The organism is Pedobacter petrophilus, assembly GCF_009674725.1.
In the GTDB taxonomy this organism is placed as follows: Bacteria; Bacteroidota; Bacteroidia; order Sphingobacteriales; family Sphingobacteriaceae; genus Pedobacter; species Pedobacter petrophilus.
This window is the reverse complement of the sequence record NZ_WKKH01000001.1, coordinates 1-57,671: the sequence shown is the minus strand read 5'-3', so window position 1 is coordinate 57,671 and position 57,671 is coordinate 1. Positions and strand designations below refer to the sequence as shown.

Below are 57,671 nucleotides of genomic sequence, written 5' to 3'. Positions count from 1 at the left end.
AAATTCTATAGCGGCATAGTTTACCGATATAACTGCCGACTGATAGGGAATCGAAATCTGTTCGAGGTTAACCACGGAAATATCCTGATAACTGGAATCCTGATCGAGCGAAATGTTATTGATCTTAAAATCAGTCAGCATGATTTTAGGAACCCGCTTATTTTTCCTGATGCTATCCGGCGAAAAGAGGTTGAAGCCGCCAATCCCACCAAATAAAAAATCACCGTTTGATAATTTTAATGCTGCATTATAATTGAATTGATTGCTCTGTAAACCATCATTGGCAAAGTAGTTTTTGAAAGTCTGGTTTTTTACATCAAACCTGGACAGGCCGTTATAAGTACTCGACCATAAATTTCCGTCTTTATCTTTTAAGATGTTTAGAATAGAGTTACTTGGTAAACCATTGCTTTCCAGATAGCGCCTGATTTTTTCAGTTTGCGGATCGAAAAGCAATAGCCCGCCACCCTCGGTCCCAATCCATATTTTACCTCCCGCAGCCTCCTGAATGGCACGAATAGCCGCATTTATTTTCACATACCTGTGCTTTTCCCCTACCGGATCAATCTGAATGAGCTGGCTATAATTGCCCGCCCATAACCTGCCCTTACTATCCTGAAAAAGGGTATGAATATCTTTCAGCTGATGATCAAAAAGTTCAAATTTATCAAGCGTTTTGTTGTATCGGTAAAGTGAGCCTCCCTTTGTGGAACCGGCCCAGATATTTTTCTGCCGGTCTTGATAAAGCTTCCAAAGGTTTTCTTCATCAAGCCCTTTTACCACATCGTAGCAGCGATAGTGGATAAAACTTTTAGTTGCCGGATCAAACCGATCGATACCGCCGCTAAAAGATGCTACCCAAATGTTGTTATCGGCATCATTTAAAATGCTGGTAACAAAGTTGCTGGTTAAAGCGCCCGGCTTACTGCTTTTAGCATAATTGGTAAAGGTATCTTGTTGCCGGTTCCAAACACTTAACCCACCCCCATCTGTTCCAATCCAGATATTGTGGTATTGATCTTCGCTAAAAGAAAGTACAAAGTTATTGATGAGCGAATTTGATTTTAACGGATTGCGTTTGATGGTCTTAAACTGACCCTGTTCCGGATCGATGATATTTACTCCGCCACGTAGGGTTGCAATCCATTTTCTGGATTCGCGGTCTTCATAAATCTGCGCCACGGAGTTGCTGCTTAACAAACCTTTTTCACGTCCGGCAGGGAGATGATTTACTGCATCATTTACTGTATCATACACCATCACTCCTCCTCCGTCTGTGGCCAGCCAAAGTTTCTGCTGACGATCGAAAGTGAGGCTCATGATATTTTCGTTGCCAGATAATTGACTGCATTTTTCCAGTAGCTTCTGGCTGGTATGGTAAATGTAAAGTCCGCGTTCGGTTCCAATCCAAAGATCTTCTCCTTTGCCTTTAACAATACTCGTAATTGCCCTGATTTCTGGTTTGATCAGGCGGATGGCATTGGTTTCTGTATGAAGCTGACAAAGCCCTACATCTTTAATAAAAAGCCATACCAGCTTTTCACCATCTGCACAAATGGCCTTAACACTAAAATCTTTGGTGCCTTTAAAGGCAATACGTTCTGCCAGTTTTTGTTTATTGCGGAGCAGGAACAAGCCCTTTTCATCCGTTGCCACATACACTGCCTTTGGTGCAACCGCTATGGCATTAATGGCAAAGCTTACGGCTGTCTGTTTCTTATTTTCTGAATATTGTAGCTGATGAAATTTAGAATCGGCATAATCATAATAAGAAATGCCTTTTTGGGTACCCACCCAAACACGGTTCTGCTTATCGCCGTTTAATACGGTAATGTGGTTATTCATTACACTGCTTTTATCACCCCAACCACTCCTGAAAATTTTGAAATTGTAGCCATCATAACGATTTAAACCATCATAAGTCCCCATCCACATGAAACCAAAATGATCCAGATACAGGGAATTAACTACGTTATTGGATAAGCCGTTTTCAACTCCCAGATATTTGATGGAACCAAATGTAGTTTGGGCTTTTAAAACACTAAGATTACTGACCTGTAAAAAAATGGAAAGGAAAAAAATCTTAACGGTTGACAACATTCTAAAATACGGTGATATTTGGCCAAAACGAATATACATGTTTTTTCTATGGCTAGGCAGTTTTTGTTAATTTAAGCGATTCAATTATGGCATCAAAACTGGCTTATTAAGATTATAAAGCAGATTTAGCACCCTTAGAAATATTGATGAACGAACTGTAATTCAGAAACGCAACAGAATTTTATTCCGTCCTCTCAGATCGCTTACCAATACATTAAAAACAAAAGTAACCCTCTCCAGTCGAAATGCCACTAAACAGGCGGCAATAAAATACCCGTTTATAGTCAGATTTTGACCTAATTCATTATACAGGAAGTTTTTGATGGAAATTCTAGCCGGATGGCCCGAAATTTAAAGTGGAGATTATACAAGATCGCCGTATACCGGAAAAAGAATCGGCTAAAATAGTTGTAAAAAGAAGGCCACCCTCTGTTGAGAATGGCCTTGAATATGATAAGAAATTCAGCCTATAACTGGATACTATCAATTGCTTTATCTAAAGCTGTTTCTTGTATACCCGGAATAGCAAGACCTTCTGCTCTGATTACGGTAACATCTGTAATGCCGATGAAACCTAAAAATGCTTTAATGTAAGGCACCACGAAATCGTAACCTGCAGAATCGCCGGAGCTATAAATGCCACCTGTAGCAACCGCAATATAAGCTTTCTTGCCAGTTACTAATCCTTCTGGTCCGTTAGCACCATATTTGAAAGTAATCCCTGCGCGTGCAATATGGTCAAACCATGATTTTAATACCGAAGGAATACCAAAATTGTACATTGGTGCACCAATTACGATTACATTAGCATCCATAATTTCTCTAATCGCCTGGTTAGAGTGACTGATTGCTGCTTTATTTTCTTCTGTATGGTGTTCAATCGGCGTAAAAAATGCGTTTAAATGCACTTCTTCCAAATGTGGAAAAGGTGATTTAGTTAAATCTTTTACCTCTACAACTGCTGCCGGATCTTGCGCTCTTAACTGATCAATAATCGCATTAGCTAATTTGATACTATTTGATGCTTCACCCCTTGGGCTTGAAATAACATTGAGAATTTTTGACATTTTATTTTAAGTTTTATGATTCTTTTGAGATTATAAAAGTGCCAAATTTCTTTGGGGGTTATCTTGATGTGTGATAAGAAATTAAAATTAGTAAAAAAATAGCAGGAATTTGGGGATCGTTTTTCGTTGGTGGTCCGTCGTTTATCGTTGGTCCTTTAACAGACACCCCCACCCGAAAATAGTCTTTGCGAGATGGCTTTTTTGTTCCGTCCTTATTACGCTTTAAGCTTTTGATGTGATATAAGCCTTTTCGCAATTTTCATTTTTTGGAAAAGCTGGAACACTATTAATTAATCACATTTTTGTTTCAGGAAAGGCGGTTACTACGATGGTGCACTTTATTTGTTCCTGAAATCGAACATCAGGTCAGGTTATCTACAATATTAACCCATCAAAACGTTGTTCAATACAATTTACAAAGCGTTCAAAAACGCCATATATAACGGAACACTTTTTTCAATCCGTTCTGCTGTTGAATTGTACTCAATTCCGTAATATGCAAATGGTGGCCGGTAGTCTGCTTTTACAAAATTAAAGGAAAGCTCAAAAGGCCGCAACAATTCAGCCAGCGGATAACGGTAAACACCAGATGGTTCATAGTCGGCCTCATCTGCACCCAAAGAAATGGCCATAGCAATTTTTTTCCCTGCAAGTTTATATCCACTTTCGCTTCCATAAGCCCATCCGTGAAGCAAAACTTCATCCAGCCATTTTTTAAATAACCATGGGCTGTTAAACCAGTAGTATGGAAACTGAAAAACGATTTTATCGTATTGCTCCATCAACTGCTGTTCTTTTTGTACGTCAATAATTCCATCAGGATAAAGCTGATGCAGGTAATGAATATGATATCGATCTGGAAATTTCTTCAACTCCGCTATCCATCTTTTATTAATAACAGCACTTTCCAGATCCGGGTGAATAACCACAATTAGTATTTTCATTTTATTTATTTTAAATTAATCTATTGCAAAAATAAGCCAGGTACGCTAAATTAGCCGCAATCGCGACCCATTGTTATCTACTATAAAAAATGTAAGTATGTTTAACATTAAAGAAACATCATGAAATTAATAAGAAGTCCTTTAGGTTCTCTTTTCTCTAAATACTCAATCACCCTGTTATCCTTATGGAAAATATCGATCAGTTCTATCCTCAGCTTTCAGGCATTACCCCAGAAGCCAAAGCAGATTTAGGAAAGGCCATTAAAACATTTACCGCTAAAAAAGGACAATTTCTGTTGAAGAAAGGTACGGTATGTCAACATCTATATTTTATTAATCAGGGACTTTGCAAAACCTTTTTCTTAAAGGGCGACAAACCATTTATCATGCGCTTTTTTACGGAGGATGCGATATTTACGGTACTGGATAGCTTTGTTAACCAATTGCCTTCAACCTATTCCATTTATGCGCTGGAGCCAACCACTTATACTTGTTTAAGCTCAGCTGCATTGTTAAGCCTCTGCCAGAAACACCATTGCATAGAAACCTTTTACAGAAAGCTGGTTTCAAATGCATCCATTAATATGATGAAACGAATCAGCGAGCTACTGGAAGATAATGCATCTGAGCGGTATGCAGATTTTGTTAAAGAACATCGTGAGTTATTACAGCGGATTAGTCTGGGCGATTTGGCCAGTTACCTGGGCATTACACAAGTTTCTTTAAGCAGGTTAAGAGCCGCCAGGTGATTTTTTATCATTTGAAAAAAAACACGATGCCTATTGCCAATATATTTGCCTAAACAAATCAGCACAATATGGCAACACTTCGTTTCGATCAAAAAATAAGCCTGGTAGCAGCACTTTTATTTTGCATTATTGCCCCGGTAATGGGTTATATCAAAATCGGTTTACCGCCGGTAATTATTGTAGGCGGCTCTGCCATCATTGCTTTTTTCTGCTGGTACTTTACCTACCTTAAAAAGCCTGTAGACCCGGCAATCATGCTTCCGCTGTTTATATTAACGGTGGCCGCACTTCAAATCCATATTTTGGAAGAATATTTAACCGGATTTGGGCCGGCCATGAGCCGTTTGTTTAACATTCCATGGAGCGAGAAGAGTTTTCTGATGATCTTTGCTCTTATTGGCCCCACCTTATATACACTCACTACGTTAGGGCTCTATTATAAAATACCTTTCGCCGGGTTTATTGCCTGGTTTATATTTATTGGCCCGGGTGTGGCAGAATTTACCCACTTTATTTTCCCGGTTTTAAGTCCCGATATTCAGCCTTCCAACTTGCATTCCGTTACTCAGGTAATAAATGGGGTAGCCATTAAAGATATGCCCAATTATTATTACAAAACAACGGGCACTTATTATTTCGCAGGCATGTGGACCGCAGCATTGCCCATGATACCGGGCATTTATTCAATTTACCGATTGATTAGCCTAAAGTTACGTGAGCATTAACATGATGCTTCGCCCTGCTGAATTTAGTGGTACTCTGAATTCATTTCAGAACAGCATCTTTCTGTTTTTAGATCCTGAAACAAGTTCAGGAGGACGATCTCCGAGCTAAATCGTTTTGAAAGTTGAAACACTATTAATGAATCATATTTTTGTTTCAGGAAAAGCGGTTACTAAGATGGTGCACTATTGTTCCGGAAGTCGAACATCAGGTTCAGACTGGATAATATTAACCCATCAAAACGTTGTTCAATACAATTACAAAGCGTTTCAAAAACGCCATATATAACGGAGCACTTTTTTCAATCCGTTCTGCAGATGAATTATACTCAATTCCTTAATACGCAAGTGGCGGCCGGTAATCTGCTTTTACAAACCCGAACGAAAGCTCAAATTAAGAACAGAACTTTCCAGATCCGGGTGAATAACCACAATTAGTATTTTCATTTTATTTATTTTAAATTAATTCTATTGTAAAAATAGGCCAGGTAGACTAAATTAGCCGCAATCGCGACCCATTGTGATCTACTATAAAGAATGTAAGTATGTCTAACATCAAAGAAACATCAACCAACTTTGCCAATAAACAAGCCCTGGCAGCAGAATGTGGTGAAGCCTATGCCACAAATATTATTGGCGGGCAGTGGGCGCTGGTCATTTGCTCCTGGTTAATGGAGGGAAAGCTGCGATTCGGCGAACTGAAAAAACGTTTACCAAATATTACAGAGCGGATGCTTACCCTACAACTCCGGAAACTGGAAGAAAATAAATTGTTAACCCGAACCGTTTATCCGGAAGTGCCACTGAAAGTAGAATATGAGCTTACACCGATTGGATACGAACTAAACCCCATTATCCAGCAATTGGAGAAATGGGCACAAAAGCATAAACAACTTTAATAAAGTGTGGAAATGGATGATTAGCGGGAACACTGGCATGCCAACTAATTATCTATTCACCAATTGATAAATTGGTAGAAGTATTTGAAGAAAACAAGAAACTTTACGAACGTTTGTTACAGGCTGAAAAACAGACAAATGAACTTTTGAAGGGGAAATAATTCTGTTTTAATGATTTGATCCGCTGGCAAACTAAAAGCTAATCTATACACTATGGGTTAAAATCCCCCAGTTATTAAGCAGTATAAACCATCTGCACATTCATAAGTTCATCTACATAAAAAACAGCAATAAAGCCAATTGGCCTTTTATCAGTAACCAATTCCAAAAAATTTGGAATTAGTTTACCTTATGCTAAACTTCATTTCCAATGCCCTTGTTCTTTAGGCATGGAAACAAAAAAACTATCCTACAATCAGCATGGAATAAGTGACTACTTATTTACGGTTTCTGCATTGGCGCTACCTAAAGTAATTGGGCTGGATCGGTCTTCTGTAATTCGTTATGGCATAATGGGCATCAATCTTTTGACCTATAATTTACTGAGCAACCACCGCTATGGTGCAGTAAAAACCATTAAAAGAAAAACACACCTGCATATAGACCTTTTCAATATTGCCCTGCTGTCTTCATTGGCTGTTTTTCCATTTGTGCACCGAAATAAAAAAGTGCTTACCTATCATTTAGCTTACACCGCACTTGCCGCCGTAAACGTATTGGCTAGCGACTGGAAAGAAAAGGAAGACGAAAATAAATATCTGTTCATATAAATAAAAAGAAGAAATTATGTTAGCAATGAATTATCGAGGTCCCTACCGGGTTAGGGCAGAACAGCGTCCAATGCCAGAAATCCTTCACCCGGAGGATGCCATTGTTCGCGTGACCAGAACCTGTATTTGCGGATCAGATTTGCATTTATATCATGGTATGGTTCCCGATACCCGTGTGGGCTCTACCTTTGGGCACGAGTTTACCGGCATTATTGAAGAAGTTGGTCCGTTGGTAACCAATGTAAAAATCGGCGACCAGGTTTTGGTACCTTTTAATATTGCATGTGGAAAATGTAACTTCTGTAAGCAAGGCCTTTATGGAAACTGCCATGAATCTAACTCCATGGCTACGGCCGTAGGCGGAATTTTTGGCTACTCACATACTGCCGGTGGTTACGACGGCGGCCAGGCCGAATATGTACGTGTACCTTATGCCAATACCGGGCCTACTGTTATCCCGGCAGATATGGACCCTGATGATGCGGTATTGCTTACCGATGTGGTACCAACTGGTTATCAGGCAGCAGAAATGGGTGGAATAAAAGAGGGCGATACCGTAGTGGTATTTGGTGCAGGCCCGATCGGCATTATGGCCGCCAGATGTGCCTGGTTTTTTGGCGCGGCAAGGGTAATCATCATTGATCATATTGATTACCGATTGGAATTTGCTAAAAATTACGCCAAATGTGAGGCTTATAATTTCAAATCAATGGAAGATCCGGTGCTGTTTATCAAGAAGATTACCGATTGGTACGGGGCAGATGTATGTATTGATTGTGTAGGCTGCGAAGCGGAAGGCAATACGCTGCAGACCTTTACAGGCAAAGTAACTTTAATGCAGGCTGGTGCGGCAACTGCTTTACAATGGGCAATTAATAGCGTTAAAAAAGGAGGCATTGTTTCTATTGTCGGCGTTTACGGGCCACCGTTTAACTATGTTCCAATTGGTAACGTAGTAAATAAAGGCATCACCATCAGGGCAAACCAGGCTTCAGTTAAGCGACTTCTGCCAAAATTAATTGATCATGTACAATCGGGAAGACTAAATCCTAAAGGATTAATTACGCATAGAATCCCATTGGAAGAAGTATCGGATGCCTACCATATCTTCTCTTCTAAACTGGATGAATGCATTAAAACGGTCCTCATTCCTTCAACTAAAGCATAAAAAGATGAACACAGAAAATTTCGATTATAAAAGCATCCCGGGATGGGGAATAGATATTGACCCTGAAAACGAGCCAACTTACCCGATGAAAAATTATACCGGAGATGACCATAAACGCAGTAATTATGAGAAATCACCTCAACAGCCGATAGATGTTGAGGTGCTTAAATCAAACGAACGGCCGCAATATTCAGCGGTAGTGGGTACTACTGTGCCACCTGCAGGTTTGAGCGGGGCCATCAGGAGATATGCCTTTAAACATAGTGAAGACAGGTACCGCCACTGGATTCCCTTAATTCTGGCAGATAGAGTGAACAGTTGGGAAGGCATTTTCGAAGATTTAAGAAAAGGTTATATCCCGAATGTTCTCGCAGAACGCGGGTGGAAAGCAGAGCTGAAATACAACCCTCAGGGATTGGTTAAAAAGGTGTTTGTTACTGCTTTAGTAGCTTCACTGGCCATTACCTATTTCTCGAGAAAGAAGTAGAATAAAGTATAATCATCTGGAAAAATTAATCATTTTTCCAGATGATCTTTTATCAGTCTAATGCAAAAAGCGGAAACTCCTTCTTTGACCTCACGCCCAAACTGACAACGTCTTAAAGCGCATTATACCATTACTTTTTCGGTTGATATTTGAGCCCGTAACCTACTTAGTGTTTCCATCCGCATGCCAAGATAGGAGGCTAAATATTTAATGGGAGTTCTATAATAAAATTGAGGATGGGTATGAATCATTCTCCTTAATCTTTTCTCTGCGCTACTTAAACGAGTGAGGTAATTACGTTCTTCAGCATCGTAATAGTGAAGCCACAACAGCTTTCGCCCAATGGTACCCATTTCCGGAAATAAAGTAAATAAAGTATTAACGAGTGCATTTGGGATCATTATAGCCCTGCTATCTTCCAGCGTTTCTATATACTGCCGCCGCCCATGTGCAGTGGGTGAAGAGTAAAGTGTAAGGCCAACAATCTGCCCTTCTATGGCAATCCATGAGGTGATATCTGTATGATCATCACGATCAAAGCCTCGTACCGAACCTGTTAATATAAAGTATAAATTCGGCTTCAAATCCAACGGACTTACCAAATGTTTCCTCTTTTTAAGTTCAATTACAGTAGTTTCCCGGATAATAAGCTTTGCCATTACTTCCGGCACTTTTACAAATTGTTCAAGATAATTAATTAATACTTTAACGTGTTCTTGTGGTTTTACATTCATACTTTGAGATCGAAAAAGCCATCATCTTACATGAACTGTGCCTGCATAAGGCTGTTTAATGGAATGAACGAAAGATATTTTAAGCACTTAAACCAATGCATATAAACAGATTTGATAATTATTACCATTCTAAAACGTTCGTAATTAATCAAATGACTGGTTATATGCATTGTATCATACAAATAAATACTATTTACGTCACAACATCCGTCTGGGTTATACTATTTATAAAAAGGACATTAACCACTTTAAGGTGTTGAAAATGGGATAACATTATCTGGCGAATAAACTTTATTCACTCATGCTCCTGTTCAGGATTGGGGAAAGTTGCAACAGATTGGGGCAAAAAACCACACTTTAACAACACGCTGAACCTGATCAAAGCTATATCTCAATTTTGATTTCCAATTCGCATACAAAATAAATACCAAAATAGTGATGCTATAATTTGTTAAAAGGGCGGTGTTTAGAAACTTCGCAGTTGCATACCAAGATACGGAAACCAGCTGTTGGGTCGGTTTCAAAAATTAGGTCGTCAAAGTTATTGTACTCAACACTGGCCAGAATTTTCGATTCTAATTTGCGTGTTAATCTTTTGATGAAGCTAGAACTAAGGCCATTTATTGATAGTAAAACACAAACTATGACCAGGAATAATAATAATAATAATAACAACACTAATACTTTCTTCATAATTTTATAAGCATAACTTCTACAATTTAATACTGCCACCTAGATAATGCCACTATGTTGCGTTATTAGAACGAGATTAAAACAGGAAAAGTGTAGGCGATGAATAAATTTGCTATTCACCGCGCAAACATATAACTGATAGGCTGTTATCGTTCACGCTCACTTAATCCAGGAAAGCCAAAAAATTGCTTATAATTTCATAAATGTACTAATCATAGAAATCCACTGGATTTCTAAAAGCTTGAGAAATAAGCGATACTTAAACGATTAGTTATTGTTCTACGAATGTGATTGTTGTTTGTAAGAAGATTGTATTTAAAATTGATTTGAATATAAACACCTCATGTATATCAGATAATCGGGCACCTGCGGATCATTGAAACCCGAGCTATAGGAAATGAAATCAACCTTGCATTTCTGAACGCCGTTTGAACACTTTGGTTACTTCATAAAGTAAATACCAGTATTTATTTCATTCCATCAATAGTCGCATTGTTATGTTATTTACACACATAGATAATACTAATATCCCATTTCTACTTTATCAATTATAACAGGAATATAACGATCCCTGTTCCTCACGGTAATCCCGGTAGTTTTTCTCGATGACAGATTAAGTATTTCGAATTTGGGAGATTCCAGCCATTTCTTTAGGGTAACCGATGTAATGCCCATCACCTTGAGATCAGATGCATTTGAAGGGATAAAGAAGGTTACGGTATAGAATTTGCCTGCTTCTTTTATTGGAGGGGTAAAGGTAGCAAGCCTGTAATAATCGTCAAATCCCTTTGGCGTAACCAGTTTTCCCGGAATTAATTCACCTGTCGATTCTATTGGTATGGCAACCCCTATATTGGCAACATCAGTACCGGTATTAAAGGGTAAAACATTGATATTAATTTCCTGATCACCTACACTTTGTTCCAAAAAACCGAGATCTCCTGTTCCCTTGCTTGCAGCAAAGGTAATCTTCAACACTTTCAAATCTTTAAGATTCGCGTTTTCCTTAGGGTAAAGCTTTAAAGAAGAAGCTATTGAATCCTTTGGTAAATATGGATACATCTTTCCTGGTTTGGTAAAAACTACATCTGCTGCAATCGCTTTTTGTTTAATTGCCCCGTCTGTAATGTCTCCATGCCAGTTTGCAAATTCGGTGTAAAGGGCAACTCCCTCTCCTGCCAGATTAAAAGACCACGTAGTATTTTTCCATGTTGTAAATTCATCTGTAGTATATTTTAAAGACAGAATTTCAGCTGTGTTACGGGGGCTAACTTTACCTGATCACCCTCAACATACACAATACCCACAACACTTTTCACCTCTTTAGGCAACTCCTGTCCATTAAAAGTTGCTTTCTCAGCCATCAGGCCAGCCATCGTGCCTTGTCCATCCCTAAATATCAAATTGTTATCATAATTTCCAGTGGTTGAAAGGAGCTCACAAGCTTTGATAGAGATCAGGCTGCCTTCCCAGGCCAGCATATTGGCTTTAAGTTCGCTAATGCTGGTTTCCCGGGGAATAATTTTTCCAACACCTAATTTCTTCACTAAATTATTGGGTAAGTCTTGTAAAATAACTGAACCATTAATCGAATTTAAGGTTTGATCTAACACCTCAATTTCCAGACTATCATTTACGGCATAACTATGATTAGCCATCAGGCTTACCTTAATGGCACTTTGCCCGGTACCTTCCTGAATGAAAAAAGTTTTTTCGTTATCTATATTTTTAGAACGGGCATCAGAAATTACAACGCCTCTAATTACACCTTTCTCTTTAATTTTTACAGGCTGGCCGGTTATTAAGGATTTTAGATGGGCAACCGTAATCTGGTTTGCGATAGGATTCGGTATAGGTTCCGGTGATTTTTCTTCATCTTTTTTACAAGAAACTATACTGAACATGAAGATTAACAGGGAGAAGATGCCAACACGATGCAGCGCCAATAAATTGTTTTTCATAAGAATCTGGTTAGAAAAAAGCTAATGGTGTAAGATAAAGTAAATCAAATTGTTTTAATATATTATTCCCGAAATTATTACAAGTATATCAAATTTGATACTTTGGAATACTGATATCAGGTATAAAATAAATCGGATAGATCGATTATATGATAGTTTTGGTTGCGATTATTATGTTTCAAAAACTGAGAAGAACATGATTTAGGGTATTAAAATCGTCAGTTCATTTTGTAGAATTGTCTGTATCCGATATCCGTAGATGAGGCTGTTAAACAAGGAAGAAAAGCAATAATTTTCCCCTGCTTAGGTTATTCTTTTCTTTCAAAATGACATACAAATAGTGGCGCCTGTGCTCATTTCGATAAATTCTTTCTTCAGCTTTGTAATTTTAAAAAGCAAAGTTGAGCTATCGAAACATTTGGCGGCAAATTCAGACAAAGCAGATGGAAAAGGTTGCTTTAAATTGTAATGATTTTCACACTAATATTCACATTCTTAATACTCCATTTCTATAGTTATGCCTTTATAACGTTTTTCTGGCTATGGTTATAGCAAGAAAGTCCGGTTTTTCAGAAGTCTGGCGACAATATTTTTAACTGCATTTTCCGGGATATACTGAAGTAATTTGGCATTTTAATTCTGTTAAGATTTACGCTAACTACGCATTTTGAACATTATTACAGCTACTTTAATATGATTCAATTGTAATCAAAAAGGAAAATAAGATCGAAGAATTGGTGATGAATTCACAGTATCTTCGATATATACCAAACACATTATACTATGGTATCTAGAGTTAATACAGAAGATTAGAATCCGTTTAAATGCATAATGTTAAATTGCGGAAAGAATCGATTTATTTATTAATGGTGCATTTAAGTAAGCAAACTGTTAATGTGAATCGACTTTCCTATTATAACTATAAATGTGAATATGTTTGTTAAACCAAAATAGGGTCGAAATAGGCTTACTGCCTATTGAACGCTTTTATTTATACATGCGGTGTGTTTATCGAAAGTTAAAATATCTTTGTCTGTCCAATCGAATTTCTGAAACCAGTCAATATACATGTCTGCCTCGCTTTTCTTTAACAGGCTATAACTGAAACTTGGTAATTGAACAGATCGTAGTAGCCTCCTTTTTTTTGCATAAGCACTTCATGGGTACCTATTTCAGCTACCTGCCCTTCTCGCATAAAGATGATAGTATCTGCATTCATAATTGTACTCAGACGATGAGCTATAATGACTACAGTTTTATTTTCAAAATGGCTCCATAGGTTCTCCATTACCCTAAATTCAGTTTTAGCATCCAAGGCACTTGTTGCCTCGTCAAATATCAGGATTTCAGGTGAGCGATAAACGGCTCTAGCAATAAGTAGCCTTTGATATTGTCCTTTACTCAGGTTTATTCCTGATTGGGAAAGGTTAGTGTGATAGCCATTGGGAAGTCCATTGATGAAAGTGTGAATTTCGGCTATTTCACATGCCCAATTTATTCTTTCAAAGTTCATATTGCCCTTGTCAAGACAAATATTATTGGCGATGCTATCTGAGAAAATCATGCCATCCTGAAATACTGCTCCACAGATTTTTCGCCAATGATCAGGTGCGACTTTACTAAGTTCCTGCCCGCCATAAAACATCTCTCCATGGTCTGTTTCCAAAAGTCTCAGCAGTATCTTAGCAATAGTGCTTTTTCCGCTTCCGCTTTCTCCGACAATTGCGGTTACTTCCCCAATCTTAATGTCTAAATCAAAATTTTTTAGCACAGGTGGCATAGTCAGCGTATCGTAGGAGAAACTGATATTTCGAAGGGAGATGTAGTGATCTGCTGTGCTAGCTCGCAGACTTGGGGTAATCTTTTGAAGTTGGTTGCTTTCGCTGGCTGTGGTTTCTGTTTCTTTTGCAAAAATGGAATTGATACGCTTGCCGCTGATTTGTGCATTGATATAGGCATTAAAGAATGTTGATAGGAATTCTATAGGTACGCTGAGTTGACCAACGATAAATGCGATACTAAAAAATTGGCCCATGCTAAGTTCTTCGTGGGTTACCATGATGGCACCTATCCCTGTGAAGCAGCAAAGGTTAAGGATGCTAAGGGCTTTAAAGCCCATGCTTTCGATGCTATTAAGACGAAATGAACGAAGGTTGATAGCATATTCTTTCTGCTGTTTCGATTCCCAGATTCCTAGGCGGTTTTCCACACCCTGATAGAGTTTGACTTCTTGCATACCGATTATGAATTCATAAAGAAAGCTGGTCTGATCAACATCAACATCGTAACGTTGGTAATTAATGAGTCTCTTTTTATCGTTAAATACTGACATCCATGCTGCGCTTAGAATGCTGTAGAGCAGCATCCAGAAAAACAGGTATTTATTAATGGGATAGAGGATGATGGAATAGAAGATATACATGCTGAGGTTGAATATCAGCTGAGGAAAAGTCTGTGTATTAAATTCTTCTATTTTATTATGATCATCCATTTTCTGTACCAGTTCGGATATTTTATGTTGTTCAAAAAACCTAGGGGTAATAATAGTCAGTCTTTTGAGGAATTTTCTTAAGTTATGGATGAAAAGTTTATTGGCTGATTTTTGTATAATATATTGGTGAAGTACTTCAGAGAGTACTTTTGAGATGGATGCAACAAATAGAAAAGCTACGATTCCGATGATAAGTGCCTGATCTTTTTTAACGATTCCAAGGTCGATGAGCCACTGATTGGTCCGCACAGTCCCGTAGCTTAGCAGTCCGGTGATGAACAAGATAAATGTGGTGGCAATTATGGTCGTTTTAAACTGTAGAACCTGCTGCCAGAGGTAATTTTGGTTGTGATCTTCCTTTTGATGTTTCTGTTGCAGCTTTTGTTCATCAGCGATATCAAATGCCATGGCATATCCGTACTCCTGCCCGGCCGGATACCATTTTTCCAAAAAATCTTTTTCGTCAAGCTTAATCTTACCATAAGCTGGATCAGCTATATGGTAGTAATCCTTATGATTGCGATTTGATATGTGGTAAAGCACAACATAATGTCTTTCCGACCAGTGTAGAATACAAGGCAGATCAACCATTTCTCGAAGGTTTTTTGAGTCGATCTGTATTTCAGCAGTATCCAGTCCTATTAGATTTGCGGCTTTCCTGATATGTAAAAAAGTGACGCCCCCACGCTGTTCGCCGCAGCTTTTACGGATGAATTCAAGTGGAACGTTCGCTCCATAATGAGATGCTATCATCTGGATGCAGGTATGCCCACAGTCAGATGATTCTTCTTGTATATGTGACTTAAAACGCTTCAAGCTGGTATGTTCCTTTATGTGATAGTATTAATGGATTTTGGGGGAATAAGGCATAGCGCAGTTCATTGTCTTTAAAGTCTTCAATATTGTCATTGGATATATCCCACCATTTTCTGAATTCTTTCTTCTCTATTATCTCCCCTAGCGGCTGTTCAAAGATATTCCCAAAGCTCTCCTGATGCAGCAGGCAGTTTTTTACATTACCAATGTGATCAATTTCGATCCGCTTGAAAAAATAGGGATGGTGGTTGGAAGACAGCAGGAAAAACTTTCTGTTTACCAGGTATTTATCGAGTGGGAATGGTCGAGAATAGACAGATGATGGCTCTTCGGCAAAAAAAGAGATGTCTTCACTTTCTATGTTCGGCACTTTACCTTGATATCCTAATATAATGATTTTGTCAATTTTCGGATAATTTTGGTAAAGCTGTTTCAGAGCCGAGATTTCTAGCCCTTTATAGTCCTCCAGATAAATTGCAATTGACCTCAGGGTAGAGGTCGATAATCCCGTCAGGAATACATCCAATTTTATGAGGATGTTGTGATCTCCTGGCACTCTGATCTCAAGATTTTTGCAAAGGGTTTCATCCAGCTGCCAGCTAAAGTTTGTGTAATCTGCTTCCAGGTTGAATTCCAATACGCAGTTGCTGATGTGTTCGGGAACGAAATATGCTTTGTCCATCCGAGGAAATGCGTGCGGCTCATCAGTATAGAAGGCTAACTGGTTTTCCCTTAAATAGCTGACATATTCATCAAATGTTTCACAGTCTTCTCCTTCAAGTTCTGCCCGCACTGCAGCTACTGGCCTGGATGAGAATTCTTCCAAAAGGTCATTAAGGCTATTAGGGATGAAGCATAAGGTTCCTTTTTTAAAATTATAGATAACGCTGCGCTCGTCTCCCCTCACATTCTGGTTATGTGAATAGAGTATAAGGTGACTTCCTTTATTGATCATCTGTTTTTTCTTCTATTAAGATATTTGAATATGGGTTTACCGGAGTATATTGAATATACTCCCTTGAAAAATGTTTGGCGGACTGGCTAAACCTGGTATCGGCATACATCTCCCCTATTGAAGCGGTATCTGTAAGGATCATGTAGCGATAAAAAACGGGGATTTTTTTCAGGAATTCCTCTTCAAATATTGATACGTGCTGATCTGGTTTAATTTGCTGTTTTTCAATCATCTGTCATTATTGATAAGCCATTCGGCGATGTGTTTTTCTACGTTTAAATTATTGCGCTCCGATGGGGCAGAATACTGGCCTCCGGGATTAACTTCCAAAAAGTAATATTCGCCATCGTGGGAACGAAGTAGGTCGATGCTACCTGTATTCAGACCTACACTATCCATCAATGTTCTGAGTTTGTTTTCTACGGTCTCTGGCAGTTGGTAGTTAACCCAGTGAAGAAAGTCTTCTGAGTAATTCATTTTAATATCCGCTGGCCGATCTGTGCTATCAAAGACAGCTGCAGAGGAGTAGAATTGACCATCGAGATAAAAAGTCCTAACCTCATAATGGGCAGCTACTTTTTGCTGGAAGAAAGAATAGTTGAAATTCAATGGGAGTTTGTCAATCATGTCCAGATCCATAGTGGTGGTATAGGTAGCGAAGGTTTGGGAACCCGCCCTAAAAAAGCCACTGAACTCAATGGGTTTGGTGATTACAGCGCCATTACGGTGGTGAAACTTGCGAAGTTCTTCGCGACTATTAGTAACGATGGTCTGTGGAGTTTTTAGCCCTATAGCATGTGCCCTCGCCTGTACGTTTATTTTATTAATACTGCCTAATCTCGGGTTCATGAGCCATTTTTTTTCACTGAGCAGATCATACATGGCGTCTTGAAAAGAATCCTGTTCACGGTTGAGTTCATAAATTGATTGGGTGTAAGGCCATTGGTTATACTTAACAAAATCTACTTTTTCCGAAAAACGTCTGCACCAAACACTTTTAATCTTTGGAAAATAATCATTGCCTTTGATTATCATCTTTTTATCAAGGAAGTCTATGGAAAAATCTGTATCCTGAGTGTACAGGTCCTTGGTGGTGAGTTTTAAGAAATCGGCTTTATAATGCAGGAGCCAGTCGATTACCGGATCTGTCCCCTGCTCAAAGCTTCCATATGAAAGTACTAGAATCATTGATGATGTTTTTTAACTTTTCTTTTTAAAATGGTCGTCTTTTGCTGTGTCAGTTTTGTCTGATGCTACTGCTCCTTTCTTTTTTTTCTTTTTTTTGTCGTTCTGACCACCGTAGATACTTTTGCAAGCTTCAGTATCGATGATGAAGGCTGCTAGTTTTTGTAGTTTTTCCATATTTCTTTCTTTATTCGTAATCTCTCCAATAGGTATCCTGAGATACGGTATCCACATCTTTCTTTTCCGACGAGATGGTATCGCCGTCCCCATGGTCTTTCTTTTCAGAGTCTACCAATAGGCTATCCAGGCCACCTTTGATTTTTCCGCAGTTTTGAAGTGACAGGCGGAAGTCTTCAAGTTTTTCGAGTTTTTTCATGTTTAAATTTTCGCCTCTGCGGGCTTTAAGTGTTTTAGATATAGTGTTAAAGCGGCCGGCTGAAACCGGCCGCTGGTCAGATTATTTGAGGGCATCCCTCAACTCATAATGGATAGGTCAAGACACCTTCATAGGCATGTCCATAGTATCATGCGTAACAGTTTCCTGAGCGTCTTTATCCATTTTCGAGCTCTCTACTGGAAAACATCATTTCCTCCGGAAATTCTAGCAATCAAACCTTGGTTGTCAAGTTTGAATCGGTACAATTTCTGCAGTTTTGTTTTTTATTAATCATAGTGGTCATTTGATGCTGAATCTTGACTAGTCGAATCCACATCTTTTTTTGTGGAGTCTGTAGTTGGCTCCGTTGGAACTGCAATTCCACCTACTATTGAACGCATTACCGCTTTGTTTTTGATTGAGAAAGCTGCTAGCTTTTCTAGGTTTTTTGTTTTCATTTTTTTGAAATTTTTAGGTGATTAATCATTTTTTTGGGAGTCCTGGCTAGTAGAATCAATATCCTTTTTACTGGTGTCAGTTGTTGCGACTACAGGTGCTTCAATTATGCCTCCCTGTATCCTGGCAATGATTCCCTGATTGAGAATTCTGAAACTTTTCAGTTTCTCTAGTTTTCCTGATACCTTAATCGTAGTGGTCATTAGAGGCTGAATCCTGCTTTTCTGAATCCACATCTTTTTTCTTAGTATCTACACTTGATTCTGCGATGGCTTGAATACCTCCAGTAAGTGAGGCAAGGATGGCATTGCTCCTCATAACAAACGGAGCAAGTTTTTCGAATTTTGATTTTTTCATTTCGATGTAGGTTTTAATGAATGAGAATGATTAATTCTTACGATCCTATGTCTATGAGTCGTAATGGTCGTTTGATGCTGAATCCTGTTTCTCTGAATCCACATCTTTTTTTGTTGAATCTGTAGTTGGTTCTGCTGGCACTTCAATACCCCCTACGATTGAACGCATTACCGCGTCGTTTTTAATTGAAAAAGCTACTAGCTTCTCTAAGTTTTTTGTTTTCATGTTTTTTGAAAATTTTAAGTGAATAAATGATTTAATTAGAGCTCCGTTGATTTTGTGCTAGTTTCTCAACCGCGATTCATCGTCGTCGAAGTTTTTCTTTATTTTATTTTTCTTATTGGATATCCACTTTTTATTGTTATCAAAGCTCCAGACGACCCTTAGCCATCCTCGCCGATAATCGTGACGTTGATCGAGATAGATGTATTGGTCGCTAAGCGTTGTGGATACCCGCTCTCTTTGAGTATTAAAAATATCGTTGATTCCAAACTGAAAAGCAAATGCCTTGTATTTTTTCTGGAAGGATGCATTTAGTCTTCCAATGGTGCGGTATCGGTCAATCCCTGTTGAGGTCGGTCCGTTTAGCCAGCCACCAAAGCTAAAAGAGAAACTTTTACTCAAGCTGAAGTTATTGTACAGGTTAAGGCTCCAGGAAGAGATTTTATTATCGATCTGGTATTCAGCATATCCGCCTTGAAATACATTTCTGCTAAAATTTACAGACCAACTCATGTTCCACCATTTGTAGAAGTCGCTCTGTCCACTTAAGTTTGCATATAGGTTGCGTTCTCTTGTAAGGTTTCCTTTAAATACGATTACTGATAGATCAGAACCGTTCCTCCTAGTAAGATCTGCAATTACGTTGCGTCCAAAACCATATCCCATGGTGAGGTAGAGGGAATCCCAGAAACTAAATTCTGTTTCAATGTTATCAATAAAGTATGGACGAAGAAAGGGATTACCTTCAGTGTAACTATATGGATCAAAGTAATATCGAAAAGGGTTCAAATCCCTGAAGTCAGGTCTGAGTATTCTTTTACTATAATTGGCAGAAAAGCCAATATTTTCACTAAACTGAAATCCGACATATGCGGTTGGAAATAATTTAAAATAGGTGGAGTCTAGTGAAACTCCGGCGACTGGATCTGTTCCCTTGTAGTTAGTATATTCTCCCCGAAGCCCCAGTTTAAAGTCAATTTTTTTGATCTTAAAAGCATAACTTAAATAAGCAGCCAAGTTACCCTCGTCGTATTTAAAATTATTTGCCTGATCCTGTATAGTATTGGAAATGAATCTAAAGTTGGAGCGGTTCTCTAACCTTGAGTATTTTAGCCCGGCTTCAAGCATTTGCCCCACCCTTGGTTTTAACGAATAATCTGCAGACAGTCCGTAGAGGTTCCCTTTAAAGTCATTTTTAATATCATTCAATTCGGCATTTTGAGAAGGACTTCCGTTGGGCTGAAAAAACTGGTTGTTGACTAAAGAAGTTCTTGGATTATCGTTGGAAAACAGGGAAGCGCTGAACTCGATCTTATTTTTCTTCAAAGAATCCAGATCAGCACTATAGGTACCTGTCAATCCATAGGTAAAGGATTTAGTTCCAGTATCGTTATTTGTTAAGGTATAGGCGGTAGTTCCGGAACTAATGTCTGCCCTGGAGATTACCGATTCAATGTCGCGGTCGTAACTTAATAAATAATCAATGTTTAAATTACTGGATTTGCTGAGGTTGAAAGCTAAGGATTGAAAATAGGATAAAGTTCTGCCTTTGTGCCTTTCAAAGTAATCGGCGTTTAAGTTAGTTGTCCCTCCTCCATTATTTGTATAAACACGATTTTCCCTTCCATCTGATAGGGTATTAGTAAAATTCCCATTCAGGTATGAGGTAGACTCAAAGCCAAGTGTTTTATAACCCAAGGTTGCAGAATTACGGCTGGCGTTATATTTACCTTGTTCATATTGAGAAGAAAGCTTACCAGAAAAACCGTTGAGAACATTTTTTTTCAGTTCAATATTGATAATAGCAGCTGTTCCTTCAGCTGAGTATTTTGCAGGTGGAGTGGTCAAAAGCTCAATCTTTTCGATCTGATCCGGTTTGAGGCCTTTCAAAAAGTCGATAATATTACTTGCTGACATGATGGTTGGTCTGCCATTGAGTAAATATTTCACGCCGGATTTTCCGTTTACAGAGATTTTTTCATCAAGGGCATTTACCCCTGGAAGTAGCCTGAAACTCTCAAAGGCATTCATACCTGCCGCATTGGGATTTTTATAGGGTTCCAGTACCCATCTGTCTATTTGCCTACTAAGCATTTTTTTTCTAGCAACAATAGAAACTTCGTCCAGTTTCAATTCGCTAGTAAACATTTCTATATTATTGAGCGCTATACCATTTTTTAATTTCCAGGCAGGTAAGGAAATGTCTATGTCGCCAAATCCTATAGCATGTATGGCTATTTGATAAATAGCGCTATCTTGAAGTATAATTCCTTTCAAAGATATTTCGAAATTCCCCTGATTGTCACTTTGAACAGTTTTAAGTACACTATTAGGCCTGATTTCTACCAAGTCGATCTTGGCTCCAGCAATGGAGGTTTGATTGACACTGGCAACCAGATGGCCTTTTATGCTTTGAGCGAAAATGCGATCGCAGTTGACGATTAGCACTATAAAGAGCAATATAGCAAGTGTTTTGGAGCTTCCTCTTAAATGTTTTCTTGTTTTTATTGAACCTGATACCTTCACCTGATCTTGCTATTATTGACGTTAATCTATGTTCGGTTTTAAGACCTTTGACTTGTTAAAACTAATTTATCTGATCTTGCTTTGGACTGGACTTTTATTATATTAACCACAGAAAATATTATATGAAATTCGTAATCTTCGATATGAAAGTTAGATTTGCCTGTGTTTTTCAGTAAAAAAAACATAATATTGAACAACACTAAATTGAGAGATATGAAATTGACGAGTGTTGTTATTGACGATGAACCGCATGCAGCTGAAGAATTGGAATTGTTGATTGGTCGCACGCCAGGGATTGAAAATAAAAGGACTTTCAATGATGTTGCTTCTGCAATTGAATACTTAGATGATTTTGGAAAGGTCGATATTATCTTTTGTGATATCAGCATGCCTGAAATAAATGGGCTTGATGCCGGAGAGATTCTAAACCGCCAGTGTAAATTTTTAATTTATGTAACAGCTTATAGGGAATATGCGCTTGAGGCTTTTGGTGTGAACGCAGCTGGCTATCTTCTTAAACCCTTAAGCCAATCTACCTTTATTAAAAAAATTGAAGGTATCAGAGAAAGGGTGACTTTAAAAGACCGAGCAGAAATTCAGGATGGATATATTTTAGCTAAGGGTTCCAATAAGAATAGTTTTACCAAAATTCAGACTATTGAAATTGTCTACATTGAGGCATTGTTAAACTATGTTAAGATCCATACCACTAAGGATTTTTTTATTACCTATGTGAGCCTTAAAGATGTTGAAGAAATGCTAGGAACTAAGAAGGGCTTTGTGCGGATATCAAGGTCAGTTATCATATCCATGCGCTACTTGGAGAAAGTAGAGGGTAATGTTTTAAAGCTTCATAGTGCTCCTGATTTTACTGTCGGAGAAACGTTCAGGAGTGATTTTTATGCACTCCTAAAACGCCACTCCATAAATCGGGATTAAATCCAGATATCGGTAACTGTTACACTTGTTAATGTATTTGTTGTCGGATCTGTTTCTTTAGATTTAACTTTGCTGTTGGAGCGAAAAAAGAATAATGTTCTTTTTTTTAATTTGATAATTTTCTGTGTATTCATAATTCTTTAAGATGAATACCAATGATATTTTTGATCGACGTTCGATGCAGATTTATTATATCAACAGACCTATTTATTATATGAAAATAAGCCCGGAAGACAAAAAGATTATAAATACGCATCTCATCTGTTGGGGAATATATATTTCTTATGAGGTGATACTAGCAGCTTTAATGAAAGGTCAGTTCAGTAGCATTTATTATTATATTTTATTTTATGCATTGAACATCTCATTGTTTTATACACATGCAATCTTCGTAATGCCTAACTTCCTTCCAAATGTAATGCGGGTATGGTATTTCGTTTTTTTGTTGTTACTGGAGATTGTTATTTATTTCTTGCTGACGATTCTTTTAAGTCATATCTTGGATCTCATTCGGGGGAAACAAAGTCCGGTTCAGCTGAGTTGGGTGTATTATGTAGGTTCTTTTTATAGGGCAACGTTATTTATTATTTTTGGCAGTGGATATTACTTTCTCTCTACATTTCTTAGGCGAAACAACAATGAAATGAGGAAGGCTGTAGAAATTGAACGTTTGCAGTTGAGGCTGGTTACCCTGGAACGAGATTTTCTGCGTTCACAGATTAATCCTCATCTGTTTTTTAACACACTAAACTTTGTTAAATATGCTGCTAAAAAGGATTCAGCACTTGCCGAAGAAGCAATTCTTCGTTTATCTGAAATCATGAGTTTTGCGCTGGATAAAAACATGGATGCACATGGTTCTTTGACAGCTGAGGTGAAGCAGGCAGAGAATATAATCCGTTTGAATCAGATGCGATTTGCAGATAAACTAAAAATCAGGCTCGAAGTGAGTATAGATGATGGCCAGAGCAGAACACTCCCACTGATTCTGTTGACAATGGTAGAAAACATGTTTAAACATGGGGATTTAAATTCTGAAGATAATGAGGCACTTATTGAGGTTAGAAATGAGGGAAAGATGATATCTTATCGTACTAAAAATCTTCGGGGGAAATTGTCTTCTCCGATGCCTAGTACAAAAAAAGGATTGGAAAATATTTCTTCAAGACTGAACAGTATATATCCAGTGGAGCACACTTTTAGAGCTGAAATTACCGACAATAAGTTTTTTGAAGTATATGTTGAATTCCCTAAAGCCTGATAGAGACAATATCACTACATATCTAGGATTTATCTTAAAAGTGCCTGCTTTTTTTGAGCGAATTGATCACTTACTTTACTTAAAATCTGTCGTTTTAGAAAAAAACTGATCCAAACAGTTGAAAGCAAGTTTTTTTGAAAATATTTTTTATAATATTTTGACTGATCGTTTTCGAATTACCCTTTGAGCCGTGTTATTCAGCTTATTAAGGGCTTCAAACAAGTTAATATCTAAAATCTCTTTTTTAGACTTTACTTGACATTCTAATCAATTACGCTTCATCCCCCTCACCAAAGCTATTTTAAAAGCCAAAAATGATTGTAAAACCGTTTTTACTTTTCCTTCTGATATCTAAGCAGTCGATATTTTGTACCCAAAACCATTCTATTGGTTAACCCTTGGGATCAAAAAAGGCTCGACCACTATTGGCGAATCGACTGAGGAAGGTAAAAATTATTCGAATCAACAAGCGCCAGAAATATAGCGAGGCCGCCCCAATAATAATAAATGCTTTGAAATAATATCCTCATGTTATATCCTCAAATCCTGTAATTTTAAATGTGTTTTTAAAAAAAACATCGTTAATACACAAAAAAGTACTGCTATCTTTTATAAAGAGTTTTCGGATAAGCCATTTATCTGTACAACAAATGATAAGCATACCTGAAGTAATCCGGGCAAACTTATCTGCAACGATAATACTACCTTTCATAACACCAAAATATCGGGTCTTATCGTTATGGGCCTTAAAAGGAAATTTATTGGTGTGCCCTTTATAATTCTACCTTTTATATTAAAGTGAGTATCAGTTTTACGCCCTTTTTTTGAACGAACATTAGTTCGCTCTCCATTGAGGGGCTATTGGAGTCCCAGTGTATGATGGTTACATTTTATTACTTATCTCAAGGCAAACCAACAAGCTCCGGAGTATCACCAGATCAGAACTCCTGACGGAGCAAAATATCTCTCTTCTTTCAACCGACAAAAAAGAATCGATACCAAAAATGAAAAACCTGCTGAATAATTAAGTCATGAAGAGAAAAACAATTATCCTTCTTCACTGTCAAGCTGCCCTTAAAAAAGGGAAAATAACTATCAGTAGAAATACAATTATGTCATTCATTTCATTCATTATCAACACTTATTCTTTGAAGAAATAGTATTTGCATTACTTTGTATTATCAAACCGAATATCTCTCAGATCCTGAAGCAAATTAACAACAATACATATTCACTATTAAACATTTAACTTATGAAAAAACTATTTACTTGCCTTTGTGCGATGATCGCATTAATGTATTTTAACGCTGGTAAAGCATCTGCTCAGGCTACCGCAAGTGCAAATGCATCAGCAACTATTGTTACACCTATTAGTATTACTAAGGTGACAGACATGAATTTTGGGAATGTAGCTGTCTCTGCAACTGCAGGATCGGTAATACTAGCGCCGGCAGGAACCAGAACAACGTCTGGTGGTGTTACATTGCCAGCAGTGAATGGTACAGTTACCGCAGCTGTATTTACCGTTAACGGTGAAGGTGCATACACTTATGCGATTACCTTACCTTCAACAGCTCTAACCATCACAAATGGCGCTGTAAGCATGACCGTGACTGCATTCACCAGTACTCCTTCTGCTACAGGCACACTTGCAGCAGGTACGCAAACGCTAAGTGTTGGCGCTACTTTGAATGTGGCAGCAAGTCAGGCCGCAGGATTGTACACTTCTGCTACACCCTTTAATGTAACGGTGAATTATAACTAGTCGGCCTTTAAAGCTATGAGCACCTCATTGATAAACACCTGCTTTTTGAACTAAAAGCAGGTGTTTGTTTAAAACCGAAATCATGAAGAAGCCCTCTACCATCAATACTTACTCGTTCCTGTTCTCTTTCCTACTGGTTTGCCTGATCCTTTCCTCTACAAGTATTGCCGCCCAGGGTAATCTGCTGGTGATGCCACGCCGGGTAGTATTGGATAATGCAAAACGTACCCAGGAACTGAATCTGGCCAATACAGGAAGGGATACTGCCCGTTATGAAATTTCTGTGATTCAGTACCGAATGAACCGGGACGGCAATTTTGAGCAGATCACAGAACCAGATACCGGACAGCACTTTGCAACTAAGTTCTTTCGCTTTTATCCAAGATCAGTGGTATTGGCACCTAATGAGGCTCAGGTTGTTAAAATACAGCTCACAAATTCTGGTCAGCTTAGTCCCGGAGAATACCGCTCCCATCTATACTTCAGGTCGGTACCCAAACAAAATCCGCTGGGTCAAACTGAAAAGCCCCAGGGTTCAAGTGATATCTCCGTAAAACTGGTCGCTGTTTTTGGCCTTGCCATACCAGTGATCATCAGAAATGGCGAGATATCAATGAAAGCAGCCTTGTCAAATCTTGAGATTGTTAACAAACAGGAAGCAAACAGCATGCTGAAGATAGACATAAACCGAAGCGGTAATGTATCCGTTTATGGTGATATAAAAGTGAATTATGTTTCGCCAAATGGCACCATAACGCAAGTTGGGCTTGTAAACGGACTATCTGTATATACCCCTAATACAGTGAGAAATTTTCAGCTCCAGCTTGATAGCAAGCCTGGTGTAGATTACCATAAAGGTAAACTTGCTGTGGTTTACACAGCTGAATCTGAAGGTAAACAAACCCTGTTTGCCAGCGCCGAACTCCTGTTAAAGTAATCATCATTAATTCTGCCAAAGAAGGAAGGAAATAGCCTAATGAACGACTGTACAAGGCCTGTTTATTTCTTGAAAAGTGCCATTGTACTGCTCTTCTTTCTGATGGGCGGGTTAAAGGTGAATGCACAAAATATCACCAAATATATTTTCACTGGTACCACTGGCACTTTCACACCCATCAGCGGAGCTACAACACCTGTCCTTTCGGATAATATAGATGATGGTAAATTTCAAAACCTGCCCATAGGGTTCGATTTCTTTTACATGGGTTCCCGTTATACAGCGATATCTGCATCAACCAATGGCTGGCTGGCAATGGGAGCAACACTCACCGATGATTATGTAAACAGCTTAACCAACAGCGGAGTCCGTCCCGTTCTTGCACCGTTGTGGGATGACCTGAGTATTGTGGCTGCATCTAATGTAACCTACAGAACTACCGGCACTGCCGGCTCGAGGGTATTCACCATACAGTATCTCAATCTAAAATGGAACTACCAGGCTACGAATAGTTCGGTCTCCTTTCAGGTTAACCTTTATGAAAGCACAGGTGTAATCCAATATATTTACCGCTCGGAAACTGGGGCCACCAACTCGGCGACGGCTTCTATTGGAATTACTGCCACAGCAAAAGGCAGTGGAAACTTCTTATCGGTTAACAGCAATGGTTCACTGGTTAGTTCCACCACTGAAACTGCGATTACCACCAAGCGCGCTACCGGTACAACCTACCGGTTTACCCCTCCTGTTCCCACAGCACCTACTAACCTCACCTTTACTTCTACCAGCGGCACGGCCATGACTTTAAACTGGACCGACAACTCGGCAAACGAAACCGGTTTTGTAATCTATCGCTCTACAGACAATATCAACTTCACTTTTGTAAACCAGACTTCCGCAAATGCGGTTACTTCAGTTCAAACAGGCTTGAGCGCTGGCACGGTTTATTACTGGAAAGTTTATGCAGTTACTGAAGGTGGTTTAAGTACTGAGCTGACCGGCAACCAACTAGCTACCTGCTCCGGACCGGTTATTGCCCAGTTGCCCCTTACCAACCTGATGGGCTATTACAAGTTTGAGGGAAACGCGAGTGACAACAGGGGAATTAATAATGGTATATTGCAGGGTGCACCAGCACTGGCAACTGATCGCTTCAATATCGCCGCTAAGGCCTATACTTTTAATGGATCCAGCCAATATATTTCCACTGTTGAATCGTATGCAAACCCAGCATCATACAGCACGTCCATCTGGTTTAAAACGACTACTACGGTAGGTGGTGCCCTGATTGGATTTTCAAGTCTCCAAACTGGCGCTGGTGGATCACGCGACCGAATGATGTATATGACAGCAACCGGAAATATTTATGCTGCTGTGGCGCCGGGCGCGGTTAAAAAAACAGTGAATTCAGCAACCGCCTATAACGATGGAAACTGGCACATGGCCACAAACACGGTTGGTGCCGGTGGTTTAAAGCTATATATTGATGGTGCACTTGTGGTGAGTGATGCAACGGTTACAACAAGTGAAGTAAACACAGGTTACTGGCGTATTGGCTATTCTGATGTTTCCACCTGGCCTAATGAGCCAGCAAGCGGTTATTTTCAGGGTACGCTGGATGATGCCATTATTTATCACAGGGAGCTGACTGCCGCGGAAGTGATGGTTCTTTATAATTCTCCTGATGGTGCAGGCAGCAATATGCCCGTTTGTGCGGGCAGTACGCTAAACCTTAGCGCCACAACGGTAGCAGGTGCGACTTACCAATGGACGGGCCCCAACGGTTTCACTTCAGCCCTTCAAAACCCAAGTCTGACTTACGCAGCAGTAAATGAAGGAATCTATACACTACAGGTTACGGTCGCCGGCTGCAGCACGCCAACTGTGGCATATGCAAAGGTAACCTCAACAGGTACTGCCGGGCAGTGGACCGGAAATGTAAGCTCCGACTGGGCAACAGCCAGTAACTGGTGTTCGGGTTTAGTACCTACATCGACAACAAATGTGACTATCACTGCCGGTGCAACAAGAATGCCGCTGATTACTACTTCAGTGAGCTGTAACAACCTGGTGATCAGCAGTGGGGCAACTGTCACCACCTCGGGTACGGGTATACTGAATATTGCAGGCTTGCTAACCAATAGCGGGACATTCACGAGTACCGGTACCACTAATTTTAATGGAACTACTGAGCAGACCTATAGTGGAATATCTGCATTTTATAATTTAACAGTAAGCAATACCGCAGGTTTGGTACTGCCGGCAATAGTTACAGTCAACAATAACCTTACCCTGGCCGCGGGTACGTTGACCACTAATAATTTTAATTTAACCGTAAATGGGAACTGGATAAATAATTCTGCTGCTACAGCGTTTGTTTCTGGCACTTCACAAGTTGCTTTTACCGGTACCGTCGCCCAAACAATTGGTGGTACTTATGCTACCGCTTTTAATGTCTTAAGGATTACAAATACCGGCCCCTCAGTCACCTTACTGAATAATATTAACATTGCCGCTGATTTAGCAGTAACTGCCGGAATTTTTGATCTTGGTGCTTTTACAGCGAATCGTGTAACTTCAGGAGGAACAATATTGCTAAGCGCAGCCAGTACATTAAAAGTTGGCGGAACGAATACCTTCCCTACAAATTATACCACTAATAATCTGATCGTATCCAGCACCGTAGAATACAATGGTACCAATCAGACTGTAGCCAGCCAGCCTTATGGCAACCTTACTTTAAGTAGCGGAACAGGATCTAGTGTAAAAATAATGCCGGCTACTGCTTTGACTATCCTGGGTAACTTTACCACAAATCTGGGTACAGGAACCGCACTGACGGTTACGGAAGCGGCAGCATTACGGGTGAATGGCAATGTAAACATAGGCGCAGCAACTACCATTAACGGGGCGAGTTATGGACTCAGTGTTGGCGGCAGCTGGAACAATGTGGGGGTATTTAACGGAAATACAGGTACTGTGACATTCTTTGGACCTGGAACAAGTATTTCGGGTGCAGGCACACAAAATTTTAATAACCTGACTTTTATTGCCTCAGGCATTACCCTTGCAAATAACGCACTGACATTGACAGGGAATCTGGCCACCACGGGCTCAGGTGCATTCATTCAGGCATCTGGGGGAACCTTAACGATGACAGGAAGCGGAACGACCATCAGCGGTAACAGTATAGTTATAGATAACCTGATGATTTCATCTACAGGATCAGTAAGCTCATCCGCCTCGCTTACGGTAAAAGGTAACCTGGGCGTTAGCAACAGCGGCTCATTTACATCCAGCACCAATGTATTCATGACCGGTACGGATAAAACAATTCTTGGGCCGGGAGCCATCACTTTTAATACTTTGCAGGTTGCTGGTGCCCTGACTACCACAGCTAATTTTTCCATTACCATGGCTTTAAACGTGAGTGGGAGTTTTGCCGCCTCGGCAGGTACTGCAACTTTTACAGGCACCTCTACCTTAAGTGGAACAGCAAATTTATACAATACCACCATAAATGGTACTTCCTTACAGCTGACTTCCAATTCTGTGCTTGGCGTTGCTAATGTACTGACACTGTTATCTGGCACATTGAATGTGACCGCATTTACGCCAAATACAGTAGATTTTAACGGTGCAGGGGCGCAAACCATTAACGGCATTACGTATAATAACCTTAGTCTTTCTACCGCAGCGACGAAAACTGCTGCTGCAGCTATCACCGTAAATAACGACATCACCATCGGCACAGGCGTTACATTTGCCGCCAGTTCGTTTACCCATACCCTCGAAGGTAACTGGACCAATAACGGAACCTTTAATGCAAGTACAGGCACCATAATCTTTAGTGGAGCTAAAACCGTAAATATTAAAGGTGCAACAACCTTTAATACGCTTACCATAAACAAAACTGCCAATACTATCCCGGTTACTTTACTCAGTAATGTGAGCGCAACCCTCGTGAATATAACTTCCGGACTGATCCAGACAGGGAATAATGCATTAACGGTTACGAGTGACAGAACTGGAAATGGAATCATATTGGGGACGATCATCAGAACACATGCTTTCAGTGCAGGAATAAACTATTCTTTTGAATCTCCGGCAAACACTTTATCTTTTGTACAACCAGCGGGCATAAATAGTGTAACTGTAAAAGTTGCAATAGGCTCAATAGCTGACTTTCCTTTTGGTGGCTCTGTTAGCCGTGAATACAATGTAACCATACCGAACGGTACTTATAGTGAGGCCGTTCTGAGGCTGCATTATGAAGATGATGAACTTAATGGGAGCAATGAGAGCACCATGAATCTATGGAAAAATACCGGTTCCGGATGGGCAGCGTCAGGCAAAACCACAGCAAACGGAACAGCAAACTATGTGGAACAATCGGGCCTAACCAACGTATCAGGACGGTGGACGCTATCTGATAATTCCAATGTAGTGAACTGGAACGGCAGTGTGAGCAGCGATTGGAACAATGCCAGCAACTGGACTGTGCAACAGGGTTCGGCCTCAAGACCTCCTGTGGCGACAGACATTGTGAACCTTGGAAATATTTCATTTACCAATCAGCCAACAATCAATACGAATGTGAGCGTTAAAAATATCAATTTTGGCAGTGTACAACCTGTTACCCTCACCATGGCTACCGGAGGTTCACTCACTTCCGGAGATATTCATGGCACATGGTCAGCAAATGCTACCCATAACGTTAATGTCAATAACCAAAACGTGACCATTAACGGCGACCTTGTTCTGAGCGATGGTACCACAGGACATGTCATCAATCTCAACGTTGGAACCGGCACTGTTGCGATAAAAGGATCCCTGACTCAATCCGGTAATGCCAACATTGTCTTTAGCGGTGCGGGTACCCTGAGCATTAATGATCAATTCAATTATACTAACGGTACATTTACACCTGGGACAGGTACAGTGATTTACAGCGGAACGATAAGCCAGACTGTTGGAGCTGTAACTTATAATAACCTGATCATCAATAAAACAAGCAGTGCCGTCATCAACAGTGCGCTTGCTATTGCCGGTGACCTGACCATTACAAGCGGAGAACTTGACAATCTTGCTGCAATCAGTATCATTGGGAATGTAAGTATTGGCACAAGTACAATTTTCAGAAATAACGGCAGTATTAAAATAAATGGTAACTGGATCAATAACGGCACCTATTCTGCCGTAGGAGCCGGCATATCCTTTGAGGGGGGAAATGCACAAAGCATCTCAGCCACCACATTCAACAATCTGACCATCAATAAAGTTCCCGGGACAACAGCAACGCTAACAGGCAATATAGGTATCGGCGGCGACCTTGTATTAACATCAGGAACCCTGGATATTCAGACCTTTACTGCAGACAGAACTGCCAGCGGAGGTAGCACTACTGTTGCAGCTGCAGCAACATTGGTTTTAGCGGCGAATAACTTGCCGGCAAATTTCACGTCCTACAACATCGCTCCAACAAGTACAACCATTCTTAATGGTACAGCCGCACAAGCCATCGCACAGCCAGGTATTGTATTTGGAAATCTGATGATCAGGAACACGGGAATAAAAACACTGGGTAGTGGTGTAGTTATATTGAGCAATCTGACTATTGAAAATGCGGCAACGCTTGAAGGAACCGCTCAAATTATTAATCTGGGAGGTAGCTGGATAAACAATGGAACTTTTACACCAGGCACCAGCACGGTTTTGTTGACCGGCACAGGAAATATTGCCGGAAACACTACTTTCAACAGGGTTACCATTTCCGGAACCTATGCCCAGACCGGAAGTCTGGTTACTTATAACGATCTGCTAACCATTACCAGCACGGGCACAATTACAGGCGCTGCGGGGATTACTACGGTACTCATCAGTGACCTGATAAACAGGGGTACGCTGATCACCAATGGAACAACAACATTTACAGGCACAAAGCTACAGACACTCAGTTTGATCAATGCCACTACAGTAGCCTTAACAGTAAACTTTAATGGTACCGTTTCCCCTGCACTTAATTCCACCTCTGCACCGCAGTTCAGCACATTGAATATCAACAATACCGGCGGTGTTGCACCGAGTGTGGGCTGGACAATCTTTTCCGCATTGAATACCGGACCCGGGGCAACATTTGCAGCGGGGGGTTACACGCATAATATCCTGGGAAGTTTAACCAACAACGGTACAATTACAAGTAGTGGCACCATCAATTTTACCCCTACTACCGCGGTAGCCTTAAATATGGGCACAACTTTTACCAGTACAGGAACCGTTGCTTTTGGTGGTTCCGGAGCCATTACCCTGTTGGGCACACCTGTTTCCCTTGCAAATGTGGTCATATCCAACACCAATTCTTCCGGTCTCACCCCCTCATCCAACTGGCAGATGTCTAACAATTTCACCATCGCCGGCGGCGCCACTTTTAAAGGGAGCACCTTTACCAATACAGTGGGCGGAAATATTTTAAACAGCGGCACGATGGATCCTGCTTCATCCACATTTATTCTAAACCTGACCAACAATCAGACAATTAGTAATGGTGTTTTCAATAACCTTACCCTAAACAAAGCCAGCGGAAGCGTTACCCTGCTTAGCAATGCAACGGCTACCGGGGTACTGACTTTTACAGCAGGTAAAATCACCACAGGAAGTTATAATTTTGGTATTACCGCAACAGGAACGGTAAGCGGTGCTGCACAACAAACAGGATGGATTAACGGTAACCTAAAGAAAAACATAGGAACAGGCGCTACTACCAAATCTTTTGAGGTAGGCGACGTCAACAATTATACCCCGGTGAACCTGGTTTTTAATAGTGTTAGCACTGCCGGGGATTTACAAATCACAACCATAGCGGCTGATCATCCTAATATTAGTAGTTCTACCATTAACCAGGCGAGTAGCGTAAACCGCTACTGGCCGGTGATCAACAGCGGTGTGGTCTTTGATAAATATAACGCTACCCTAAATTTTATAGCCGCCGATGTGGATGGCGGGGCATCAACAGCAGCTTTTGGGGTGGGTGTGTTTGATGGCTCATCCTGGTCTACGCCGGTAACCACCATCAAGAATCCAACCAGTACTACCGCAACCAACATCAATGTACTTGGCGATTTTGCTGTGGGTGAGGTATGCAATGCAGGGACAACAATCCTGTATACCGCCTCGCCGTATTGTACCAACCTGGGCACTGCAGCAGTAACCCTAACTGGTACTACCGGAGGGGTTTTTAGTTCTACACCGGGTTTATCCATAGATCCATCTACAGGTACAATTAGCCTTGCGAGCAGCGCCGCCGGCACCTATACCGTAAACTATACCGTTGCAGCAACAAGTACCTGTAAAGTTTATAGTACCAGCACCACGGTTGTAATCACAAAGGCGGCCAGTGCCACGATCAGTTATCCCGGTTCTCCGTATTATAGCAATGGCGGTATTGCCAGCGTTAATCTATCAGGAAGTCCTGGTGGCATCTTTTCTGCTCCTGCCGGACTTACCCTGGATGCCAATACGGGGGATGTTACCTTATTATCCAGCAGCCCCGGCACCTACACTGTAACTTACACCATTGAAGCAGCAGGAGGATGTTCTGCCTTCACCATCACCAGCAGCATCACAGTCATCAGTTTTAAAACCTGGGATGGTGGCGCTGGCACACCCAACTGGAGCGATCCTGTGAACTGGCTGCCAGATGGTGTACCGGTAATTACCGATCACATTACCCTGTCTGGTGCTTTCACCATCAATGCGGATATAGCTGCCGTGTCAGCTGATCTTACGATGAATAATAGTGGATTATTACTTACCATTAATGCCGGGAAATCTTTATCTGTAGCAGGTAACCTTACAGTAACAGCGGGTACACTGGATGTAAATACCGGCACCTTGAAACTCGCCGCTGGCCTTAGCAGTACTGGTACTATCAGCGCAGCAAATGGTTCGGTAGAGTTAAATGGTAGTGCCGTTCAGACTATACCGGAGGCCTTTTTTACCGGGAATACGGTAAACAACCTGAAGATTGATAATAGTGCCGGTGCGGTGCTTGGCGGTGTCCTGAATGTGAGGAGTATACTGATGGCCGCCAGTGGAAACCTCAATTCGTCGGGTTTTCTGACGCTGGTTTCTACGGCGGCACAAACCGCACTGATAGATGGTAGTGGTATGGGCAATATAACAGGAAATGTAACGATGGAGCGTTACCTCTCTGCAGGTTTTGGGTATAAATATTTCAGTTCGCCGGTTGCCTCTGCTACAGTGAACTCCTTTTCCAATGTGGTGAACCTGGGTGCCAGCTTTCCGAATTTTTACACCTATATTGAAAATGTAGCTATTTCGGGCTGGACAAGTTATACAGGGGCAGCAAATGCACTTGTTCCACTACAGGGTTATGCTGCAGATTTTGGCTCAGATACACAGCCTAAAAAAGTAAGCATTACCGGAGTGGTGAACAATGGATTGGTATCTGCCACTTTGCTAAATCACAATCAGCCTTATACAAAAGGCTTTAATCTGGTGGGTAATCCTTATCCTTCACCAGTCAACTGGAACATAGGCGAAGGCTGGACAAAAAATAACATCGACAACGCCATTTACTTTTTTGATTCCAGTAATACAAGCCAGTATACCGGCACCTATTGCAGCTACATCAATGGTATATCCAGCGATGGCCTTGCCAGTAATATCATTGCATCAATGCAAGGTTTCTTCGTGCATGTGAGCAACGGTACTTTTCCTGTTACCGGTACCCTGGCAGTTAATAATACAGCGAGAGTGAACGACTTATCACCTGTTTTCCATAAGGCGATTATGAGCATCAAAGAACCCAAAAAGCCAAGAACTTTGATCCGTTTGAGTGCAGGTTTTGCAGATGAGCCACACGCTGCGGATCCGATTGTAATTTATGTAGCTGATGGGGCCGGCAGAACTTTTAATCCGCTGCTCGATGCAATTAAGCTTTTGAATACAAATGAACGTGTACCCAACTTCTATGGCTCTAATAAAGGCACTGAGAAACTAGCCATTAGCGCAATAGAAGAAATTGATACCACTACCGTTGTTCCACTTTCTCTTCAGGCAGACAGAAATGGTACGGTCGACTTTGTACTGCGTGACCTGGAAAACCTGCCTGCACCGCTTTACCTCTATTTTTATGATGCAAAAACAAAAAGAAGTACGCTGCTGGAAGAAGATACCAAAGTAAGCATGCAACTTAATACGGGGGTTTACGATAACCGCTTCAGTCTGCGCTTCAGCAATACCAGAACGGAGACTGCTCCGGGCGCAGCCAATGATATTTTCAGGGTGTACAGTAAAGGCGGCAGCTTCCACGTAAACCTGAAACTGGAAAACGAACAGCGGGGAGAACTGATCCTGACCAATATGGCAGGCCAGGAATTGGCCCGAAAAACGATCAGCGGCAACGGTGTTTATGAAATTAATTCGGCACCTGCCACCGGCATATATATAGTCAGTTTCGTAGCCCCGGATAGTGTCCGGTCTAAAAAAGTAATCCATCACAATGAATAGAAAAAAAGAGCGGGCAGACAAAATTATGCTGTATGTGAGGATATTCATGATGAGCCATCTGTTGTACGGCAGCACAGTACTGTATGCGCAGGAAAAACCGCCAAGACCTATTGGCATTTATGTGAATCCGGCGCAGGGACTCATTTTCGGGGCTTTTGTACATACCAATTCCGGTGGGTCGATCATTATCTACCCCAATGGATCAAGACAGGTAACAGGCAGTGTTGTACCTGCTAACCTGGGCTTCTCCTTCTCACCTGCTATTTTTGAGGTAGATGCTGAACCAGGAACACTTATTACGATTATTAATGGCCCGGATGTGACTCTGAACGGAAGTAACGGTGGTTCTATGAATTTGCACATCGGAACTTCCAGTCTCGCTTCTCCATTTGTCACTACTGCTGTGCCCCCATCACGTACACAGCTGTGGATTGGTGGCACGTTAACCGTAGGAAATTCACTTGCCAATCCTCCTGGTAATTACAGTGGCACATTTTCAGTCACTTTTATTCAGCAATAAATCTATATGCCAGAAAACAAAGGCACATTTTATAAACTGCTTGCAATTTCAATAAAGTTGTCGGTTCTGCTGCTTTTTCTATTTTGGCACCTGCCTTTACATGCACAGGAAAAAACAGAGGCAGAAGAAGTTTCTGTTTATTTGAATGTGCAACGGGTGGGCAATACTGAAATATCCTCACTGATCCGTAACGATACGGCTTATTTACCAATAAGTGAAATTTTCGATTTTCTAAAAATTACAAACCGCGCTTCCGCCGATAGGGATTCCCTAAAGGGTTACTTTATCAATAGTAGTGCTCCCTTTCTAATCAACCGGAAAGGCAACCAGATCATTTATAAAGAAAAGACATATCTGCTCCGACCGGGAGATCTGATCAAGACACCTGCTACTCTCTATTTGCGCTCGCAATACTTCGGCAGTATCTTTGGACTGGAGGCTACTTTCAGCTTCCGCAATTTGTCGGTAACAATCAGTACCGATATTGAATTGCCAGCTTTGCGGGAAATGCGGTTGTCGGAGATGCGTAACAATATCAACCAGCTAAAAGGGGAAGCTAAAGCCGATACAACAATCAGCAGAACCTATCCGGCTTTCCATTTCGGGACAGCTGACTGGTCGGTCATCAGCGCACAGGACAGCAGGCTTGGGTCAGATACCCGGGCCAGTCTTCGTTTAGGTGGTCTGATTGCAGGTGGGGAAACTGATGTGGCGATCAATTACCACTCTACAGAGCCACTAATAGAAAGGAACCAGTATTACCAGTGGCGGCTTGCCAATAATGACAATACAATTGTACGGCAGATCACCGCAGGAAAAATTGCAAAACAGTCCATCTCTTCCATTTTCGCGCCGGTTGTAGGTGTACAGGTAACAAATGCACCTACTACACTAAGGCGTTCATTCGGCACTTATACAATCAGCAATACTACCCAGCCTAACTGGGTAGTAGAGTTGTACATCAACAATGTACTTGTCAACTATGTGCGTGCAGATGCCTCAGGCTTTTACAGTTTTGAGGTTCCCCTTATTTATGGCAGCTCGCTCGTTAAGCTGCGTTTCTATGGCCCGGCGGGAGAGGAACGTACCGTAGAGCAAAGCATGAACGTACCTTTTAACTTTCTTCCTAAAAATGAGTTTGAATATACCGCCACTGCCGGCTTTGTGGAAGATGGTGCAGGCAGTAGATTTTCCAGGCTAAGTGCCAATTATGGCGTAACCAGCTTTCTCACTGCTGGTGCAGGAACAGAATATTTATCATCCGTTAGCTCAGGTAGTGTAATTCCGTTTATTAACACTTCGGCCAGGTTGCTGCCCAACCTATTGATCTCTGCAGAATATGCTTATGATGTAAGAACCAGGGCTTTACTTACCTACAGACTTGCATCCGGACTGCAGATTGAGCTGTATGACACCTGGTACAAGCGCGGACAAACTGCCGTTAATAATACTTTTACTGAAGAAAGGAAAGCCATTGTATCTATCCCTTTCAGGGGCAAAAGTTTTTCAGCCTTTAGCAGATTAACTGTAAGTCAGATGATGCTGCCTGGGTTAAAGTATGCTACGGCAGAGTGGCTCGTATCCGGCAATGTCTGGAACCTCAATGGAAATGTAAATACCTTTGGATTGTTCAGTGAAGGTAACGCTCCCTATATTTATAGTAATGGATCCCTTTCCGCCCGCCTTTTCAAAAGCTACCTGTTTACCCAACATGTGTTGTACGAATACAGGGCACGTAAAATTATTGGTTTTAAAGAGGAACTTGAACGCAGGGTATTTAACAATGGTTACCTCAAACTTTCTTATGAGAGCAATCTACAGAGCAACATCAGAAACTTTGAGATAGGCCTGCGTTATGATTTCCAAATTGCCCAAACGGGGGCTTCCATACGAACGGGCAATACGGGCAGTAATTTTCTGCAATTTGCCAGCGGCAGTTTATTTACAGATGCTGCTGCAAACTATAGGAAGTTTGATAACCGTACCAATGTAGGGAAAGGCGGGATCAGCGTAGTTCCATTTCTTGATCTGAATTTCAACGGGCGGAAAGATAACAATGAGCCCCGGGCGATTGGCTTAAAAGTACTGAACAACCGCGGAGGGAATATCGTACAAAGTGTGAAAGATACTGCCATGCAGATCACACAACTGGAACCTTACGTAAATTACCTGTTAGAACTAGACCCTTCCGGATTTGAAAATGTTGCCTGGCAGCTGAAGAAGAAAGTTTATAGCATCGCCGTTGATCCAAACATCATGAAGATTGTGGAAGTACCAGTAAGCGTGATGGGTGAGGCCGGAGGAAATGTGAATATAAAAGATGGTACTGGTGAAAAAGGTATCGGACGTATTATTCTGCAAATATACCAAAAGGGCAAAAAGATGGCCAGTACCATTACGGAATCTGACGGCTATTTCAGTTACCTCGGTCTTCCGCCAGGCGATTATAGGGCGGTAATTGACAGTGCACAACTGGAGAAATTAAACCTTAAGGCAGAACCGGGTTATGTAGATTTTAAAATCAAAATGAGTTTAGACGGTAGCGTAACCGACGGTCTGGCATTTACATTAATTAACAGGCAACCTAAAAAAGCAGATACAAGTGCTGCTGAAAGCCCGGCTCATCAAAGATATCTTCATGAAAATGCGGGAGCGAAAAATCTTGAATCTCGTGAAATAGTTGTAAAGAATAAGTCGGACATCCAGCATAGCGCAGAAAAGAACAGTAAGAAATATGCAAAGGTCCCTGATATATTTGTACCCCAAAATGAAAGCACGAGAAATAGTGATGCCGTAACCGGTGTTCCACTCCATCTCAGATATGGTTTCACTGTACAGATTGCACATTTCAAGATTGTAAATGCATCTGCCTCCCGGGACTTCCTTCTATCAAGATTTGGTTATGATGCTTTTATCGAAAAAACGGGTAAACGGTATTATTACAATGTCTATGTAACTGGCCTAAATGATGCTGCAGCGGCCAGAAGAGTAATCAAAAGTGTGAAATACCGTGGATTCCCTGATGCTTTTCTGCTACCAGGCAGAACTCCGAATAAACCTTAGCCGCCTTTGTGACCATTCTACCTGCATGCTCTTAGTTTAGGCATGCCCAGGATTTATTGTCCAAAGTTATAATGCAGCGAGAAGCGCAGTGTATTGGCAAGTGGGTTTTTCTGTACCGCAGCAATCACATAGGCGAAGTTTAGCTGAAAAGATTCATAAGTTAAACCCACTCCTGCGGTAGCGTAACGGCGGTTGCCTTTCTCAGGATTTTCGTAGAAATAACCTGCCCTCAGGGCAAACTTACGGCGGTATGCATATTCTATACCTGTAGCATAACTTAGTTCTTTGAGTTCTTCGCTAGCGCCCCCCGGTGCATCATTGAAAGAGCTGAAAATACTTGCAGGTACGGATCGGTTTGGATCTTTGCCTGCAATGATTACGTTATTACGATCATAGACAGGTTGTGTAGGAACCAGCAGTTTATTGATGTCCAGCGCGAAGGTCAGTTGGTTATCATCATCCATTAGGAATGTGGCGGCAGCGCCGATTTTAAGATTTGCAGGCAGAAAATAACTTGCACTTTCTGCTGCGTAGCTCATTTTGGTTCCTATGTTAGAAATATCTATTCCGCCTGAAACAATTGCGTCTCTTCCGAATAGTACAGTAGGCGTTTTGTAATAGGCGGAAACATCTGCAGCCAAAGCCTGCCCTGGTTTTGTTTGCTGGCCAGCAACAAACTGGCCTGAGAGCAGGTTGGAGTAAATATACCGCACTGCAGTGCCTAGCGAAAAATGATCACCATATCTCTTCGCGTAAGTGAAATCTACTGCCATTTCATTTGGATTAGAAGTACCCAGTTGCTGGAAATTCACATCGTTAATTTCAATGGCTCCGTAACTCAGGTATCTTAAAGACATTCCAACGGCACTGTTACGATTTGGCTTATAATAACCGCTGATGTAACCCAGATGCACATTAGGTACCAGACTCCTTAACCAGGGACTGTAAGACACAGCTACACCTAAATCGGGTTCCAGAAAAGCAAGCTTGGAAGGATTGATACTCATGGCATTTGCATCAGGCTGGACGGCCACTCCTGCATCGCCCATGGCCCCCGCCCTTGCATCGGGCGTAATCAGCAGAAAAGGCACAGCGGTAATGATGTTACTATTTCCGCTTCCGTTGGCCTTCACTCCGGGCTGTACGTTCTGGGCGTCAGCAGTTGCGGAGAATAGTGTACAGGCGATAATTATACAAACTATTCTGCTGTAAAAATATGCGTAGATAATCTTCATGCATGTTATGATATAATTTAGACTAATTTCTGCATAAAGATGCTGTTATGGCTTATAAACCGTTTGTTCAATTTGTTCATTCACGCAAGAAGATATGGTCCCACAAAATATGGATAGCTCCCGCAGGAACCTGGTTATGGTATATAGGAATTTCCATGAAGACAAAACAAGCTTAGAAGGGATTTTTTTCTTGTGACTGATGATCGGAATACCTAAAGTTTTCTGGGTTTTCTTTAGAAGATTTTGATTTTTTCGCCTTGCCGGACGGGTAAATCTGAGTTCCCGGGGCATTTAGTGGCAGAATTTGTCAGAGTCATCAAACCAAAAAGCAGCCAAATGACTGCTTTTCAGTAAGTTAATTTTAATGTGGAGAATATCGGATTGAAAAATTCGCCTAATATTTCTCCGTAGATGCCTTTTTGATACTCTGAGAGGGGTTTTACTTTTCTCATTTCGCTATTTTTAGGGGGTAATTGGCAGACTTTTGTCAGACTTTTCACCCTTAATTTCTATTTTAAAATTAAGAAAAAACATCCTCTTTTGCAAACGGAAAGCAGTTTATTAACCATTACTTTTTATCTTCTAGAAAATTAAACTGTCAGACTTTTCGTTAAAAGCTTAAAAAGTCCATTGTTAAAGATTGTTAAACTCTTGTTAATAAGTGAATTAAGTAATAGTATAATATTGTCATTCGAAGTCATTAACCAAACTTTTCCAAAAAGAACCTTATTTTAATACTGTTTAACTGGAATATTTAACTTTCATCTCCAGATTTTTGCTATAAAGATTTGATTAACTTAGTCTTGTCAACTCCCTACAAGATTAAATAGTTTGAATGAATATTTGTAAAATATCGATGTTTTCCTCAACAAGCAGACGGCATATCATTGGAATTTGATCAACATCTTCATACTTAATCTTGATATTATCTTCCAAATTGTCTTGTAACTCAAAGAAAGATTGCAATAACTTAATATAATACGAACGTAGGCCCAATCAGCACTTAAAGCCAGGCGATAATTTAGCACTACGTGGCCAATCCGGGACTTTCTATGTTGTACCAGAACCTGCAGCAAGCAAAGTGTTTATATTAATAGCAAGCGGAAGAGGCGTCACTCCTATGATGAGAATTGCTCAAATAGTGTTAGCAACTGAGCAGACACTACAATAACCGTACTATATGGTAACAGGAGGTGGGAAGACGTAATCTTTACCCAAGGTTGGGTGGATCTTTGCGACACCTTTCCTGACCACCTTGTGGTCAAACATATGCTATCGGCACCTCATACTGGTTGGACAGGAGGTATCGGCATGCTGGACGAGTCATCTACCCGGCGTGAGCTTGAGACTCTGGCCCCTTCCTAAAACGCACATTTCTACGTATGCGGCTCTGAGCATATGATGGATGGTGTGACAGCTGCCTTATCGAGTTTGGAGATTAGCATTGACAGGATCAATACCGAAACGATTTGGGCAGGTTAGCCCACCGGCGATAAGCGGGGAAATACAACCACAGATTTCTCAGGTATTGACTATTATTAAAAAAGGTGAATCTTCAAAGAAACCACAGTAGCGGTACGTCAAATGTTGCTCCTAGCCAGCCTAAATTCAAAGTTATCCGTACCATTTTCTTGTGGTATGAGCAATTGTGGTAAATGCCGGGTTAAAGTAGTTGCTGGCCAGATAAACATGAGCGAACCTAATGCCTTACTGATAGCGACCGTAATCTGGGCTACATTCTTACCTGTGATGCCCGGCCTGTTACGCCTATCAAAATTGAATTCGAGGAATAACTGAATTTATGGTCAAATCAAACTTTAGACAGAGTTCATTAGCAGTTCTTAACATAAAATTTTGATTTAACCATAAACTGAACAGGCAAGTATTTAATCTTTATTTTGTTTCTATGATAAAGGCTTTTAATTCGGCCATCTTACCTTCACTAAATCTCCAAACATCACAATATAAATAATTGGTTATTTTTCCATCACTATCCTTCAAGCTGATTTTTCCGACTGCGGTAACAAAATCACCTTCACCAATTAGGTTGTCGACTTTGAACTTTGGTGGCTCCACGTAGGTTTTCGCCATATATTGGCGAACAGCTTCTTTCCCTTGCAAAGTTTGGTCCCCGATAAATGTCCATATCGTATTCTCCGAACAAAAAGAAAGAAACACTTCGTAATCTCCACCTGTGATAGCCGCGTTTGCTTTTTTTAAAATTTCTTTGTTGTTTTCAATCATAATATTATTAATTTTTTTTTATCTACTTGTTTTTTTTTTACAAAAAAGTCCACTGCTCTTTTTCAAACACTGAATCGGCTATTTTAGGTTTAATAAATTTACCGCTAACCATCGTGTTCACTGTATTCCCGACACTTGTCAAGGCAGAACTTATTTTGGTTCTTGTTACTATAACTTGCCATAAATAGTGCTATAAAACCGAACGATGTCTCAATATTCATAATGTTGTTTTTAATAGGTACGGGTAACATTTATAATAATTGTAATGGAAAGCTTATGATCTATGCTCCATCACCATATAAGGGCCTCACTATGCACATAGCCTTTGTTTTTTATTCTTAAAAGATACATTTTTTGAAATTATGCCAAAGTTTTGCTGTTGAGGTGGCTTAAAAATCGCTTCACTTAATTTTAAATTATTAAGATAACTCACTAAAATTTATGTGATTACGGTCATCAATAGCGTTTGATCTTAGCCAGCATCTTCAATAATAGTAATTCCAAACGCCCTCAAACGGCTTATAATATTGTCTGTAGATACAATTGTTTCTGGAAGGTATAAACCTCCTTGTTGTGGATCAGGTTGACCGTTAAGGCCGAATATGGCTTCAGTTATTAAAAATACACCAACAGCAGTTAGATGAGAATTTCCTTTTGGTCCAGACACTATCGAGCGTAATTTTTTTGGCTGACCAGATAACAAAACACCTTCGATATCAATGTACAAATCATGGGAGGCTTCTAAACCTTGACTGCTTCCGATAGATTTTCCTTTGACAAAATCAAACCGAACATTTGCAGCACTGGTGAAAGCAGCAATGCTGGGAACATCAAGAGTACCCATAGGATAACCCGTTGCTGGTGTCTGATCGTATAAATAGATTTCCCTTGCATTTTCTTTTGAGTCAACAAGCTGCCATTTACCTGCCTCACGAAGTAATGCCTGTCCAATAAATGCATTTACCTCATTTGCTACCAGTGGTCCTATAGGGTCTCGCTCGTCGTACAATCCAGCTGTTTCTATCCGTGTAATGTGACTGAATTTATTTGCAAGTTGTTTTGTAATCAGGGTCAATATTCCTCCCTGCCAATGACCTGCAAATACAATTGGGGCTGAAATTGACTTATGCAGGCCAAGAAATGCTGTTGGGGAAATTTCATCAGCAACTTCAGAAACCGTAATATTCGCAATCCCGTTTAAAATGGCGGTTTCTCTTAAAATATTTCTGTGATCCTCCATTGCAGTTATGATAAGATCAATTTTTCCATAATCACTTAAATTGAAACCTTCATTCAAATCAAGGTGGGCGGTTTCTGCATGATTTAATTCTTTTGCTAATCCTTCGCCATTTTTAGGATTTCTGCCAGCTAGAATAAGTTCAATTGCATTGTACTTTTCCCTGATCAGGCGTGCAATGTGACTTCCCACCAGGCCATATCCGCCAACAATTAAAATACGCTTTTCCTGTAATTCCATAATAATATGTCTAAATTTAATTAGGTCAAATGACCTATACAAATATAGGTCATTTGACCTAGGTTAAGTCATTTAATTGTTTTAATTTTACTTTTATTAAGATGGACAAGAAAGAGGAGCGACTAAATCATATTTTAAAGGCAACCATTACGATACTTAGTGAAGAAGGAGCTGAAAAACTTTCTATGCGGAAGGTAGCCAAGAATGCAAATTTGTCTTTAAGTAATCTCCAGTATTATTATAAAGATAAAGACCTGTTATTGATCGCCACGGTAAAGTATTATTTCGAAAGCTGTCAGGAGGAAGTCACACAGGCTATAGCCCTTTTAACAGCCGAGCGCATGCCGTCAACAGAAGTTTTTTTACGGAAATTGTTGAACATGCTATTGTTAGAAGGTAAATCCAATGACCAGGTATTAATGTTTCAAGAAATATGGACCTTATCTGCAAGGAATGAAGAGCTTGAACGGGCAGTAGAAACGTATTATAAAAACTACTGTACTTGGTTAATAGATCTGATTTCTAAGTTTTCTAAGGAGCCTGAGGTTATTGTAAGTTTGCTTATTCCATTTATAGAAGGTTATACAATTGTTAATAATGTTATCCCCCTGGATAAAGAAAGAATAATTCAGATGATGGTAAAACTAATTTCAAGCATGGATAAATAAATTTTCCATAGATGGATTTGTAGAGTCATATGATTTTTTAAAGAGAAAATTTGTGGCTGAGCATCGGAAATTACTATTCTTTTCCAAGAATATACTAATCAACTATTTAGTTAGTCTAATTAGATTAAAGGATTTATTTTAATACATGTTAATTTAAGATTGAAGGCTAGATCAGATCAAATATCACACAAAAGGGTTATAAGCAACTTTGGTATTTATGCAGGTATAACAATGCTCCGAAACGAAACAACATACATTTTCAATCCTAACATTCAGCTAAGGTTTACTTCTTTGTTAATTTTTTTCAATCATGTAGTTTTATCAGGCATATTCTTCTATTTAAACGACGTCATTTTTAACATTCCACTATTTTTTTTTCTAGTAATATCTATTTCAACATCTGTTATGATATTCCTGAAAGTCTTCACAAGATTATCATAAGCAAGAGCGAAAGAACTATCAGTATGATTAGTATTTTATTGCAAGTCAAAATTTCGACTTATACTTTGATGGGAACTTGTAGTCACGTGAAATCTGACTTCATATTTGCACGTAACTGGCCTAAAAAAACATTCTATTTGAACCAGAACGATTGATAGCCTTTATTTTTACCGCAAGCATTTTAGGAGTTTACAGAATATATAGATAATGTAGAATTCCAATCTAATAAAAATATATAGCTAAGTGTACATTGAGTTTGTCTCACAAAACGAAGGTATGATGCGCAACTATGTTTCTTTGGGTTTGAATTTTAATGAAATGCTCATTACGAAAAAGAGAAAAAAGATCTAGAAAAACCAGAGAATAATTATAATCCAATACAACAGGAAATATTTCGAGCGTTGCCAAATTAGAATTATTATTCAATCGGATGATGGAATGTAGGCTTTTTTCAACAAATTGCAATTTTTATAGCCGTACATGAAATCTCAATTAACTAATGAGTTGTCCTCAAAGCCACACTACCCAATACTGGATGGCCTTCGCGGTATTGCCGCCATCATTGTTGTAACATTTCATATTGCAGAGCCATTTTCAACAGGTAATTTGGATAAATTAGTCAATCACGGTTATTTGGCTGTTGATTTTTTCTTCCTGTTATCAGGCTTTGTGATTGGTTATGCATATGATGATCGCTGGCAAAAAACAACGGTAGGAACTTTTTTCAAACGCCGTATTGAACGTCTTCAACCAATGGTAGTGCTGGGTATGACCCTTGGAGCTATTGGATTCTATTTTACAGATTCTAACTTATGGCCACTGATTCATACCGTTCCCGTGTGGAAGGTGCTGCTGGTCACGTTGATAGGTTATACAATTCTGCCAGTACCGTTATCCCTTGATATCCGTGGCTGGCAAGAGATGCACCCGCTTAATAGCGTGGGCTGGTCGTTATTCTTCGAATACATTGCGAACATTTTATATGCAGTCTGGATTAGGAAATTTTCTACTTTGGCCTTGAGTATATTGGTAGGTATAGCTTCTATTGCACTTGTACATCTGGCAGTCACCAACGGCGACGTTAGTGGTGGGTGGACGCTAAATGTAGAGCAGGTACGGATTGGATTTACCCGTACCATGTACCCGTTCTTTGCTGGCCTGTTATTGTCACGCATTGCAAAGCCGACTCAAATTAAGAATGCCTTCACATGGTGCAGCCTTTTAGTAGCTATTATACTTTACATGCCGCGAATCGGCGGTGCTGAATATTTATGGCTGAACGGCATATACGACGCTGTTTGCATTATCATCGTATTTCCACTTATCGTTTATCTTGGCGCCAGTGGCGTGATGCAATCTCAAAAAGAAAATAGGATATGCAAATTTTTAGGTAAAATATCCTATCCGCTCTACATGGTACATTATCCGTTGGTATACTTTTACGTTGCCTGGATCAGCAATAATAAAGGAATAACCATGGGACAAGCCTGGCCTTATGCATTACTTATTTTAATAGGCGGTATTATTTTGGCTTATATATCATTGAAATGGTATGACGAGCCCGTTCGTAAATGGTTGAGGAAAAAGCTAGCTTAATTTGAAAAGCCATCTCCCTATATCAAAGCATATCAATAGACAGTCGAACTTGATAGGCCAATAGATTTTCATTATGAATACTTTGTCTCAAAAAACGAACGTTCTAGTAATTCAATTTCAACTTAGCTACGAAAGACCGGATTACATTCTATTCCTCTCCCGATTTAAAAAAATGGATCAAGAAGAGTGAGTTTGGTAAAAAGCTGGGTGCCCATGGTGGCATTTGTGAATGTCCTGACTTATTTCTGCATCAACATAATGGTGAAAATCACTGGGTTCTTTTAGTGAACATTAACCCGGGTGAGCCAAGGCGGTTCAGCCACACGATATTTTACAGGCGATTTTAATGGAGATACATTTAAGCCAGATTGCGCAAAGTAAAAATGGATAATATTTACATTAATGTGCTAGAAAACATCTCTCATCTTATTTGCAGTAGTAAGCTTCGAAGTGCCCTTTAAAATCAATATTCTGTTCCGGCCATTTCACATTAACTTGGCCGATCACCTTATCCCCTGTGATAGAACTGATGATGATAATGGTTTGTTCTGAAGAGAATAATGAACCATTCTGTCCGCTTGGATCGCCCGGGTCATTAACTAGGATATAGGTATCATTGCCCGAAAAAGTACCTATCTTTTTAGGCACCGTCAGGCGTATCGAAAAATCACTCAATGGTGAACTACATGCTTTGGATCCATCTCCTGCTATGTATATACTGAACAAGTCTTCGGGGCGGTAGTTGTTCATACCAAATTTTGTATAGCGCTCCAGTATAACTTTTGCCGTAAAAGACGATCCGTATAACTTACCTGTAACTACCGGCGGCACATCTGTTTCAGGTCGGGGTTGATCTTCCTTTTTCTTACAGCAAATGAATATACTTATCAGTAAGATTAGACTAAAGAATCGTTTTAGGAGCTGATAAAAAGTCATTGTTATTGGGTAAAAGTATAGGGAATTTATATGATTAATTAATGCATCATTGAAAGATCAGAATGTGCTATGATTTCATCCTAACCGAGCCCAAGCAAACTTCACCTTCTTCGATTCCGGTAACCCATATATTTAAAAATTTTATCCGGTCTTTAGTCAGCGTTTCTAGGTATATCGATTCGCACATGGGAGCTACCGAACCATAGGTTCCGCTGTCAGGGTATTTTGCGGCCAGTTCTGCATCACGAAGTTGGATCCAGAGCCGCTGTGCATTCCTGAATTTTTTAATGAAAGTTGTTTCCCTGGAATAGCTTTTCAGGATCTTTTGGTATACGACATTTAGTTCCGCATCTGCCTTTTTAAAGTCCGAATAGGCCTTGATATTCATGGCGGTTTGCGACTGTGCAAAACTCGGAGCGATAAAGAGCATAGTCATGACGACAAAAGCGAATAGGAAAATCTGGGATTGGTACAGCTTTTTCATGGGTTTGATTATGGTATTTGCAATCTAAACCATTGAAAGATTCTTTTGTTTGAGCAACTTGTTCACCGTGCTTGGACACATCAGTACATTTGACCCGTGCTCGCCAATTTTACAATATAAAGCCAATCAAAAACTTACAACAAAGCTATTGCGGGTGAGGCGGGGGTCAATTTATCCAGGTTTATCCATCACCTCCGATATTTTGAATTCAGGAAGTCATCCATCCCCTAATGTATATTTTTCTTTAGCTGTAAGTTTGTAGGCGCTAGTTAAGACAGATAGACAAATGTCTTAGAAAACGAAGAAATTTAAAAAATAAATGAAATGAAGATCTTAATGTTTATTTTAAGAATGGTATTAGGGGTGAAAATGCTGACCTTTATATTTTACCTACCTTTAAACTTAAATCCCTAATGCTAAACAAGTTGTTAAAAGGTCCTTGAATTACCTGAAAACGTAGTAGACGTGTTGATAGGTAAAAAATTCGTGTAATTGTAACAATACAATTTTAGAAGTTTCCAGCAAAAATGCTTCTAATACATAAATTAAATAGAAATATGCAATACAAACATTTACTTCGTTATTTTCTGTTACTACCCTTTCTCATAATCGTTAATGGTTGCACATCACTAAATGCAGGGCTTAAAAAATATCCTCAAAAGAAATTTGTTATAAAAAATGTGAATGTCATACCCATGGTTAACAGAGGTGAGGTGTTGCTAAATGCTACAGTAATAATTGAAAATAGAATAATTGTTTCAATCAATGGGCATATTCCAAATGATGCCCATGTAATCAATGGTAAAGGGAAATGGCTAATTCCAGGGCTTGTAGACATGCATGTTCATGTACCAACTGATGGCACCTTTAATAACACGTATCCGACACGAGCTGCTGCAATTTTCACTAGCACACAAGATGTCATGACGCCCTTTATTGCTAACGGTGTAACGACAATCTTTTCGCTAAATAGTGTTGTTGGAAATTTCGGGCAACGAAATGAAATCATAAGAGGAGACGTGATAGGCCCACGTATGGCGCTGGCCGCGATGATAAATGGAGGAAATGAGGTTGGTACAGCAAATACGCCTTCAGATGGACGTCAATCTGTTCGATTTGCAAAAGCAGAAGGATATGAGTTCATCAAGGTTTATTCAAGCCTTAATACAAAAACTTACAAAGCAATAGTTGATGAAGCTCATATGCAAGGAATGAAAGTCATCGGTCATATTCCTAACGAATTTAAAAATAAAATAGAAGAAGCTTTTGTACCCTATTTTGGCATGGTTGCACATGCTGAAGAATATGCTAAGCAAAGTGAAGATTTCAGCTACCATGATGCCCAGCGTTTTGCGAAGCTTGCCAAACAAAATGGGACTTGGCTTTCACCAACTTTAATAGTGATATCAAAGATTGCCGAACAAACCCGAACCCTCGATAGTATTCGTAATCTGGTGAGTTTGCAATACGTACACCCACTTCTCCAAAATAAGTGGTTAACTGCGAACAAGTATAATATTGGGACAAGTTCAGAGCGTGTAATTCGTCTCGAAAAAATTGTAGAATTTAACAATCAATTGGTGAAAGCTTTCAAGGAAACAGGCGTTCCTATAGTAGCCGGTACAGACGCAGGAAGCTCTGGTGTGATTGCGGGATTTTCGCTTCATGACGAATTGGAACTTTTGGTCAAAGCAGGACTAACTACGGAAGAAGCATTAGTTTCAGCAACGAGGCAACCAGCGACCTGGCTTGGTATAGAGAGCAAAATTGGAACTGTTGAATCGGGGAAGTTCGCAGACCTGGTTTTGCTTGATGGGAATCCGCTCGAAAGCATAAAAAATACACGAAGTATCTTTGGTGTCTTTGTAGACGGTCGATGGCTTGACAAATCCCATATAAAAGGAATGCTATCCGATCTTTCAAAGCGCAATCTTGCCTCTAAGGATAAATATGAATGGAGTAAACGAGGAGAATATTAGCCAAACTAAAAATCACAAACTGCAATTTTAATAGACTTGAGATTTTTCCTAATAGGATAATGTCTCAACAAACGAACTGTATGTTCTTTATAATTAACTCTATCATAATTATGAAAAAGCTTCACAAGAAGGTTGTCTATCTATTCGCATTTTTTTTACAATTGAATTTAGCAGTTTTTGGCCAAAATCCTAATGGTGCTACATCACAGTTACAAATTCAAAGAGTTGATTTAAAAGACTCTATCTTAATTCAGGAAATTAAAAAGTTTATCCAATCAGAAATTGTAAAAGAAAAAGGGTTTAAAGTTGTTGGATACATAACGATATCGAAGATAAGAAATTCTGCAAACGATATTATCAAGAGATATCACATCAATAAAAATTATGTTAATTTCGACGAGCTTAAAAACGACTCCCAATTTCCACTTTTTTATAGTTACGTGGATAGCAAAATCATTTTGCTTAAAGGAGAAATCGAAAGCTTTGTAGATAAAAAATTTTCAAACAGGAGTAAAAAACATTTCCAACGGATTATTGAGCCGTTCTTATATAAAGTCAAGTTGATGCAAGCTCCAAGCATAGATGGAAAATCAAAAAAGAAAACGCCACATCGAGAAGGCGAACGTATTCAATTACATGGGGGCATTGATGTTTCAATTTTTATAAATGGAAGAGTAGAGGTTATGCCATCCAAATTTTATTGACCCTTGAAAACAGCAATTTATTACCAGTTCCATGTCTCAAAAAACGAAGGTATTATCCCATAATGAATATCTTTATTTAACCTATAATTGCCCAAGCACCAAATCAACAAAGAAAAAACTATCTATAAAAATCAGAGAGATTTGATACTACATCTGTTAAATGATGACTTTTTACTCATTGAGGCATTATAGTGTTAGTACCTCAATATTCGGTATTGTTTGGAATATTTCTTGCATAAACTTTCTATGGTTGGCTCCCACCATGACAACTACACGTTTAGCATGAATTTCATTAGCTCTACTCACAATATTCATACACATTCCTTCATTCCGCTTTTTTCACCAATGAATTTGAGATAATATCTCTTCTTTTGGAAAGTTTTTAAAATTATAAAGTTCATTAAAATAAAAATCCCCAGATGCTAATATATCTGCGGCCTCATCAGTGTTTAACCATTCTGTAAATACATCCGAAGACCTTTCGATCTCCTGGTATTTCTTAAAACCTTTATCTCTTCTATCTAATAGATTAGCTATAGCGTTATAACCGATTGTCAGCGTATCTTTTCGAAATGCTTCAAATTTATCATGGAAAGCTATTGCAGAGGCCATCCAATTCAAATCATAATCCTGGCAATCCATCGACAACAGTCTCGTTATCCCAAACTCTTTCATCATAGGAAATGCTATAAAAGCATACTCTGAACTAGCAAGTCTTTTCATACTCCTTCCGGAAACATCTTGCTTTGGACAAAGTAAACTGTCAACGTATTTCTCCAGCTTACTATCTGCTGACTTATTTAAATGGTCATATACCTGCCAATATAAATAATGGCCATTGGCGGCATCCTGAGCCAGGTAATAGGCATGAGCAAGATCTGATTTAAGATAGAAATTATCATTGTTTCGTTCTGAAATTACCTTTAGACTATCGATAACCCTATTAATCTTGTCTAATGGAATATGCCTGGTAGAACGTAATTTTTTCAATCTTTTGAGATTATCAGCTTTACACCAATAATCCATCAGGGTTGCTTCATCTTGTGGACTAACAAACTCTCCGAAAAAAGCGCTTGGCTTAAATGCCCGTATTCTTTGATGAATATTTGAAAAATTTTGGTCCTGAGATTTGCTGTAATCATGAGAAGCTCCAATAAGAAGAATCTCCACCTTCTGCCCAAATCCTTCAGCAAAAATGCCCAATACCAAAAATATAGTGATATAACATCTCATATGTCGTCATTAATTATTACAACTCATGGGCATAAATAAATAGGAAGCCTAGACCTGTAAAGCGATAGCAAGATAATATTATTCTTTTAATTTACTAAATAGGCGTAAGTATGAAAGACGAAAATTACAAGTATTAAGAAGTCAGGCACAATATATTATTTTAATTAAACACCTAATACAAAGGCTATTGAAAAAACATTTCTTATTTCAATTTGTTTATTTTATATGACTACTACAAGAGCACTTATCGCTAAGGTCAACAAGATCTTCGAAGAAAACAAAATGGAGGAATTTATAGAATTCCTTTCGGACGACATCATATGGGAAATGTATAGCTCATCAACTGGGCATACCACATTGAGGGGTAAAGATGAGATTAAAAACATGGATGCTGGAGAGGATATGCCCGAAAGAATGTATTTCAAATTCGGAACAATAATCATCGATGGAGAAATGGCATCCGTAGAGTGTACCAGTACTGGAGAAAGACCTAATGGAAGTCCTTATCAAGGATCATCTTGTGATATCTATCATTTTTCAAATGATAAGATTATTCGCATGACTTCATATGTTATTGATAACGTATAGGGTCTGGGTCATATTAACGTTATTAATTATATAATAAACATCCTTAAACAAATTCATCATGCAAACGTCAATGATATGGGGTAACCTAGCTGTTGAAGATCTAAAAAGAACAAAATCTTTTTATGAGCAATTAGGATTTAAAAGCAATGGATATGATGAAGTCGAAAACCTCGCTAGTTTCAAGTTTGGAGATAATCAGTTCGTAATTAATTTTTTTAAGTCTGATCGCCTTGCCTCTAGTATGAATGGCAATGTCAACTCAACCAGAGATGGTAATGAAGTGATCTTTTCAATGGCAGCTAAGAGTAATGAAGAAGTTGATCAATGGGCTGAACTGGTAAAGTCGTCTAGAGGAACCCTTAATATGGGTCCTAAAATCGATGAAAACGGTTTTTATGTTTGTGTATTTTCCGATCCGGATGGACATAAGTTTAATATAGTTTGTATGGATGAACGAATGTAGATTATTGTCGACATAATAATTAAAAATGTAGACTATAATTTCTACTTGCGATTAGTATTCTCATTTAGCAAAAAGTAATACCAGCGATAAAATTTGCAACTGGCTATAATTGTTTTTATCAATAAAATGCAGATTTTTTAATAAGATTAAGGACTTTCATTAGATATTATTAGCCTCAAAAAACGAAGATTTGAGATTATTGATAAAACCTTAGCGGTTTTACTTATAATATTCCAACCGCTAATTTTTTATTTAGCAATGAATGTCCTTAAAGTTACAATTATGCTAAAAAAAGGTTTTTAGAGATTGCATAAAATGCATACGTACCATATATTTGATACAATAAAAAATCCAGGTAGTAATGGTAAATCTTAAAGCAAATCAGGCAATGTGCAATAATTGCGGAAATACACTAACTAGCCATAGCCAATATGACCTGCAAGTATGTCAATGCGGTTTCATAGCCGTAGATGATGGATTAAATTTAAGAATTATCGAACTGACGATACCGTCAGTTATAACCAATAGTTTATCATCATGCGACAAATCTAATTTTACGATAATGTTTTAATACCATATTCGCCCTTTCTACTGGTAAATTTAACTGCGATAAAAAAACTTAAAATAAACAACAACGAGCTACACCACTTCGCATTATATTACAATTCTAAATTGAAACATCTTACAAAACGAATATTTTGCTGATTCCAGACCACAATGTATTTAGATGCTATAGTATCTTGTTTTAATAAATAAGTGATTAAATTTCCACAAACAAACAAACAGCGACCTGTATCAAAAAACGAAGGTGTGATTCGTTACTGTATTTTTTTTTCAGCCGTAGTTTTATTTAAACGGAAATTATGACAAAGGCAAAAACGATCTCAACAAATCAGGGAATTCTGATAATATGATCATCTACAGGCTTGAAGTGCTTATTCGTATATTTGTAAATATATGAGAGTTCTAGTTACAGGTTCGTCTGGAAAATTAGGTAGCGTTACAGTAAAGCATTTAGCCGATTTTGGTTATATGGTGACCGGCCTAGACATATCAGGTAGTTCAACTACTAATTTAATTGCTGATGTAAAAGATAAAGGCAAAATATTAGAGATTATCCAAAACTTCGATGCAGTTATACACACTGCTGCATTACACGGCAGACATATGGACTTAAACTATTCCAGGGAAGAGTTTGTCGATACCAATATAAAAGGTACATTGAACCTTCTGAATGCATGTGTAGCCAATGGTATAGGCAAATTTCTGTTTACAAGCACCACATCCATTTACGGTAAGTCTCTAGTTGATGATAACGAAGCCGTTTGGGTAAATGAAGAGCTACCTATACAACCGCGTGATATTTATGATATCACCAAGCAATCATGCGAGGAACTATGTCGGGAATTCTTTGAAAAGGAGAAACTAGATGTAACCGTATTTAGGGTCGGCCGTTTTCTTCCTGAACCAGATAACTTAAAGCTAAACCATCGGCTTTATCGCGGTCTTGATGAGCAAGACGGAGCCGATGCATTAAGATTAGCGTTGGAACATAATTTCGAGCAATTCGAAATATTTAATATTTCAAGTGGGTCACCATTTCAAAAAGAAGATCTTATTGAGCTAAAGCACGATGCAGCATGTGTAATAGCTAAATATTACCCAGAGGTAATTGAATTATATGAACGTAATCACTGGACGCTTCCCGAAAGTATTGATCGGGTATACCGTTCAGATAAAGCTATGCAAATGCTTAGCTATCAGCCGAAATTTACTTTTGAATATCTTCTAAAAGAACAAATAAAAGCGTTGAGTTAAAAGTATTATTATGTTATTCACTGAAATACCTGCCCAGGTCATTATCAAAAAATGGTAGATTTTTTAATAACACTAAAGACTTTCAATGAATGTTATTAGTCTCATAAAACGAAGAATAAATATTTTTCAATTTGAATAAGCCTTGATACAAATCCAATAATAACAATATAATGTTCAAACTCACCGAAAACGTAAAGAAGTGGAACAAGTTCTGTTCATATTCGCTCAGCTGATTTCAACCTAATATTTATCGATTAATATGGTAATTATCAATTGGCAAACTGTTGTTAACTTATAAATACGATTCTTAATTTGAATTTAAGAAAAAATGAGTATGTTTAAATGGAATTTTATGAGCCAATAATCGCTTATAAAAGATAATTGAGCTTAAAACCGGAATTGTAATTAATTGAATTGAATTCATAAATTCAGGTTTCATACAATTTATTAAATCATCATCTATTAAAAATAAAAAAAATGAGACTCCTTTTCTTTTGTGCTATTTTTTGTATGGCCACCACTTTCTGTACAAAGGCGCAAACAACTGCCGATATTGTTCAAACCCTTGAACAGAAATATAATTGGTCAAGAGCTAAAATTATAGAAGAAAGTGTCACTCTTAATGGGCCATCAGAGATGTTCACCAGGATTATGTCTGATAAGCGCTCTTTTGACATTTCAACTTTTTCTTATTTAAGTTCATATCTAGGTAAGTATTTTGATAAGGTATACGGCACCAATATATTAAATTCGGCAGAAAAAACATCCGTAAATACCACCGCTGAACAAAAAGCTGCATGTGCTAAAGAAATCTCCAAAATCTCGGGCAAACTGCATATCACATTAAATGCGCAGGGTGTTAAACTAACAGATAATAGCTACGAACTGAGCATGACAACTTTAACTACTATAGGAGAATTCCTGAACCCTGAAAGAGGCGTTGGGGTCTCGTCAGGATGGAGACCTATTGCGAATAAAATTGCTATTACAATCAATACACTAAATAAATCTGGGCAACCTTTAGTTAAGTGGAATAAGGATTTCAGTATTTGCACAATAGATTTGCCTATAGTAGGTGATACTAATTATTCAAGTATAATCTTAGATGGTTTAAAGAAGGGCGGAAAAATTTAACTAGTAAATAACGAATGAACACTAGTAAGTTTTTACCGAAATGCAACAGTAGAACGAATTATATCTTATTCGAGGCAGTAAGAATTATTGGTTTGTTTGATGTAATCAATATGGTATGTTCATGTTGAGCAACAAATCCTCCATTACTTCCTGTAAAAGTCCAACCATCTGATTCCGTTTGAATATTTGTAGACTTGGTAGAAATAAATGTTTCGATGGCCACAACAGAATCTTTCCTGAATCGCCTGTTATCACAACGGTCGTAATAATTCATTATCGCATCAGGCTGCTCATGTAAACTCCTCCCTATCCCATGGCCACCTAAATCTCGGATAACAGTATAACCTGCCTGTTTTGCTTTGGTCTCAATCAGTTTTCCAATGTCAGAAATTTTTACTCCTCCACTAATTTGGGAAATAGCTGCAAGTAATATTTCTTTTGAAGTATCTACCAAATGTTGTAATCCCTGGACATCTTCACCTACAATAAATGAACATCCATTATCAGACCAAAAGCCATTTAACTCTGCAGATACATCAATATTAATGATATCCCCATTTTTTAGAATAATTTTATCAGATGGAACACCATGGGCGAACTCTTCATTAACGCTAATACAGCTATAACCCGGAAAACTATAAGTTTCGAATGGAGCAGATTTTGCACCAAGCGCCTCTAGCAGCTGTCTTCCGTATTCATCCAGCTGTTTTGTAGACATTCCTATTTGAGTATATTCCCTCATCTTAAGTAAAGTTAGCGCAACCGCTTCACTCACTTTTTTCATGCCTTGTAACTCTTCTTCGGTTTTAATAACCATTAATTTAAATTATTTAGTCGTGCAAAGTTGTGGGTATGTAAACTCTGCTTATGGTAAATTTTAGACAAATATTATCCTCAGTCTGCATATACCAATAAATTTGACCCCCTTTCGCCAATTTTAAATTGACCCCCAGAGTTGTTGCTTGAAAAAAGCAGAA

The 57,671-nt window shown here is 39.3% G+C and carries 49 protein-coding genes (1 of these 49 running past the window's edge); 24 read left to right on the top strand and 25 right to left on the bottom strand.

Features of this window, described 5'->3' with window-relative positions; translation table 11 throughout:
• From GJU39_RS00245 to GJU39_RS00235, 3 genes are all read right to left on the bottom strand, one after another.
• Positions 1 to 2,100 carry the 5' portion of a hybrid sensor histidine kinase/response regulator transcription factor gene (locus GJU39_RS00245; protein WP_167515623.1) on the bottom strand. The gene continues 1,947 nt to the left of window position 1, outside the view, so 2,100 of the gene's 4,047 nt are visible here — the first part of the coding sequence; the start codon lies at positions 2,098 to 2,100; its stop codon lies beyond the left edge, outside the window.
• Positions 2,101 to 2,567: 467 nt separating this feature from the next.
• The gene (locus GJU39_RS00240; protein ID WP_154278673.1) at positions 2,568 to 3,167 is read right to left on the bottom strand and encodes an FMN-dependent NADH-azoreductase; all 600 of its coding nucleotides are present in this window, start codon (positions 3,165 to 3,167) and stop codon (positions 2,568 to 2,570) included.
• A gap of 413 nt (positions 3,168 to 3,580) precedes the next feature.
• Positions 3,581 to 4,111: an NAD(P)H-dependent oxidoreductase gene (locus tag GJU39_RS00235; protein ID WP_154278672.1), complete on the bottom strand. Its 531-nt coding sequence runs from the start codon at positions 4,109 to 4,111 to the stop codon at positions 3,581 to 3,583.
• A 185-nt stretch (positions 4,112 to 4,296) separates the two neighbouring features.
• On the opposite strand from GJU39_RS00235, the gene GJU39_RS00230 reads away from it, so the two are divergent.
• From GJU39_RS00230 to GJU39_RS00205, 6 genes are all read left to right on the top strand, one after another.
• Positions 4,297 to 4,860 carry a Crp/Fnr family transcriptional regulator gene (locus GJU39_RS00230; protein ID WP_154278671.1) on the top strand — a complete coding sequence of 188 codons (564 nt, stop codon included), beginning with the start codon at positions 4,297 to 4,299 and terminating at the stop codon, positions 4,858 to 4,860.
• A gap of 68 nt (positions 4,861 to 4,928) precedes the next feature.
• Complete coding sequence (locus tag GJU39_RS00225) at positions 4,929 to 5,585, top strand: hypothetical protein (RefSeq protein WP_154278670.1); 657 nt, start codon at positions 4,929 to 4,931, stop codon at positions 5,583 to 5,585.
• 542 nt (positions 5,586 to 6,127) lie between these two features.
• Entirely contained in the window at positions 6,128 to 6,481 is a 354-nt protein-coding gene (locus GJU39_RS00220; RefSeq protein ID WP_154278669.1) for a winged helix-turn-helix transcriptional regulator, read from the top strand.
• Between the two features lie 389 nt (positions 6,482 to 6,870).
• The gene (locus GJU39_RS00215; RefSeq protein WP_154278668.1) at positions 6,871 to 7,251 is read left to right on the top strand and encodes a hypothetical protein; all 381 of its coding nucleotides are present in this window, start codon (positions 6,871 to 6,873) and stop codon (positions 7,249 to 7,251) included.
• A 25-nt stretch (positions 7,252 to 7,276) separates the two neighbouring features.
• Positions 7,277 to 8,419 (top strand): zinc-dependent alcohol dehydrogenase, encoded by a 1,143-nt coding sequence (locus tag GJU39_RS00210; protein ID WP_245227637.1) that lies wholly within the window; start codon positions 7,277 to 7,279, stop codon positions 8,417 to 8,419.
• A gap of 4 nt (positions 8,420 to 8,423) precedes the next feature.
• Complete coding sequence (locus GJU39_RS00205) at positions 8,424 to 8,906, top strand: hypothetical protein (protein WP_154278666.1); 483 nt, start codon at positions 8,424 to 8,426, stop codon at positions 8,904 to 8,906.
• A 122-nt stretch (positions 8,907 to 9,028) separates the two neighbouring features.
• Here the strand turns inward: GJU39_RS00205 and GJU39_RS00200 are convergent, their stop codons facing one another.
• From GJU39_RS00200 to GJU39_RS00135, 14 genes are all read right to left on the bottom strand, one after another.
• Positions 9,029 to 9,640, bottom strand: coding sequence for a Crp/Fnr family transcriptional regulator (locus tag GJU39_RS00200; protein WP_154278665.1), 612 nt, complete (start codon positions 9,638 to 9,640; stop codon positions 9,029 to 9,031).
• Between the two features lie 1,215 nt (positions 9,641 to 10,855).
• Positions 10,856 to 11,395 (bottom strand): hypothetical protein, encoded by a 540-nt coding sequence (locus GJU39_RS00195; protein WP_154278664.1) that lies wholly within the window; start codon positions 11,393 to 11,395, stop codon positions 10,856 to 10,858.
• A gap of 173 nt (positions 11,396 to 11,568) precedes the next feature.
• Complete coding sequence (locus GJU39_RS00190) at positions 11,569 to 12,294, bottom strand: DUF5689 domain-containing protein (protein ID WP_154278663.1); 726 nt, start codon at positions 12,292 to 12,294, stop codon at positions 11,569 to 11,571.
• 1,087 nt (positions 12,295 to 13,381) lie between these two features.
• On the bottom strand, positions 13,382 to 15,601 hold the full coding sequence (locus GJU39_RS00185) for a peptidase domain-containing ABC transporter (RefSeq protein WP_154278662.1): 2,220 nt from the start codon (positions 15,599 to 15,601) through the stop codon (positions 13,382 to 13,384).
• On the bottom strand, positions 15,588 to 16,556 hold the full coding sequence (locus tag GJU39_RS00180) for an SPASM domain-containing protein (protein ID WP_154278661.1): 969 nt from the start codon (positions 16,554 to 16,556) through the stop codon (positions 15,588 to 15,590). The genes GJU39_RS00185 and GJU39_RS00180 overlap by 14 nt, the downstream gene beginning before the upstream one ends.
• Entirely contained in the window at positions 16,546 to 16,788 is a 243-nt protein-coding gene (locus GJU39_RS00175; RefSeq protein ID WP_154278659.1) for a hypothetical protein, read from the bottom strand. Before GJU39_RS00175 ends, GJU39_RS00180 begins: the two co-directional genes overlap by 11 nt.
• The gene (locus GJU39_RS00170) at positions 16,785 to 17,744 is read right to left on the bottom strand and encodes an ATP-grasp domain-containing protein (protein WP_154278657.1); all 960 of its coding nucleotides are present in this window, start codon (positions 17,742 to 17,744) and stop codon (positions 16,785 to 16,787) included. Before GJU39_RS00170 ends, GJU39_RS00175 begins: the two co-directional genes overlap by 4 nt.
• Positions 17,745 to 17,756: 12 nt before the next feature.
• The gene (locus GJU39_RS00165; protein WP_154278655.1) at positions 17,757 to 17,918 is read right to left on the bottom strand and encodes a hypothetical protein; all 162 of its coding nucleotides are present in this window, start codon (positions 17,916 to 17,918) and stop codon (positions 17,757 to 17,759) included.
• A 10-nt stretch (positions 17,919 to 17,928) separates the two neighbouring features.
• Positions 17,929 to 18,117, bottom strand: coding sequence for a hypothetical protein (locus GJU39_RS00160; RefSeq protein ID WP_154278653.1), 189 nt, complete (start codon positions 18,115 to 18,117; stop codon positions 17,929 to 17,931).
• A 287-nt stretch (positions 18,118 to 18,404) separates the two neighbouring features.
• Positions 18,405 to 18,575: a hypothetical protein gene (locus GJU39_RS00155; protein ID WP_154278651.1), complete on the bottom strand. Its 171-nt coding sequence runs from the start codon at positions 18,573 to 18,575 to the stop codon at positions 18,405 to 18,407.
• 21 nt (positions 18,576 to 18,596) lie between these two features.
• Complete coding sequence (locus GJU39_RS00150; RefSeq protein ID WP_154278649.1) at positions 18,597 to 18,776, bottom strand: hypothetical protein; 180 nt, start codon at positions 18,774 to 18,776, stop codon at positions 18,597 to 18,599.
• Positions 18,760 to 18,930 carry a hypothetical protein gene (locus GJU39_RS00145; protein ID WP_154278647.1) on the bottom strand — a complete coding sequence of 57 codons (171 nt, stop codon included), beginning with the start codon at positions 18,928 to 18,930 and terminating at the stop codon, positions 18,760 to 18,762. Before GJU39_RS00145 ends, GJU39_RS00150 begins: the two co-directional genes overlap by 17 nt.
• A 51-nt stretch (positions 18,931 to 18,981) precedes the next feature.
• Positions 18,982 to 19,155 carry a hypothetical protein gene (locus tag GJU39_RS00140; protein ID WP_154278645.1) on the bottom strand — a complete coding sequence of 58 codons (174 nt, stop codon included), beginning with the start codon at positions 19,153 to 19,155 and terminating at the stop codon, positions 18,982 to 18,984.
• A gap of 57 nt (positions 19,156 to 19,212) precedes the next feature.
• On the bottom strand, positions 19,213 to 21,612 hold the full coding sequence (locus tag GJU39_RS00135; protein WP_154278644.1) for an outer membrane beta-barrel family protein: 2,400 nt from the start codon (positions 21,610 to 21,612) through the stop codon (positions 19,213 to 19,215).
• Between the two features lie 279 nt (positions 21,613 to 21,891).
• Between GJU39_RS00135 and GJU39_RS00130 the strand changes: the two genes are divergently transcribed.
• Positions 21,892 to 22,617 carry a LytR/AlgR family response regulator transcription factor gene (locus GJU39_RS00130; RefSeq protein ID WP_154278642.1) on the top strand — a complete coding sequence of 242 codons (726 nt, stop codon included), beginning with the start codon at positions 21,892 to 21,894 and terminating at the stop codon, positions 22,615 to 22,617.
• On the opposite strand, the gene GJU39_RS00125 is transcribed toward GJU39_RS00130, so the two are convergent.
• Positions 22,614 to 22,751, bottom strand: a complete 138-nt coding sequence (locus GJU39_RS00125) for a hypothetical protein (protein WP_154278640.1) — start codon at positions 22,749 to 22,751, stop codon at positions 22,614 to 22,616. The genes GJU39_RS00130 and GJU39_RS00125 overlap by 4 nt on opposite strands.
• A gap of 11 nt (positions 22,752 to 22,762) precedes the next feature.
• Between GJU39_RS00125 and GJU39_RS00120 the strand changes: the two genes are divergently transcribed.
• From GJU39_RS00120 to GJU39_RS00095, 6 genes are all read left to right on the top strand, one after another.
• A complete protein-coding gene (locus tag GJU39_RS00120) occupies positions 22,763 to 23,878 on the top strand; it encodes a sensor histidine kinase (protein ID WP_154278638.1) in 1,116 nt (371 codons plus the stop codon).
• Between the two features lie 1,252 nt (positions 23,879 to 25,130).
• Positions 25,131 to 25,643: a DUF4402 domain-containing protein gene (locus tag GJU39_RS00115; protein ID WP_154278636.1), complete on the top strand. Its 513-nt coding sequence runs from the start codon at positions 25,131 to 25,133 to the stop codon at positions 25,641 to 25,643.
• Positions 25,644 to 25,725: 82 nt separating this feature from the next.
• Positions 25,726 to 26,580: a fimbrial biogenesis chaperone gene (locus GJU39_RS00110; protein ID WP_154278634.1), complete on the top strand. Its 855-nt coding sequence runs from the start codon at positions 25,726 to 25,728 to the stop codon at positions 26,578 to 26,580.
• Between the two features lie 39 nt (positions 26,581 to 26,619).
• The gene (locus GJU39_RS00105) at positions 26,620 to 36,111 is read left to right on the top strand and encodes a fibronectin type III domain-containing protein (RefSeq protein WP_154278632.1); all 9,492 of its coding nucleotides are present in this window, start codon (positions 26,620 to 26,622) and stop codon (positions 36,109 to 36,111) included.
• Positions 36,104 to 36,631, top strand: coding sequence for a DUF4402 domain-containing protein (locus GJU39_RS00100; protein ID WP_154278631.1), 528 nt, complete (start codon positions 36,104 to 36,106; stop codon positions 36,629 to 36,631). Before GJU39_RS00105 ends, GJU39_RS00100 begins: the two co-directional genes overlap by 8 nt.
• A 6-nt stretch (positions 36,632 to 36,637) precedes the next feature.
• On the top strand, positions 36,638 to 39,694 hold the full coding sequence (locus tag GJU39_RS00095; RefSeq protein WP_154278629.1) for an SPOR domain-containing protein: 3,057 nt from the start codon (positions 36,638 to 36,640) through the stop codon (positions 39,692 to 39,694).
• Between the two features lie 53 nt (positions 39,695 to 39,747).
• Here GJU39_RS00095 and porV read toward each other — a convergent pair whose 3' ends face one another.
• The gene (porV, locus tag GJU39_RS00090) at positions 39,748 to 40,929 is read right to left on the bottom strand and encodes a type IX secretion system outer membrane channel protein PorV (RefSeq protein WP_154278627.1); all 1,182 of its coding nucleotides are present in this window, start codon (positions 40,927 to 40,929) and stop codon (positions 39,748 to 39,750) included.
• A gap of 1,551 nt (positions 40,930 to 42,480) precedes the next feature.
• Between porV and GJU39_RS24245 the strand changes: the two genes are divergently transcribed.
• Complete coding sequence (locus GJU39_RS24245) at positions 42,481 to 42,726, top strand: 2Fe-2S iron-sulfur cluster binding domain-containing protein (protein ID WP_378981204.1); 246 nt, start codon at positions 42,481 to 42,483, stop codon at positions 42,724 to 42,726.
• A gap of 96 nt (positions 42,727 to 42,822) precedes the next feature.
• Here GJU39_RS24245 and GJU39_RS00075 read toward each other — a convergent pair whose 3' ends face one another.
• Both GJU39_RS00075 and GJU39_RS00070 read right to left on the bottom strand, forming a co-directional pair.
• Complete coding sequence (locus tag GJU39_RS00075) at positions 42,823 to 43,173, bottom strand: nuclear transport factor 2 family protein (protein ID WP_154278624.1); 351 nt, start codon at positions 43,171 to 43,173, stop codon at positions 42,823 to 42,825.
• A 472-nt stretch (positions 43,174 to 43,645) separates the two neighbouring features.
• A complete protein-coding gene (locus GJU39_RS00070) occupies positions 43,646 to 44,650 on the bottom strand; it encodes a hypothetical protein (protein ID WP_154278622.1) in 1,005 nt (334 codons plus the stop codon).
• A 101-nt stretch (positions 44,651 to 44,751) separates the two neighbouring features.
• On the opposite strand from GJU39_RS00070, the gene GJU39_RS00065 reads away from it, so the two are divergent.
• The 3 genes from GJU39_RS00065 to GJU39_RS00055 all read left to right on the top strand — a co-directional run bounded on the left by GJU39_RS00065 (position 44,752) and on the right by GJU39_RS00055 (position 47,702).
• Positions 44,752 to 45,318, top strand: a complete 567-nt coding sequence (locus tag GJU39_RS00065; protein ID WP_154278621.1) for a TetR/AcrR family transcriptional regulator — start codon at positions 44,752 to 44,754, stop codon at positions 45,316 to 45,318.
• A gap of 921 nt (positions 45,319 to 46,239) precedes the next feature.
• A complete protein-coding gene (locus tag GJU39_RS00060) occupies positions 46,240 to 47,355 on the top strand; it encodes an acyltransferase family protein (RefSeq protein ID WP_154278619.1) in 1,116 nt (371 codons plus the stop codon).
• Between the two features lie 140 nt (positions 47,356 to 47,495).
• Complete coding sequence (locus tag GJU39_RS00055; RefSeq protein ID WP_342448161.1) at positions 47,496 to 47,702, top strand: hypothetical protein; 207 nt, start codon at positions 47,496 to 47,498, stop codon at positions 47,700 to 47,702.
• Between the two features lie 79 nt (positions 47,703 to 47,781).
• Here GJU39_RS00055 and GJU39_RS00050 read toward each other — a convergent pair whose 3' ends face one another.
• Positions 47,782 to 48,291, bottom strand: a complete 510-nt coding sequence (locus GJU39_RS00050; RefSeq protein ID WP_154278617.1) for a hypothetical protein — start codon at positions 48,289 to 48,291, stop codon at positions 47,782 to 47,784.
• Between the two features lie 67 nt (positions 48,292 to 48,358).
• Positions 48,359 to 48,775: a lysozyme inhibitor LprI family protein gene (locus GJU39_RS00045; RefSeq protein WP_209437567.1), complete on the bottom strand. Its 417-nt coding sequence runs from the start codon at positions 48,773 to 48,775 to the stop codon at positions 48,359 to 48,361.
• A gap of 557 nt (positions 48,776 to 49,332) precedes the next feature.
• Between GJU39_RS00045 and GJU39_RS00040 the strand changes: the two genes are divergently transcribed.
• A complete protein-coding gene (locus GJU39_RS00040) occupies positions 49,333 to 50,754 on the top strand; it encodes an amidohydrolase family protein (RefSeq protein ID WP_154278615.1) in 1,422 nt (473 codons plus the stop codon).
• Between the two features lie 110 nt (positions 50,755 to 50,864).
• Positions 50,865 to 51,458, top strand: coding sequence for a hypothetical protein (locus GJU39_RS00035; RefSeq protein ID WP_154278614.1), 594 nt, complete (start codon positions 50,865 to 50,867; stop codon positions 51,456 to 51,458).
• 339 nt (positions 51,459 to 51,797) lie between these two features.
• On the opposite strand, the gene GJU39_RS00030 is transcribed toward GJU39_RS00035, so the two are convergent.
• Positions 51,798 to 52,661, bottom strand: a complete 864-nt coding sequence (locus GJU39_RS00030) for a hypothetical protein (protein ID WP_154278612.1) — start codon at positions 52,659 to 52,661, stop codon at positions 51,798 to 51,800.
• Between the two features lie 255 nt (positions 52,662 to 52,916).
• Between GJU39_RS00030 and GJU39_RS00025 the strand changes: the two genes are divergently transcribed.
• From GJU39_RS00025 to GJU39_RS00010, 5 genes are all read left to right on the top strand, one after another.
• Positions 52,917 to 53,279 (top strand): nuclear transport factor 2 family protein, encoded by a 363-nt coding sequence (locus tag GJU39_RS00025; RefSeq protein ID WP_154278610.1) that lies wholly within the window; start codon positions 52,917 to 52,919, stop codon positions 53,277 to 53,279.
• 58 nt (positions 53,280 to 53,337) lie between these two features.
• On the top strand, positions 53,338 to 53,742 hold the full coding sequence (locus tag GJU39_RS00020) for a VOC family protein (protein WP_154278609.1): 405 nt from the start codon (positions 53,338 to 53,340) through the stop codon (positions 53,740 to 53,742).
• Between the two features lie 361 nt (positions 53,743 to 54,103).
• A complete protein-coding gene (locus GJU39_RS24415; RefSeq protein ID WP_449301883.1) occupies positions 54,104 to 54,313 on the top strand; it encodes a DUF7695 domain-containing protein in 210 nt (69 codons plus the stop codon).
• 386 nt (positions 54,314 to 54,699) lie between these two features.
• Positions 54,700 to 55,560, top strand: coding sequence for an NAD-dependent epimerase/dehydratase family protein (locus tag GJU39_RS00015; RefSeq protein ID WP_154278607.1), 861 nt, complete (start codon positions 54,700 to 54,702; stop codon positions 55,558 to 55,560).
• 477 nt (positions 55,561 to 56,037) lie between these two features.
• Entirely contained in the window at positions 56,038 to 56,694 is a 657-nt protein-coding gene (locus GJU39_RS00010; RefSeq protein WP_154278606.1) for a hypothetical protein, read from the top strand.
• A gap of 58 nt (positions 56,695 to 56,752) precedes the next feature.
• Here GJU39_RS00010 and map read toward each other — a convergent pair whose 3' ends face one another.
• Entirely contained in the window at positions 56,753 to 57,511 is a 759-nt protein-coding gene (map, locus tag GJU39_RS00005; RefSeq protein ID WP_154278605.1) for a type I methionyl aminopeptidase, read from the bottom strand.
• Positions 57,512 to 57,671 lie beyond the last annotated feature (160 nt).

Coding starts and splice junctions, on each gene's coding strand:
- GJU39_RS00240 (WP_154278673.1), bottom strand. CDS start 3,167: ATGTCAAAAATTCTCAATGTTATTTCAAGCCCAAGGGGTGAAGCATCA.
- GJU39_RS00235 (WP_154278672.1), bottom strand. CDS start 4,111: ATGAAAATACTAATTGTGGTTATTCACCCGGATCTGGAAAGTGCTGTT.
- GJU39_RS00230 (WP_154278671.1), top strand. CDS start 4,297: ATGGAAAATATCGATCAGTTCTATCCTCAGCTTTCAGGCATTACCCCA.
- GJU39_RS00225 (WP_154278670.1), top strand. CDS start 4,929: ATGGCAACACTTCGTTTCGATCAAAAAATAAGCCTGGTAGCAGCACTT.
- GJU39_RS00220 (WP_154278669.1), top strand. CDS start 6,128: ATGTCTAACATCAAAGAAACATCAACCAACTTTGCCAATAAACAAGCC.
- GJU39_RS00215 (WP_154278668.1), top strand. CDS start 6,871: ATGGAAACAAAAAAACTATCCTACAATCAGCATGGAATAAGTGACTAC.
- GJU39_RS00210 (WP_245227637.1), top strand. CDS start 7,277: ATGAATTATCGAGGTCCCTACCGGGTTAGGGCAGAACAGCGTCCAATG.
- GJU39_RS00205 (WP_154278666.1), top strand. CDS start 8,424: ATGAACACAGAAAATTTCGATTATAAAAGCATCCCGGGATGGGGAATA.
- GJU39_RS00200 (WP_154278665.1), bottom strand. CDS start 9,640: ATGAATGTAAAACCACAAGAACACGTTAAAGTATTAATTAATTATCTT.
- GJU39_RS00195 (WP_154278664.1), bottom strand. CDS start 11,395: ATGTATCCATATTTACCAAAGGATTCAATAGCTTCTTCTTTAAAGCTT.
- GJU39_RS00190 (WP_154278663.1), bottom strand. CDS start 12,294: ATGAAAAACAATTTATTGGCGCTGCATCGTGTTGGCATCTTCTCCCTG.
- GJU39_RS00180 (WP_154278661.1), bottom strand. CDS start 16,556: ATGATCAATAAAGGAAGTCACCTTATACTCTATTCACATAACCAGAAT.
- GJU39_RS00175 (WP_154278659.1), bottom strand. CDS start 16,788: ATGATTGAAAAACAGCAAATTAAACCAGATCAGCACGTATCAATATTT.
- GJU39_RS00170 (WP_154278657.1), bottom strand. CDS start 17,744: ATGATTCTAGTACTTTCATATGGAAGCTTTGAGCAGGGGACAGATCCG.
- GJU39_RS00165 (WP_154278655.1), bottom strand. CDS start 17,918: ATGGAAAAACTACAAAAACTAGCAGCCTTCATCATCGATACTGAAGCT.
- GJU39_RS00160 (WP_154278653.1), bottom strand. CDS start 18,117: ATGAAAAAACTCGAAAAACTTGAAGACTTCCGCCTGTCACTTCAAAAC.
- GJU39_RS00155 (WP_154278651.1), bottom strand. CDS start 18,575: ATGAAAACAAAAAACCTAGAAAAGCTAGCAGCTTTCTCAATCAAAAAC.
- GJU39_RS00150 (WP_154278649.1), bottom strand. CDS start 18,776: ATGACCACTACGATTAAGGTATCAGGAAAACTAGAGAAACTGAAAAGT.
- GJU39_RS00145 (WP_154278647.1), bottom strand. CDS start 18,930: ATGAAAAAATCAAAATTCGAAAAACTTGCTCCGTTTGTTATGAGGAGC.
- GJU39_RS00140 (WP_154278645.1), bottom strand. CDS start 19,155: ATGAAAACAAAAAACTTAGAGAAGCTAGTAGCTTTTTCAATTAAAAAC.
- GJU39_RS00130 (WP_154278642.1), top strand. CDS start 21,892: ATGAAATTGACGAGTGTTGTTATTGACGATGAACCGCATGCAGCTGAA.
- GJU39_RS00125 (WP_154278640.1), bottom strand. CDS start 22,751: ATGAATACACAGAAAATTATCAAATTAAAAAAAAGAACATTATTCTTT.
- GJU39_RS00120 (WP_154278638.1), top strand. CDS start 22,763: ATGAATACCAATGATATTTTTGATCGACGTTCGATGCAGATTTATTAT.
- GJU39_RS00115 (WP_154278636.1), top strand. CDS start 25,131: ATGAAAAAACTATTTACTTGCCTTTGTGCGATGATCGCATTAATGTAT.
- GJU39_RS00110 (WP_154278634.1), top strand. CDS start 25,726: ATGAAGAAGCCCTCTACCATCAATACTTACTCGTTCCTGTTCTCTTTC.
- GJU39_RS00105 (WP_154278632.1), top strand. CDS start 26,620: ATGAACGACTGTACAAGGCCTGTTTATTTCTTGAAAAGTGCCATTGTA.
- GJU39_RS00100 (WP_154278631.1), top strand. CDS start 36,104: ATGAATAGAAAAAAAGAGCGGGCAGACAAAATTATGCTGTATGTGAGG.
- GJU39_RS00095 (WP_154278629.1), top strand. CDS start 36,638: ATGCCAGAAAACAAAGGCACATTTTATAAACTGCTTGCAATTTCAATA.
- porV (WP_154278627.1), bottom strand. CDS start 40,929: ATGAAGATTATCTACGCATATTTTTACAGCAGAATAGTTTGTATAATT.
- GJU39_RS00075 (WP_154278624.1), bottom strand. CDS start 43,173: ATGATTGAAAACAACAAAGAAATTTTAAAAAAAGCAAACGCGGCTATC.
- GJU39_RS00070 (WP_154278622.1), bottom strand. CDS start 44,650: ATGGAATTACAGGAAAAGCGTATTTTAATTGTTGGCGGATATGGCCTG.
- GJU39_RS00065 (WP_154278621.1), top strand. CDS start 44,752: ATGGACAAGAAAGAGGAGCGACTAAATCATATTTTAAAGGCAACCATT.
- GJU39_RS00060 (WP_154278619.1), top strand. CDS start 46,240: ATGAAATCTCAATTAACTAATGAGTTGTCCTCAAAGCCACACTACCCA.
- GJU39_RS00050 (WP_154278617.1), bottom strand. CDS start 48,291: ATGACTTTTTATCAGCTCCTAAAACGATTCTTTAGTCTAATCTTACTG.
- GJU39_RS00045 (WP_209437567.1), bottom strand. CDS start 48,775: ATGAAAAAGCTGTACCAATCCCAGATTTTCCTATTCGCTTTTGTCGTC.
- GJU39_RS00040 (WP_154278615.1), top strand. CDS start 49,333: ATGCAATACAAACATTTACTTCGTTATTTTCTGTTACTACCCTTTCTC.
- GJU39_RS00035 (WP_154278614.1), top strand. CDS start 50,865: ATGAAAAAGCTTCACAAGAAGGTTGTCTATCTATTCGCATTTTTTTTA.
- GJU39_RS00025 (WP_154278610.1), top strand. CDS start 52,917: ATGACTACTACAAGAGCACTTATCGCTAAGGTCAACAAGATCTTCGAA.
- GJU39_RS00020 (WP_154278609.1), top strand. CDS start 53,338: ATGCAAACGTCAATGATATGGGGTAACCTAGCTGTTGAAGATCTAAAA.
- GJU39_RS24415 (WP_449301883.1), top strand. CDS start 54,104: ATGGTAAATCTTAAAGCAAATCAGGCAATGTGCAATAATTGCGGAAAT.
- GJU39_RS00015 (WP_154278607.1), top strand. CDS start 54,700: ATGAGAGTTCTAGTTACAGGTTCGTCTGGAAAATTAGGTAGCGTTACA.
- GJU39_RS00010 (WP_154278606.1), top strand. CDS start 56,038: ATGAGACTCCTTTTCTTTTGTGCTATTTTTTGTATGGCCACCACTTTC.
- map (WP_154278605.1), bottom strand. CDS start 57,511: ATGGTTATTAAAACCGAAGAAGAGTTACAAGGCATGAAAAAAGTGAGT.